The 43,340-nt window shown below is 41.6% G+C and carries 38 protein-coding genes and 2 pseudogenes; 21 read left to right on the top strand and 19 right to left on the bottom strand.

Annotated elements, in window-relative coordinates; all coding sequences use genetic code 11:
- Positions 1-98 precede the first annotated feature (98 nt).
- Positions 99-1,235, top strand: a complete 1,137-nt coding sequence (locus tag IM473_RS18860; RefSeq protein ID WP_287658076.1) for a type I restriction endonuclease — start codon at positions 99-101, stop codon at positions 1,233-1,235.
- Positions 1,236-1,698: 463 nt separating this feature from the next.
- Here IM473_RS18860 and IM473_RS18855 read toward each other — a convergent pair whose 3' ends face one another.
- Positions 1,699-2,532, bottom strand: a complete 834-nt coding sequence (locus IM473_RS18855; protein WP_194013966.1) for a photosystem II manganese-stabilizing polypeptide — start codon at positions 2,530-2,532, stop codon at positions 1,699-1,701.
- 457 nt (positions 2,533-2,989) lie between these two features.
- On the opposite strand from IM473_RS18855, the gene IM473_RS18850 reads away from it, so the two are divergent.
- Both IM473_RS18850 and IM473_RS18845 read left to right on the top strand, forming a co-directional pair.
- Positions 2,990-3,334 (top strand): hypothetical protein, encoded by a 345-nt coding sequence (locus IM473_RS18850; protein ID WP_287658075.1) that lies wholly within the window; start codon positions 2,990-2,992, stop codon positions 3,332-3,334.
- Positions 3,335-3,401: 67 nt separating this feature from the next.
- Entirely contained in the window at positions 3,402-4,835 is a 1,434-nt protein-coding gene (locus IM473_RS18845; protein ID WP_287658074.1) for a phosphoglucomutase/phosphomannomutase family protein, read from the top strand.
- Positions 4,836-4,885: 50 nt separating this feature from the next.
- On the opposite strand, the gene IM473_RS18840 is transcribed toward IM473_RS18845, so the two are convergent.
- Positions 4,886-5,905, bottom strand: a complete 1,020-nt coding sequence (locus tag IM473_RS18840) for a methyltransferase (RefSeq protein WP_287658073.1) — start codon at positions 5,903-5,905, stop codon at positions 4,886-4,888.
- 885 nt (positions 5,906-6,790) lie between these two features.
- On the opposite strand from IM473_RS18840, the gene cas10 reads away from it, so the two are divergent.
- The 6 genes from cas10 (at position 6,791) to cmr6 (ending at position 15,141) form a co-directional block, all read left to right on the top strand.
- Positions 6,791-9,829, top strand: a complete 3,039-nt coding sequence (gene cas10 / locus IM473_RS18835) for a type III-B CRISPR-associated protein Cas10/Cmr2 (protein WP_287658072.1) — start codon at positions 6,791-6,793, stop codon at positions 9,827-9,829.
- Positions 9,802-10,929 carry a type III-B CRISPR module-associated Cmr3 family protein gene (locus IM473_RS18830; protein ID WP_287658071.1) on the top strand — a complete coding sequence of 376 codons (1,128 nt, stop codon included), beginning with the start codon at positions 9,802-9,804 and terminating at the stop codon, positions 10,927-10,929. The genes cas10 and IM473_RS18830 overlap by 28 nt, the downstream gene beginning before the upstream one ends.
- A gap of 442 nt (positions 10,930-11,371) precedes the next feature.
- Complete coding sequence (cmr4, locus tag IM473_RS18825; protein ID WP_287658070.1) at positions 11,372-12,151, top strand: type III-B CRISPR module RAMP protein Cmr4; 780 nt, start codon at positions 11,372-11,374, stop codon at positions 12,149-12,151.
- A 9-nt stretch (positions 12,152-12,160) separates the two neighbouring features.
- Positions 12,161-12,724, top strand: a complete 564-nt coding sequence (locus IM473_RS18820) for a Uma2 family endonuclease (RefSeq protein ID WP_287658069.1) — start codon at positions 12,161-12,163, stop codon at positions 12,722-12,724.
- Between the two features lie 20 nt (positions 12,725-12,744).
- A complete protein-coding gene (locus tag IM473_RS18815) occupies positions 12,745-13,134 on the top strand; it encodes a hypothetical protein (RefSeq protein WP_287658068.1) in 390 nt (129 codons plus the stop codon).
- A gap of 63 nt (positions 13,135-13,197) precedes the next feature.
- Complete coding sequence (gene cmr6 / locus IM473_RS18810) at positions 13,198-15,141, top strand: type III-B CRISPR module RAMP protein Cmr6 (protein WP_287658067.1); 1,944 nt, start codon at positions 13,198-13,200, stop codon at positions 15,139-15,141.
- Between the two features lie 272 nt (positions 15,142-15,413).
- Here cmr6 and IM473_RS18805 read toward each other — a convergent pair whose 3' ends face one another.
- Entirely contained in the window at positions 15,414-15,686 is a 273-nt protein-coding gene (locus tag IM473_RS18805) for a lipopolysaccharide assembly protein LapA domain-containing protein (protein ID WP_287658066.1), read from the bottom strand.
- 192 nt (positions 15,687-15,878) lie between these two features.
- Positions 15,879-16,331, bottom strand: a complete 453-nt coding sequence (locus IM473_RS18800) for a hypothetical protein (protein WP_287658078.1) — start codon at positions 16,329-16,331, stop codon at positions 15,879-15,881.
- A 231-nt stretch (positions 16,332-16,562) separates the two neighbouring features.
- Between IM473_RS18800 and IM473_RS18795 the strand changes: the two genes are divergently transcribed.
- The 5 genes from IM473_RS18795 to IM473_RS18775 all read left to right on the top strand — a co-directional run bounded on the left by IM473_RS18795 (position 16,563) and on the right by IM473_RS18775 (position 21,534).
- Complete coding sequence (locus IM473_RS18795; protein ID WP_287658065.1) at positions 16,563-17,414, top strand: alpha/beta fold hydrolase; 852 nt, start codon at positions 16,563-16,565, stop codon at positions 17,412-17,414.
- A 352-nt stretch (positions 17,415-17,766) separates the two neighbouring features.
- Positions 17,767-18,075, top strand: coding sequence for a DUF6679 family protein (locus tag IM473_RS18790; protein ID WP_002757875.1), 309 nt, complete (start codon positions 17,767-17,769; stop codon positions 18,073-18,075).
- 251 nt (positions 18,076-18,326) lie between these two features.
- Positions 18,327-18,788: a cupredoxin domain-containing protein gene (locus tag IM473_RS18785; RefSeq protein ID WP_190719633.1), complete on the top strand. Its 462-nt coding sequence runs from the start codon at positions 18,327-18,329 to the stop codon at positions 18,786-18,788.
- Positions 18,785-19,870 (top strand): calcium/proton exchanger, encoded by a 1,086-nt coding sequence (gene cax / locus IM473_RS18780; RefSeq protein WP_287658064.1) that lies wholly within the window; start codon positions 18,785-18,787, stop codon positions 19,868-19,870. Before IM473_RS18785 ends, cax begins: the two co-directional genes overlap by 4 nt.
- A gap of 44 nt (positions 19,871-19,914) precedes the next feature.
- Positions 19,915-21,534 (top strand): S8 family serine peptidase, encoded by a 1,620-nt coding sequence (locus IM473_RS18775; RefSeq protein WP_287658063.1) that lies wholly within the window; start codon positions 19,915-19,917, stop codon positions 21,532-21,534.
- Positions 21,535-21,690: 156 nt separating this feature from the next.
- On the opposite strand, the gene IM473_RS18770 is transcribed toward IM473_RS18775, so the two are convergent.
- The 9 genes from IM473_RS18770 to pyrH form a co-directional block, all read right to left on the bottom strand.
- Entirely contained in the window at positions 21,691-24,753 is a 3,063-nt protein-coding gene (locus IM473_RS18770) for a patatin-like protein (RefSeq protein ID WP_287658062.1), read from the bottom strand.
- Positions 24,754-24,912: 159 nt separating this feature from the next.
- The gene (locus tag IM473_RS18765) at positions 24,913-25,086 is read right to left on the bottom strand and encodes a S26 family signal peptidase (RefSeq protein WP_370445071.1); all 174 of its coding nucleotides are present in this window, start codon (positions 25,084-25,086) and stop codon (positions 24,913-24,915) included.
- Positions 25,087-25,172: 86 nt separating this feature from the next.
- A complete protein-coding gene (locus IM473_RS18760) occupies positions 25,173-26,453 on the bottom strand; it encodes a DNA cytosine methyltransferase (protein WP_287658061.1) in 1,281 nt (426 codons plus the stop codon).
- Between the two features lie 249 nt (positions 26,454-26,702).
- The gene (gene guaA / locus IM473_RS18755) at positions 26,703-28,328 is read right to left on the bottom strand and encodes a glutamine-hydrolyzing GMP synthase (protein ID WP_287658059.1); all 1,626 of its coding nucleotides are present in this window, start codon (positions 28,326-28,328) and stop codon (positions 26,703-26,705) included.
- A 140-nt stretch (positions 28,329-28,468) separates the two neighbouring features.
- Positions 28,469-29,596 carry a cobalt-precorrin-5B (C(1))-methyltransferase CbiD gene (cbiD, locus tag IM473_RS18750; protein WP_287658058.1) on the bottom strand — a complete coding sequence of 376 codons (1,128 nt, stop codon included), beginning with the start codon at positions 29,594-29,596 and terminating at the stop codon, positions 28,469-28,471.
- A 191-nt stretch (positions 29,597-29,787) separates the two neighbouring features.
- Positions 29,788-30,126: a HepT-like ribonuclease domain-containing protein gene (locus tag IM473_RS18745; RefSeq protein ID WP_287658057.1), complete on the bottom strand. Its 339-nt coding sequence runs from the start codon at positions 30,124-30,126 to the stop codon at positions 29,788-29,790.
- Positions 30,123-30,413: a nucleotidyltransferase family protein gene (locus tag IM473_RS18740; protein WP_043996335.1), complete on the bottom strand. Its 291-nt coding sequence runs from the start codon at positions 30,411-30,413 to the stop codon at positions 30,123-30,125. Before IM473_RS18740 ends, IM473_RS18745 begins: the two co-directional genes overlap by 4 nt.
- A gap of 347 nt (positions 30,414-30,760) precedes the next feature.
- On the bottom strand, positions 30,761-31,282 hold the full coding sequence (gene frr, locus IM473_RS18735) for a ribosome recycling factor (protein WP_002746738.1): 522 nt from the start codon (positions 31,280-31,282) through the stop codon (positions 30,761-30,763).
- 13 nt (positions 31,283-31,295) lie between these two features.
- Positions 31,296-32,018 (bottom strand): UMP kinase, encoded by a 723-nt coding sequence (gene pyrH / locus IM473_RS18730; protein WP_287658056.1) that lies wholly within the window; start codon positions 32,016-32,018, stop codon positions 31,296-31,298.
- Positions 32,019-32,223: 205 nt separating this feature from the next.
- Here pyrH and IM473_RS18725 point away from each other — a divergent pair, with 205 nt between their 5' ends.
- From IM473_RS18725 to IM473_RS18715, 3 genes and pseudogenes are all read left to right on the top strand, one after another.
- Positions 32,224-32,805 (top strand): hypothetical protein, encoded by a 582-nt coding sequence (locus tag IM473_RS18725; RefSeq protein ID WP_287658054.1) that lies wholly within the window; start codon positions 32,224-32,226, stop codon positions 32,803-32,805.
- A gap of 43 nt (positions 32,806-32,848) precedes the next feature.
- A pseudogene (locus IM473_RS18720) lies at positions 32,849-33,051 on the top strand (zinc ribbon domain-containing protein); the annotation flags it as partial.
- A gap of 276 nt (positions 33,052-33,327) precedes the next feature.
- Positions 33,328-34,767, top strand: a complete 1,440-nt coding sequence (locus tag IM473_RS18715) for an aminotransferase class I/II-fold pyridoxal phosphate-dependent enzyme (RefSeq protein WP_287658052.1) — start codon at positions 33,328-33,330, stop codon at positions 34,765-34,767.
- Here the strand turns inward: IM473_RS18715 and IM473_RS18710 are convergent.
- Positions 34,759-36,138, bottom strand: a complete 1,380-nt coding sequence (locus tag IM473_RS18710) for a serine/threonine-protein kinase (RefSeq protein ID WP_287658077.1) — start codon at positions 36,136-36,138, stop codon at positions 34,759-34,761. The genes IM473_RS18715 and IM473_RS18710 overlap by 9 nt on opposite strands.
- Positions 36,139-36,367: 229 nt before the next feature.
- On the bottom strand, positions 36,368-36,721 hold the full coding sequence (locus tag IM473_RS18705; RefSeq protein WP_287658050.1) for a hypothetical protein: 354 nt from the start codon (positions 36,719-36,721) through the stop codon (positions 36,368-36,370).
- Positions 36,722-36,965: 244 nt separating this feature from the next.
- Here IM473_RS18705 and pyrG point away from each other — a divergent pair, with 244 nt between their 5' ends.
- Positions 36,966-38,606 carry a glutamine hydrolyzing CTP synthase gene (gene pyrG, locus IM473_RS18700; protein ID WP_002732716.1) on the top strand — a complete coding sequence of 547 codons (1,641 nt, stop codon included), beginning with the start codon at positions 36,966-36,968 and terminating at the stop codon, positions 38,604-38,606.
- Between the two features lie 82 nt (positions 38,607-38,688).
- Here pyrG and IM473_RS18695 read toward each other — a convergent pair whose 3' ends face one another.
- Entirely contained in the window at positions 38,689-39,006 is a 318-nt protein-coding gene (locus tag IM473_RS18695) for a 2Fe-2S iron-sulfur cluster-binding protein (RefSeq protein WP_002800481.1), read from the bottom strand.
- 165 nt (positions 39,007-39,171) lie between these two features.
- Positions 39,172-39,345 carry a hypothetical protein gene (locus IM473_RS18690; RefSeq protein WP_002800478.1) on the bottom strand — a complete coding sequence of 58 codons (174 nt, stop codon included), beginning with the start codon at positions 39,343-39,345 and terminating at the stop codon, positions 39,172-39,174.
- Between the two features lie 1,123 nt (positions 39,346-40,468).
- Between IM473_RS18690 and IM473_RS18685 the strand changes: the two genes are divergently transcribed.
- The 3 genes from IM473_RS18685 (at position 40,469) to IM473_RS18675 (ending at position 42,428) form a co-directional block, all read left to right on the top strand.
- Entirely contained in the window at positions 40,469-40,732 is a 264-nt protein-coding gene (locus IM473_RS18685) for a HypC/HybG/HupF family hydrogenase formation chaperone (protein WP_287658049.1), read from the top strand.
- A gap of 141 nt (positions 40,733-40,873) precedes the next feature.
- A complete protein-coding gene (gene hypD, locus IM473_RS18680) occupies positions 40,874-41,986 on the top strand; it encodes a hydrogenase formation protein HypD (RefSeq protein WP_287658048.1) in 1,113 nt (370 codons plus the stop codon).
- An 88-nt stretch (positions 41,987-42,074) separates the two neighbouring features.
- The gene (locus IM473_RS18675) at positions 42,075-42,428 is read left to right on the top strand and encodes a hypothetical protein (RefSeq protein ID WP_287658046.1); all 354 of its coding nucleotides are present in this window, start codon (positions 42,075-42,077) and stop codon (positions 42,426-42,428) included.
- On the opposite strand, the gene IM473_RS18670 is transcribed toward IM473_RS18675, so the two are convergent.
- On the bottom strand, positions 42,425-42,922 hold the full coding sequence (locus tag IM473_RS18670; RefSeq protein WP_004163691.1) for an HNH endonuclease: 498 nt from the start codon (positions 42,920-42,922) through the stop codon (positions 42,425-42,427). The genes IM473_RS18675 and IM473_RS18670 overlap by 4 nt on opposite strands.
- A 279-nt stretch (positions 42,923-43,201) precedes the next feature.
- Positions 43,202-43,340, bottom strand: a pseudogene (locus IM473_RS18665) (IS630-like element ISMae25 family transposase); the annotation flags it as partial.

The following is a 43,340-nucleotide window of genomic DNA, read 5'->3' as shown; positions in this document are numbered from 1 at the left end:
TCTAAGACTTTCTGGTATAGTTCACTTATCATTTTCGTTATTTAGGTCATATATAGTAAATATGACTTATCTTTTTTGGGAGTCTGTGTCTGTATTCCATGCTACATAAGCTTTTCAGCTTGCTTGTCCCCCTGTCAGCCCAAAAAGTTGAAACCTCTCGTTCTCAAATCCAAAACGAACAGGCAACCAAAACAGCTTTTATTATGCCTTTTTTGCAAGCATGGGGTTACGATGTGTTCAATCCCATGGAAGTTCACCCCGAATATAGTGCCGATTTAACTGGATTAAAAGGGGAAAAAGTAGATTATGCTATTTGTTTGGACAATCAACCAATTATTTTGATGGAATGTAAAAGTTGTCATCAAAATCTTGAGCATCCTAAACATAGTTCCCAACTGCATCGATATTTTAACGCAACTGGAGCTAACTTTGGAGTTTTAACTAATGGGATTATCTATCGGTTTTATACGGATATCGTCAAGGATAATATCATGGACGATAAGCCATTTTTTGAGTTTAACATTCTCGACTTTGACGACTCTTCTGTTAACGAATTAAAACGATTTTCTAAATCTAGCTTTAATTCTGACGAACTAGAAGAGGTTGCTCGCAATTTATTGCACACAAAAGAAGTTAAAAAAGTGATTGCCCAGCAATTAAATGATCCTTCCCCCGAATTTGTTAAGTTTTTTGTTAGTCATGTGTATTCTGGGGTGAAAACTGCATCGGTTGTCGACAAATTCACAGAAATTATTAAGCGTTCTCTCAAAGAGTATATCAATGATATCATCAAAGAAAAATTTGAGGAAGTTTTAGGAAAAGAACCTGAAACAAATACTCCTGATACATCAGCAGCAGAAGATACTCCACCAGAAGAAACAGGGGAAGATAAAATTAATACGACCCCCGAAGAATTGGAAGGATTTTACATTATTAAATCAATTCTACGCGAAGAAATCAATACCGCACGCATTCAATTCAAAGACACTAGAAGTTATTTTGGTATCAACTTAGATGGAAAAGTAACTAAAACAGTCTGTCGTCTGCGCTTCCATGAAAGAACTGGTAAGAAATCAATCAGTATTCCCGATAATGTCGAAACTGGTAAAGAAGCAACCACAAATATAGACAGTCTTGATGAAATTTATGGAGTCGCTGAATTTCTGAAATCTCGCATCCGCTATCTGACTCAAGATACTTATAAAAGCAAGTCAGAAAAAACAGAAAGTATCTAAAATAATTATCCCCTATCTCTTTAATGACCGCAATATTTCTGATGATTGGTGGATTAGCGAGCAAACTTCAACACAAATACCATCACTACAAAATCTCTTAACTTTCCTGAAACAACTACTCAAAATGGAGTTGATATAATTATATTTATCTGCTGAAAACTTGGGGAGTTATACCAATTCTCCAAAGTCTGACTACAGAAGTTTAATCCCCCTAAATCCCCCTTAAAAAGGGTGACTTAAATTCGATGTGTAGTTTTCATTTAGAGAAATGGTATTATACTAAATCCGTTGAGTATAGGCTACATATCAGGATAGGCAAAAGGCACTCATGCAAAAGGGGGAATAAATAATCAGTCTTTGATAACCGGATTTGGTATAACTTAATTGTGTCAAAGCTTAGAAAAAAAGCGAACTTCTCTGGGGAGAAATTCGCCTTAATTTCCAGAAACTCTGAATTTATTAATTAGGCACGAGCTTCGAGACGACCGTAGAAAATGCCGCGAATTTTCACTTCTTCAGCATCTTTTGCGCCTAAATCGGTGTCGGAAGGCTGTTCACTTTCAAAAACACCAGCAAACTCGCCGGTAGAAGCGTCAACTTTAGTTACCTGTAAAGACATAGTACCTTTACCCAGTTCCGTCGCTTTGACGTTAGCACGCTGGAAATCTTGACTATCAGCACTAGCGGGTAAAGCGACAGCATTATCATAACCCGTCACCACACCCCGACCCTTGGGATCCAAGAAACCAGCGCCACGATAGGAGGGAACTTTAAAGTCGCCTTCAAAATCGGTGGAACTGTTAATCGAGTTAAAGCCGGCTTCGGTTTTGCCGGTGAAACCTTTAATGGTAAAGAAGAGGGGAACTCTTTCACCTCCGGGTAATTGTACGGTAATGGGTTGGAAATCGATACCGTCTTCTTCCTTGAGGGTTAAAACACCGTCTTCACCTACGGTTAAGCTCGCTGTCATCTGTTCTAAACTGGTGGTATCTCTGGTTAAGAGTTTACCCGGGATAAAAGTGGCCGCTTCCCGCTTATTAATGGGTTCACCCTTGACAAAATATTCTTGGGGTTCCAAGCATAAATCTGTCACCACATAACTTTCGCCGCGTTCTAAGGGGAGAGTACCCCGGGTGAACTCGGAAATCTGCGGACATTTGTTAGCTAATCCCGTGTTTAAAATTTCATCATAGGTTAGCTCGTTTCTATTCAGGACGGCACTAGGCGCGTCGCTACAAGCTGTCAACACCCCCAAGCACAAGGCTAAAAAGGCAACTAACAAGGCACGAAATCTCATCTATGTCAACCTCTCTTTGTCAATCTTTACAATTACTACCCTTGATCCATAGCCTGATGAATTATCGAATCGGTCGGGCCAATTCATCGAAACTCAGTTTATCAAAGATCCGTGACCATTGAGAAGATGGGGGACAGGAGACGGGAAACAGCAGGCAATAGGCAATAGGCAATAGGCAACAGTAAAGAGATTGGAGGAGATTCGGCTAATCGAAGAATAAGCAGTTTAAATACGTCTTAGCTTAGGAGTCAGTCCCGATGAAAAAATTTTCACCACCACAGATGAAAGAGGTTTCCTTCCCCACACCCCACACCCCACACCCCACACCCTACACCCCACTTCCCCACTTCCCCACTTCCCCACACCCCACAGCATCTTTCAAGTCAGAAGGCTCTAAGTAACTCATAGCTGATGACTGATATGATTGGTGTGACTGTTTTCAGATGCAGAAATTTCGATGAATAGCCGATTGCCGGGAGATAATAGCCAATTAGATAGCCAACTGCATTCCCTTGTAACGACGGTGACAGCGATCGCCGAAGAACAACAGGGAGATTGTAACGGTTTGTTAATGTTGCTGCGAACTTTAGAAAATTTACATCGGCAAATTCGCGAGCAGATGTTCGAGCCATCTTTACCCAATACTCGTAAGGACTTATACGGATTACTCCGGGATATCGAGGAAACCGGGGGATGGCCCTATATAGAACGGATGAAGTTACAAATGTTAATGGAAAAATTATTAGCCAGTGAAGTCGGCACGCTCGATTCGGCGGCAAAAACCGATGATCGAGAAAAATGAGTTTCCAGAGGTTACGGAGCGGGTTACAGTATTGGGAAAATGGATTTTTAGGGGTAGTTCGTAAATCATGACCACCGTGAACCCGATTAAATTTGGAACCGATGGCTGGCGCGGGATTATCGCCGCCGATTTTACTTTTGATCGAGTCGCTCTGCTCGCTCCCTTGGCGGCTCAGGTTTTAGCCGATAATTATGGTCAGATCACGGGTTCGCGGACGATGATCGTCGGCTATGATCGGCGGTTTATGGCGGAGGATTTTGCTCAAACTGCGGCGGAATCGCTTCAAAAAGCCGGTTTTGATGTGCTTCTCTCCCAATCCTACGCTCCCACTCCCGCTTTTAGTTGGGCAGCTCGCTCAGAAAATGCTCTCGGTGCGATCGTCTTAACCGCCAGTCATAACCCGGCTAAATATCTCGGTTTGAAGGTTAAAGGTTATTTTGGTGGTTCTGTCTCGCCGGAAATTACCCAACAAATTGAAGCTTTATTGTCTAATCCGCCGCAATTTAAGGCAGCTGCCGGTAAATTAAGCACTTTTGAGCCATGGTCAGGTTATTGTCAGGGTTTACGCCAAAAAGTTAATATTGCCGCTATTGCCAACGCGATCGAATCGGGACAACTAAAAGTTTATTCCGATGTCATGCACGGTGCGGCGGCTACCGGTTTAGAGCGTCTTTTAGGGGTGGGGATCACGGAATTACGCGGCAATCGCGATCCTTTGTTCGGTGGCGGCTCTCCGGAACCTTTACCGAGAAATTTGACGGAAATCATCGATAAACTGGCTCACAGCGCCAATTTAGCCCCTTTGCGAGTAGGTTTGGTCTTCGATGGGGATAGCGATCGAGTGGCGGCGATCGATGGTCGGGGGAATTTTTTAAGCACCCAAAATCTCATCCCGATTTTAATCGAGCATTTAGCCGGCAAAAAGGGAATGAGAGGGGAAATTGTGAAAACGGTGAGCGGTTCCGATTTAATCCCCAAATTAGCCAGTTTATACGGTTTATCGGTCTTTGAAACCCCGATCGGTTATAAGTATATCGCCGATCGAATGTTGACCACTCCTGTGTTAATTGGTGGGGAAGAGTCGGGAGGTGTCGGTTATGGTACTCACATTCCCGAACGGGATGCTTTATTATCAGCTTTATACGTTTTGGAAGCGGTGGTAGAATCGGGCCAAGATTTAAGCGATCTTTACGCGCAATTACAGGATAAAACTGGTTTTTATTCTCAGTATGATCGCATTGATTTACCCCTAGCTAATATGGAAGCTCGCGATCAGTTAATTACTGCTTTGGATCAGGAACCCTTAAGGGAAATTGCCGGTAAACAAGTGACTGATTGTAATCCTATAGACGGTTATAAATTCCGTTTAGAAGATGGCAGTTGGTTGTTAATTCGCTTTAGTGGTACAGAACCGGTTTTGCGTCTCTACTGTGAATCTTCAACCCTCGATCGAGTTCATGAAATTCTTGCCTGGGCAAAATCTTGGGCTACCTATATCTAAACTTAACTAATAGAAAACGGGTTTCTTGAATAAACCCGTTTTCTATTCTATTATTTTTTAACGCATTCAATAATGCAAATATCCTCTTGAGTCGGAATAATGCGATTTAATTTTAATCCCGCTTGACTCAACAATTCCTCAAATTCTTCTGCGGTTCTTTCTTTACCTCCCGGACACATAACTAACATATTTAGGTCTAACATTTTAGCGGCCGAAGGATTATTACCCGAAGGAACAACCATTTCCAAGACTAAAACTTTCCCATTGCTATCTAAAGCTTGACAACAGTTTTTCAAAATAGCAATCGCTCGTCGATCATCCCAATCATGAATAATATGTTTTAATAAATAGCCATCTCCTCCCGATGGTACGGATTCAAAAAAATTACCGCCAACGGGTTGACAACGATTGAGAATGCCGTGTTTTTCTAAAGTCGGTTGACAATGGGAAATTACATATTCTTCATCAAAAAGAATCCCTTTGAGGTGGGGATATTGCTCTAAGATTGTCCCCAACATCTCACCGTATCCCCCACCTACATCTACTAGGGTTTGAAATTCCGAGAAATTATACACAGCTAAAATAGCCTTCTCCTCCGAAAAAGAAAAACTATTCATCGACTGTTCAAAAATCTCTGCATCTAGCGGATGAGTTTGAAAATATTCAAAGACCCCCATCCCAAAGACATCATCAAAGGATGGTTGTCCCGTTTTAATACTATGTAACACATTTCCCCAGGCTTGATAATGGGGGGCTTCTCCTAACATAATCGCTGTCGCTTTTACTGACCGGGGATGGTCACTAGATAAATGTTCGGCTAAGGGAGTTAGTATAAACTGTTGAGATTCAGTTTCTTGAAAAATTCCTACACTAGCTAATGCTCTCATCAGTCGGTATAAAGCAGCAGGGTTAGTCTCAGTTAGGGAGGCCAATTCTTGACAAGATTTCGCTCCTTTGCTTAAATGCTCGGCTAGACTTAATTTAGCCGCAGCATAGATGGCCTGAGATAGCCAGTAACCCGAAACCATTTGGGTTAATTGAAGATGAAGAGGGAGTTCAGGTAAGGACATAAGCAACTTTTGTGGGAATAAAATTAAACATTACCATATAGAATAAGCTGCCCGCGCATTTAAATTGCCTATTGAAATGAGGCACTTTTGCAAGAGTCAACAGGAAAGGGATTGGGGGAGATTCAGCTAATGTCTAAGCGCAAGTAGAGAGATAAACACAAAATTTCAATCCAAAATTTAAAGCGTGTTTCCATTCAATTAATTTCTAAACGCAAGTAGAGAGGTTAATTCATGAATTAACCTGACAAATGTTTCCATTCAATTAATTTCTAAGCGCGAGTAGAGATAGGAAAATGGCTTTAATTGAATTGTAGGGCTAATTCATGAATTAGCCCTACAATAATTTTCCATTCAATTAATTTCTAAGTGCGAGTAGAGAGAAAAGCCTGTAAATAGCGGTTCGCCCTCGACCTTATCTTTCCATTCAACTAATTTCTAAGCACAAGCAGAGAGTCGGGCAGTTGAAAACTTGAAGTCGGGAGAATCCATTTGTTTCCATTCAACTAATTTCTTCAGTGAGTATAGAGATGGGGTTAATGTAACATTACTATAAATATCTTGTCAAGTTTCTATTCAATCATCCTATAAAGTCGCCCTAAAAGGGCGAGGCTTTAAACCCAATTTTTCGGTAAATCAGCCATATAAACCGCTAAAATCTCCAGCCTGTGGTATGTCGAGGGATTTTACCGGATACAGAGTTTGCATAGACAAAAAACTATCCAAATATAATAATCATAGAAAAAAATCTATATTAGCAGAAACTCAGACAGGATAAGCTTTTGAAGCCTTTTACTAAAAATCTTTTAAATACCCTGTTATCTTCAAGGATTACTGGGGCATATTAAGTATAACGAGAAGATCAGTCGGCAAAAAGTTGAGGCGTTTGTGGCCCTGGGATACTGGCAAGCGAAAATCTGGGGATTGCTACGAGATCCCGTCTTGAAAGCACTGCATAGCAACTCAGGACGGGGTGGTGACAGCTTTTGGAGAGATTTAGAAGTAATGAAGTTGTGGGGAAAATATAACCCCGAAGAATCGACTAAAAAAATTCTTAAACAAATCAAACTAGCTGACTATATCACCTCGGCCAGTGATCGAGCGGCGATCTCTAGTTTAACCCAATTCGTTAACTACGATCAACAAACAGGTCTAGAATTGCGTCATCTCCTCTCTGGAGAACCCTTAGATCTCAAATTAGCTAACACAACTCATCAGAAAATCGCTTTTAACCGCACGGATTACTTAAAAGAACAAGAAAACCGACTATTTAACCAAATTCCCGCCAGACTACGCACAGGAATCTCAGAAAACGAAGCTAAAGAACTATTTTGGTGGTTATGGCGCTGTCTTCCCCAAGCAGCGGCGAAATTACTCGATGACGAAAATCTGCTCCTAATGCCCGCCGAAACCAGAATACCGGACGGATCGATCTGGAGTCATGCTAGTTTAACGGCGGCCATTGCCGGGACTCTAGCGGGATATGATCTCACCTCCGAAGATGTGGTCAATAAATGGCCGACAGGAAAACAATTATCTCACCCTTATCTCGTTAGTTTCAGCTTTTCCCCAGTCCAAGAACTAATCAAAGCCAGCCGCAAAATGGGCGATTTTTGGGCAGGTTCTTGGATTCTGCACTATTTATCCGCTAAAGTCTGCTGGCAACTCGCCCAACAATACGGCCCCGATAGTTTGATCTATCCCTCTCTCTACGCACAACCCTTAATCGATCAATGGTTATTAGAAAAATACCCCGATTTTAGCTCCTGGATCGACCCACCGGGCGATCAACAATTACTAACCGCCGGATTTCCCCACATTATTATCCTCGTCTTGCCCAAAGATAAAGTCGCGGCGGCTATGCAAACCGCCAAATCTAGCCTATTAAAACAATGGAAAGAAATTAGTCGGCAAGTTTTCGAGGAATTGGCAGAACGTCACTGGATGCCCAAATTAAGAGAAAATAGTCGTACCTGGGACAGTTGGTTAAATGCCCAATGGCAAACCTATTATGTGGGGGTTCCCATCGGTAGAGAAGACCAACCCCTCATCAGTGGCGAAATTTACAAAGAAAACGAAAATATCGACGAAAATCAAGCCGAAGCCCCAGAAAAAGCGCAAAGCTGGCCAGATAAACAAAACGAACTTTATAATCTCTACGATAAAAAAGCTCTATTTTTAGAAAAAGAGCAGGAATTTCTGCAAAAAGCCGGAGAATTACGTCTTCAGAATTGCCAAAAATATCCTTTTAGCTCTAATGTTGGTTCTTGGTGGAGTAGTGCTGTCGAGCAAAACCTTTCTGCCCTTGCTGCCGTCAAAAATGCCCGCGATTGGCAGATTCCCACCGCTTTCGGTCCCCGTTCTACCATTTCTGGACTCGGACCCGTCGTCCATCCCGATGGTAACAACGATTGGATAACTGAAGGTCAAACACAACAATATTGGCAACGAAATGCCGGATTATTCGATGGTATCGAACAACTCAACGCCACCGAAACCGTTAAACGTGGATTACACCTAATCCTGCCAAAACTTTTAAAAAATAGCGACCAAAAGCGTCTAGATGCCGCTTATCCCGATTTAACTGTGGGAGTCGCCGGTTATCTCAAAACAGGTGGTGATATAGACTATTTCCATCGAGTTTGTCGCACCATCTCCCGTAAGCTAAGAAAAGACGGTAAAAATATTCCCTCAGCACTTACCCAACCGTGGGGAATCCCTTACATTGACGATCACATCGAACCGGAATATAAACGTTATCACCCTCGATTTCTTAATGCGGGATGGTTAGTAGAAGAACTAGAGATTGCCGATGAAGAAGTGGCTAATTATCGCCATCAATTAAGCCAATTAATTGACCAAAACTATCCCAACAATAACCCGGCTGATTGGTATGTTATCGCCGCAGGAGATGGTGACGGAATGGGGGAATGGTTAAAAGGCCAAAAAATGAAACCCTATCGAGAATATATCCCTAAGTCACTTCATCAATACGCCGATCATCCCCCGACCGAAACCGATACCCTAGAAAAAGAAGTGCAAAAAGCTTTTGCCGATTTTGTCACCCTCGATAAACCCATGGGACCATCTACCCATAGCGCCCTCAGTCGCGCCCTTTTAGACTTCTCTAATCAACTCGTTCCCTACCTCACCGAACAGCGTTATGCTGGACGCTTAATCTATGGTAGCGGTGATAATATTCTTGCCTATACTAATCTCTGGGAATGGGACAAATGGTTATGGGATATCCGCCAATGTTTTAAGGGAGAAAAAGACCCCCATGGCGAATTTAATAACGCTGGTGACTATTGGCAATGGGAAGGCGAAAAACCTCCCGAAAATCTCTCCAAACGTCCCCTATTTACTATGGGAAAGCGGGCGACTATCAGTTTCGGTATTGTCATCGCTCATCATTCTGTACCCCTTGCTATCGCCCTAGAAAATCTCTGGGAAGCTGAGAAAAAAGCCAAGGAACACGCCTATAAAGGCTTTGACGGCAAAAAAGTCAAAAAAGACGCTGTACAAGTGCGCGTTCTCTACGGCAACGGAAACATTCTAAAATCTACGGCTAAGTTTGATGTTTTTTATCAATGGCAAAAACTCTTAGAATTGAATTTAGATGCCAGGATCTTTGAACAAGCTGCTACAATTTGGGAACAACATCCCGCACCAGTACAAGAAGCGATTTTTCCATGGACAAAAGCCTTCTGTAGCCGTCGGGAGAACTTATCAGAAAAACAAACAGAGAAGATTCAAAAAGAACTTGTCAACTTTCTAGATAGCCTTTGGCAAACTACAGAAAACACACCAGAAGTTCTTAATGAAGCTATCAACAATTGGCTTAAACTAGCAGCTTTTATGACTCGAAAAAGAGAGATTAAGATTGGAGATTCACTGTCATGTATTGGTACACAATCACTCCCCTAGATGTTCTTCTCCTCCGCGATGCGAAACCCTTTAGCTCCAAGGAAACAGCCTGGGTGGGAAGTACATTTCCCCCCAACAGTTACACGATCGCCGGGGCTTTAAGTGCTTTACTGGATCGCTCTAAAAATGGCTATTTTAGAATCACCGGTCCATTCCTATCTTTTGCTGGAGATACTTTATATCTACCCCGTCCTTTAGGATTCGCCAATTCTGATCCATTAATTCCTATTTCTTGGAGTGATAATTTAACGATTTCAGAAAACCATATATTTTGGGATCGATTGAAACCCGCCCCTTTAGCTAAGACTGAACTTCGCAAAAATTGCCAAAATCGAGAAAATCAAGAGGAAGAAGAGAACGAAAGTAAATATCGTCAGTATCTACCTTTTGAAGTTATTCTCGATTATTTAAAAACAGGAGCGATCGATCCCTCTCCGTGGTTAGTCAAGCACGAAGGAGAAGATAAACCCTGGCGAGAAGAAATTCGTTCCCATAACGCCATAAAACCGGGAAGCAAACGGGTAAAAGATGCCGATGGATACTTTGTGGAAAAAGCGGTCCGAATGCTACCTGGTTGGAGTATAGCGATCGGAATCGATGTTAATATTCCCACTCCCACAACTTTACGGTTAGGAGGAGAAGGACACCGAGTTATGCTGGAAAAATGTGATGATTTAGGTCAACAATGGCAACAATTAAAACAACAATCTGAGGAGAACTTTAAACAAAGAAAAAAAGCGATCGCTTATCTCGTTACCCCCGGTATTTTTGAACGCCGTCACGATAATAATCAAGCCATTTGTCGCTCTTGGCCCTGGGAATGGAAACTCGCCCATACTGTTAATAGTAATCAGAAACCGGGCAATCTAGTCAGTGTCGCAACCGCTCGAGCTATCCCCATCAGTTGCCGCATTCAATCAAAAGAAAATACTAGCATTCCCGCCCCCCAAGTCTTCGCGGCCCCCGCCGGTAGTCAATACTATTTAAATCAACCTGATCGCCTATTTCAAGATCAGCCCAATAGTCCCGAATATCACCAACGCTGGCGCAAATTAGGCTACTCAGAATTACTTTGGATAAACTATAAGGAGAATAGTTAACCTACAGGATCGAGATAGAAGTGCTGAAAATTGCGTTAATGATTTTGATGACAAGCAATCAAAATGGTCATTATCTCACTTAAACAGAGACTTTTAGCTCTCTTAGGTTTGGTGGGTAAAATGTATTCTAAGATACAGTCTTGCTGTCTCTGGAGTGGAAGGAACCACTCCAGAGACAGAGGACACAAAGATTGATCGCTTCTATAGTTAAGTTAAACTGATCAAACAAAGAATAAGCGAGCCGACTTTTTGCCCTTACTCGTTTGATTACTCCATGATGCCATAACTTCTGGGGCCAATGCCCTTCAAACTGGTGACAGAAATCATCTACAGGATCAAATAAAGCATCTAAACTAAATATTAGGACAGGTTATCGGAATTTTAGGTTACTTTCAGCTTACTAACCGTCCTTTTCCTTATCCTGAACTCAGGTTAATTAATCATGAACTTAATTCACTTCTATCTACTTTCTCCCCTACACACCGGAGGGATGACTCAAGAAGGGAATCTAGTCGGTATTGCTCGTGAATCCCATACCACTTTACCCTATGTTCCCTCCAGTACGATTCGCGGGAAAATCCGTTCTTTAGCTACCGAAGAAACCCTAAAATTTAAGTTATTCGGTAATGAAATCGATCGAGATGCAGAAAACTTGGTACAGGGAGACATCTGGATAGGAGATGGCTCGATTCTCTGGTTGCCCATCTCTTCTCTAAGTCACGGTGTCGTCTGGATCACTTCGCCTTTACTTCTCCGTCGTTGGACAAGATTAACTAATCCTCGTCTGACAATTCCCCCCGAATATAGCTGTAGTTTTAAAAGAGCTAACAGGAACGTCTATCTCAAGGATGCCATTCTCAAGGATAATGATCTAAAAGACTGGTCAACTTGGTCAAGTTTTATTCCCCAAAACTCTGTCAGCAGTGGCATTAATCAAGTCTTAGTATTACCCGATCAGCATTGCACGACTCTCATTCAAATGAGTTTATGGCGACAAGTTAAAATTAAATTAGATGAGCATAAATCCGTCGATGGTGGACTTCGTTATGAAGAAGCTATTCCCCCCGATACCTTAATGTATTTTCCTTGGGGTGTCACCTCTCAAGCTAATCAAACCAAACAAAAATCCCAAGCTGATTTTAAACGGTTATTAGCAAACAATGACATTATTCAAATCGGTGGGCAGGAAAGTTTAGGACGCGGTTTTGTGCAACAATTGTAGAGGTAATTTATGACTGATAATCTTGCCCTAGCTAAATGGTCAGTGGTCGATTATCATCGCATGATTTCGGCGAGAATTTTAATCGATCGGCGTGTAGAATTACTGAATGGAGATATTCTCGAAATGAGTCCAGAAGTCCCTTTACACAAAGATAGTGGAGAAGGATTAGCTAATTTTCTCCGTCAACGTCTCAAGGATAAAGCATGGGTAAGAGAAGTTGGACTCATTACCCTAGAAAACTCAGAACCTGAACCCGACATCGCTATAGTTTTTCCCCCTCGTTCTCGCTATCGAGATCATCATCCCCATGCCGATGAAATTTTTTGGTTAATCGAAATTTCTGACTTAACTCTTAGTAAAGACTTAACCGATAAAAAACGCATCTATGCCCAAGCTGGTATTACAGAATATTGGGTAGTTACTATCAAAAATCTAGAGATTTATATTTTCCGTCAACTGATAAATTCTGATTATCAATATCAAGAAAAATTTACTACAGGAACTTTATCTGCCGCCGCATTTCCCGATATTATCATTTCTCTTGATGCCCTTTGGTCAGGGAATATTTTTTAACTTTTGGAGCCAAAATAACCGTGACATTCGACCCTAGAACGATTAGCAATCCCGTGTTCAATGCTTTACAAGAATTATATTTAAATACTGGTGATGATAGTCGCCGCAAAGAACAAAAAAAACAAGCTCTTGAACTTTATACCTATCTTTCGACTTGGGGAATGATGCGCCTAAAAGCTGAGGAAACTACCCTAAATCAAGAAGGAAAAAAACAGGTGGTTAAAAAGTATTTTCAATGCCTAGAAAAGTTATCTCAAATAAATAATCTTTCTAATTCTCAAGGATTAACTACTCTCAAAGATTTATCTACCGATGATTATCTGGGTCTAACGGGTTTAGGCTTGGAAATCGCCCAAGAATTTAGCTTCTGGGCTAACGCCATCTATTCCGATGTGGAAAGTGGCGACTAGCTCAGATAAATTATCACCACAGTTTTGATCATTCATTCAACCAGAAAGGAAATTATAATTATTATGTCCCATAGCCCCTTACCACCCCCTAATCGCCCCCAAAAACCCACCCTAAAAAATCCGGCTATACAGCAGCAAAATAACCACCAACCCCCCAAAAAGCCTCCTAGTGGCGGCGGCGGCAATAATAATCCTCCTCAACCCTCACCCTGGTTAAACGCCGAAAAGGAACCTCAACCCGACCAATCAGCCAGTTTTGTCGAATATCTCCGTTGGATGCGTGCTGCCGACTATCCACACAAAGATGCGACTAAAACCCAAATTCTGCAAACAGCCCAAGAAAATGCTAACTACACTCAGCGTCTTGACCAACTCAATCAACGTACCCAACTGTTAGCGAAAGACGGAATCACTTTTCAAGTCAAATCCACCTGGCGTATTCGTGTCGGTGGTCATCGTGGACCGGAAAGTATTCTTTTACCTGCCTTTGATGCCCTCGGAATGCCCTATATTCCATCTAGTACATTGCGCGGTGTTGCCAGAAACCAAGCCATCCGAGAAATCATGGCGGAAAATAATCTGGAATGGAAAGAAGCTGTGGAAAAAACCACTCTCTATTTTGGCGATATAAACGCCAAAGAGAAAAAAAATAAAACGGGTAAAGTTGTCTTTTTCGATGCCTATCCTTTACCTTCTAAAAACGGGGGGTTAGAAATGGACATGGCTAATAATATTTGGTCATGGAAAGATGATTCTATGGAATATTCTCCTAACCCTAATCCTTTTTTCTCTCTCAAAGAACCAACTTTTTTAATTGGTTTACGTCTAGCTAGTAACTGTGAGGATAAAAAGATACTTGAACAGGTAAGACAATGGCTTAATAAAGGGCTACAGCTTGGCATAGGTTCACAGGTAAATAGTGGTTACGGTGAATTAAAGCCAATTGATGATAATATTCATCCTGATAATAATAAAAATGACAACGATTCGAGTTTTTATCGATTAAATTTTGAGCTAGAAGGTCAATTAATTCATGGTTATCAACGATTCACCCAATGGCAATGGAATCACCGACGCAATGAATGGCAAATGCGGAGCGCACCCGTTGCAGAAGTTCGTCCGACAGCCTTTAAATCGATGATGCGATACTGGTTTCGTGTTTTGGCCTCTGGAGTTTTACCTATTAACGAAGTTCAAGAGATTGAATCTGAATTATTTGGAGGTATTAATCCTAAAAAATACGGTTATCTACAAGTGAATATTCTTGAGGGTAAAGTTACCCAAAAAGAACCTCGAACCAATGCTCAGGGTAAAAATGATCCTTGTGGTGAACAACGGGGAACTTTAGTCTTATCTTTATCTTCTGAAACCCCAAAAGATAAACAAGAAGATGTTAAAAAATTAGCTAAATATTTGCTTTGGTTTTTAGCTGATATGGGTGGTATTGGTCAAGGTGCAAGACGACCTAATTATTCTCGCAAAACTCGTGAATACGCCCCCTGGTTTCGTGGTTCGACATTGTATATTGACAGTGAAGAAGATTTTTGGGCAATTGCCAAGGATGTGCAGGGGTTTAAACAACAATTTCAGCAAAGATTGCAAGATTTTTATGGTATTTTGGATAAAATTAGTGAAACCAATATCAATACTAATAATCTCAGAACAGTAGATCAAGTTTCACAAAATCAATGGATTGATGCGGCCGATAGTAACTGTCAAATTTTTGTCTGTGCAGGAAATGAACAAAGAGGTAAACCCCATGCTTTAGCGATTCTTCACAGTGATACTTTGAAAATTACCGGTAAAAATGGTCAAAGAGAATATGATGGTAATCTCTGTGGTAAAGTCAGTGGTGGAGCTAAACCTTCTCCCGTGTGGATTGCTGATTTAGGAAATTACCAGATAGTTACTGTATTCGGAGCGACGGTAGCTCCTCGTAAAAATTTCGTCAGTGAATTGAAAGCTAAAACTATTGCTGAAAATTTCGCTCAAATCTTCCCTTTATAATCCTAGGCTGTGGGAAGTGGGTTTTTAAAGTTCGCTTGGGAGTTAACCAGACTATTAAAAATGGATTTGGTATTATAAGCTAAGACGCATTTAACCCGCTTATTCTTAGATTAGCCGAACCTCCCCCAATCCCTTTACTGTTGCCTTTTGCCTCTTGCCTCGTCTCAACAAGCAATTTAAATTACGAACAGCCTAACCTTGCACCTGTTTGAGAAAAAAGGGATTGAAACCTTTAACTGGACTGAATTCTAATTTTATTCAGCCAGTCCTATTTAAAAATCAAACTCGTCTAAACCCGATTCTGGGGGAGAAAAGCGACTGCGAGGAGATTTTTTCGACTTTCTGAAAAAAGCGGGAATAATTGCGGCGATAAAAAATCCTATTCCCAAAGAAAAAGCCAATAAAATGCCGATGGGTACTTTAATTGACTCAAATTGTAGAAACTTTAAAGAAACTGGTTGGATATTTTGGATAGCAAAAACTGCCATAGTCATAATCCAACCACCGACAATAGCACTAGCTAAAAAATTAGTGATTGTATTCATGCTTGTCCTCGCCAGGTTTGTAGGAGATTTTTTAACCTTTTGTAGGCTAATTTACGAGTTATACCCCTATTAATTTAACCTCCGTGGGGCGGAAATTACCGTTAATTGACTAAAACGTTACAATTGTCGATCGATCTCGAATAAATCTCGATCGCGATAATATAATTGTGGCCTGATCGCCCTAAGCTAGAGCTAGTAAATATAAATAGCACCCTGTTGATTGATGTTAAAGGTGGTATAACCGGGGGTACTCCCCGGAACTTTGGTGACAGTAATCGTGACTAAATTATCATCATTGACCTCTACGGCATAGATTAAACTAGAAGAATAGCGATCCGCGGCGGCATTAGCCCGATTAATCAGAATATATGCTGGAATTACCAAACCTCTTAGGGTTGTCTCCGCACCTGGAGATAATAATTGGGGAGAGGAATTAATATTGGCCGATAGGTCATAATTGAGGTCAATATCGGTTTGATTGATAATTTTGATCTGCACGGGACGACTCATATTCACCCTAGCAACAGGTTGCCAAGGACCCGGTTGAAAGGTGGTAGCGGGGGGATTTTGAGCGGGTAAAGAAGGGGGAAAAACTAATCCCAGACTTAACACTAGGGAAAGAGTCAAAAAGCGATCGCATTTCATAGATAAATCTTGGTCTAGGGTTTTCATCCTATTTTAGGGAGGTATCCCCAGTGTTTTATACTTAAAGTAGAAGCTTTTGAAATTGTCTATAGCATTGATTGATCAGCTATCAGGGAATATCCTAAGCTTCCCTGATTCTGCTCCGTAAACAAGGCTAAATACACCGATTTTTCTCTAGAAGTTTCCCTAGTAACCCCTATCAACGGTTTAACTTAGGTTGAGATTGATTATATGCCTACCATCGACATATCGGGAGTATCCCACAGTTACGAGTTATTTTCGCCCCGAGCGGATAAACCGGTTTTAGTCTTTATACACGGTTGGCTGCTGAGTCGTCACTACTGGCAGCCTTTGGTAGATATTCTCTCCCCGGATTATCCCTGTCTAGTTTATGATCTCCGGGGCTTTGGCGACTCCCAAAAAATCACCTCTAACAGTCCTCCTAGCAGTTATAACCTTGAATCCTACTCCCAAGACGTTATTACCCTTCTTAACCGCTTAAACCTCGATGCTGCTTGGTTAGTTGGTCATTCCCTCGGTGGTAGTGTTGCTTTGTGGGCCGCGGATATCTGTCCTGAACGCATTAAAGGGGTAATCTGTATGAATGCCGGCGGTGGCATCTATCTAAAGGAGGAATTTGAGCGATTTCGGGAAGCCGGAAGACAGATTTTACAGAGAAGACCGCCTTGGTTGCCCCGTGTTCCCTTGATTGATGTTTTATTCTCGCGGATGATGGTCAAGCAAACCCTAAGTAAAAAATGGGGCAAACAGCGAGTGATTGATTTTGTCCGGGCCGATTACCAAGCGGCCCTGGGGTCACTTTTGGAAACCACCACTATCAGCGAAGTTCATCTTTTACCCCAGATTGTCTCCCGTCTCCCGCAGCCGGTCTATTTTCTGGCGGGGAAAGAGGATACGATTATGGAAGTTAAGTACGTTAACCATCTGGCCAGTTTTCATCCTTTGTTTGAAACTGGCGGCAACGTGATTGAGTTATCCGGTTGTGGTCATTTTGCCATGCTCGAACAAACAGCAGCGGTGGCCCAAAAGATGATGGCTATTTTAAATCAGCATCGGTGTTAGGGGGTTAAGTGTTGAGGTTTTAGTTGAAATTCCCCCATCACCCCATCACCCCATCACCCCATCACCCCATTCCATCCACAGATACTGTTATGAAGTGAAAATTTATGTAACAATGACTCTATAAGGGCGATTTTTTAGTGATCGCCGAGGCCGTCTATTAATCGAATCGATGTCTTTGAAGAACGTAGCCCCAAACCGGAAACCTGACTTTTCTTACCCATTCTTGCCACTACTAGCGGAATTTTTCTCCCTTTTGTGTTATCCACGGGAATTTTTGAGCTATTGCTGAGATTGGCATTTTGTCACTTCCCGTTAGTTGAATTCAACAAAAGAAGCTGTTTAGGAGCAATTTATGTTACACCGCAAGATTTATCAATTCTGTATGGATGGTCAGGAAGTCTGCATTTTCTTGCGCGATCAGCAAAGATGGATTGATAATGCTCGTATTGTCGATCTAGAAAGCGATCTCGTCACCATTCGCTACGAAACAGAAGAAGAAGACGAAATTTCTTCTTGGGAAGAAATGGTGCGTTTAGAAAGTATTGGTGCGGTGAGCAGAAAACTGGCCTCGGTGTCGCGGACGAATCCTGATATTAATGTCTCGGAAGATTGTCCGGAAGCAGAACAACTTTATCCCCATTCTCCCGATAGCTTAGATTAGTTTTGTCGATTTAAATGACAGTGGCTAGAAGTCCCGAGGTTTTAACCATGGCCAAGGGACTTTTAAGGGATAGAAGGGAAGAGAGCCGGTCAGAATCACCACTTGTTGTAAAGTTATCCTAAGTAGTCGTGCAAAATTAATTTCTTGGTTAGGATAGGCAAAAGGCAAGAAGTAGTTAGATATGTGTAATTGATTGTGTCTAGCTACTTAAAAGCCGCCAGATTTTCTCTATTATAAGCTGGAGGAGCAAAATGAATTCTAATCCCTACTTCGCTGCCAAGTATATCTATCAAAAATTTGTGGCAGTAGTAATAGTTTTAATTAGTTGTTGGTTAGTGACTTTTCCGGCCTTCGCCGGCTCCGCCCCTCTAGAAGTTAAAATTAGTCTAGGCTCCGGGCAAGGAGAATTAAAATTCTTTCCTAGTCAATTAGACTTTATTGCCGGACAAAAATACAAATTAATTCTCGATAATCCCAGTCCCACTAAACATTATTTTACCGCTAAAGACTTCGCCGATGCTAGTTGGACCCAGAAAGTTGAAGCGGGAAAAGTGGAGATTAAAGGGGCGATTCACGAACTAGAATTAAAACCTAATGCACAGGCAGAATGGGTAATAGTTCCTCTCAAAACCGGTAAGTATAAATTAATCTGTACTATTCCAGGTCATGCCGAAGCGGGAATGGTGGGGGAAATCGCCATTAATAACCCATGAATTTAAGAAAAATTGTCTCCTTTGCTTTCCTATTATTTATTCCTCTATCGGTGGTCGCTGGTCGTCTTAATTGGGGAGATCAAGCTATTTTTATCACTGCCGCTTTATCGATCATTCCCCTGTCAATTTGGTTAAGTACGGCTGTGGAAAGAGTTGCCGTAGTCACCGGGCCAACTTTGGGAGGATTAGTTAATGCTATCTTCGGCAATACTACCACTTTAGTTATTGCCTTAATTGCCCTAAAAAAAGGCTTGGTGGACATCGTACAAGCCAGTATTACCGGCAGTATTCTCAGCGATTTATTATTATTTATGGGCATGGGAATGCTCACGGGAGGAATTCGCTACAAAGAGCAAGAATTTAAACCGATTTTAGCGCGGGTAAATGGTTCTTCCATGACTTTAGCAGTAATAGCGATCGCTTTACCAACTTTGGTAATATATACTTCTAAGGTGGTGGAAGTTGCCGATATTCTCCGTCTTTCCCTAGTCACCGCCACGGTTTTATTAATAGTTTATGGGTTAACTTTATTATTTTCCCTCAAAACCCATAGCTATCTCTACGAAGTGGGATTAAGTAACGAAAATACCCCCGACAATCAGGTTAGTGAGGAAGAAAAAGCTCAAGTCTGGATTTGGTTACTTGTGCTGCTTACTTCCACTGTAGCTGTAGCTTATGAGTCGGATTTATTTGTTAATGTAGTGGAATCGGTGATGGAAGGATTTAATCTCACTCCTCTCTTTATCGGGGTGATTTTCATTCCTTTAATTAGCGATGTTTCTGGAATAGTTACCGTCACTCAATTAGCCCTAAAAAATCAGATGGATTTAACGGTTTCCGTGGCGATGGGTGATAGTTTATTGGTGGCTTTATTCGTGGCACCTTTATTAGTTTTTATCGGTCAATTTTGGCAGCAACCGATGGATTTAAATTTTAATCCCTTTAACGTTGTCGCTTTAATTGTAGCGGTGATTGTCACTAATTTAATCAGCTTTACCGGTCGTTCCAATTGGTTAGATGGAACCTTATTACTAGCCACCTATTTAATCTTGGCAGTGGCTTTTTATTACCATCCCACCTAGCAAAAAAAAGAGATTTAGGTATTTTCTGAGATTTCTGTCTTAGAATGGATCGATATCACCTTACTGCCGCAGGATTGCTGATGATGAAAAGAGGGTTTTGGTTTGTCGTCGGGTTAGTAGTAACGATAATTCTCCTTCCTTCCCTAGTTCTTTCTAATTCCATCGGTGAACAGGGAATTTATGCCGATCGCCTGCGGGCGGAACCCTATAATTTATTAGGGCGAAAAATTGCCATCGGTCAAGTGGAAATCGGCCGACCGGCTCAGTTCGGTTATGATAAAGTGGCAGCTTGGCGACCTCCCTATAAATTAGCCGGTGTTTTTTTTCGCGATCAAATTGCCAAACCCAACACCTATCTAGATAATCACGCCGCTATGGTGGCAACGGTGATGGTCAGTGATGATAAAAAAATCCCCGGAGTGGCCCCAAAAGCGAGATTATATTCGGGGGCGGTGGGTTCTTTGCGACGCGGCGGACAACCGGAAGAATGTCTTGCTAGTCAAAATATTGCCCGACAAAATAGCGGTGATGTGCGGGCGATTAACTTTAGTTTTGGGGAATCTTTGCAAAGAGATCAGCGACAGGAACCAAAATTAGATGGTCAAGCTTTATTAACTCAATGTGTTGATTGGTCATCGCGAGTTGATGATGTTCTTTATGTAATTGCTGGTAATCAAGGTAAGGGAGGAATTCCCATTCCCACCGATCATTTTAACGGCATTACTACCGCTTATACAGCGAAAAGAGAAGGAAAATTTACTAAAGTTGATTTTGCTAATATTAGTGCTTTACCGGTGGGTATTGGCCGCAGTGTAATTAAACGGGAAATTAATGATGGTTTGCGACGGTCAATTAATTTAGTTGCCCCCGGCAATAAAATAGAGCTTTATGATCTCAAAGGTAAATTAAATACTGTTAGTGGCACCAGTTTCGCCGCTCCTCATATTACAGCATCCGTGGCGCTTTTACAAGAATACGGCGATCAACAAATTAATCAAAAAAATCCCCATTGGAGTCTCGATTCTCGTCATCATCAAGTGATGAAAGCAGTGATGCTTAATGCTGCCGATAAAATTAAAGATAAGGGCGATGGGTTACGATTAGGTATGAGACGGACGGTCTTAACTAAAGACCAAAAAACTTGGTTAGAGTCCGATGCTTATAAAGACCCGAAAATTCCTTTAGATATGCAGATGGGGACGGGACATCTTAACACTTTTCGCGCCTACCAACAGTTTAGTAATGGTCAATGGTCGGCCGCAGAATCTATTCCTCCTATTGGTTGGGATTACGCTACAGTTACCGCTAATAGTTATCAAGATTATGCCCTAGAGAAGCCATTAAAAGCTAATAGTTTTGTTTCGATAACTTTGGCTTGGGATCGTTTGGTAGAACTAATCGATACTAATCGCAATAATCTCTATGATCTCGATGAAAGTTTCCGGGATCGCGGCCTGAATAATTTAGATGTTTATCTTTTACCTGCCCAAGAGGATAATAATGCTAAATACACCTGTGCTTCCCTGAGTGATAGTGATAGTTTAGAGCATATGTTTTGTCCTGTACCCATCTCTGGAAACTATAAAATTCGGGTTCAATATCGTCAACAAGTTAACGAGAAAGAACAAGCTTTTGCTCTTGCTTGGTGGACGGTTCCTGAATAATAAAAATGATAGTAAGATAGTAAGTGAGGAGAGGCGCTCATGCAACAGGCACTCATGCAAAAGAGGGAATAGATAATCAGTTTTTAATAACCAGATTCTCTCCCCCATGGCAACTCCTACAGGACCTTGATTTTTCCTTGGCACAGCTGCCAGCGGTTATTTAGAGGTCTTCCCGAATAATAGTCCCAATAAGCTTTTTATTATCCAGAGTAATGCTAAGGTTGCAATGGTCAACACAGCCCATCTTGGTAATACATTTAGTAGATAGGCTATTACTCCAAATCCAATAATAAAAAGAAGCAATGATTTCAAAGCAGAGATGAGGGGAGAGGCTTGTGTTTTATAGCTGCTTGGACTACTTCTTTGGGACAGGAAATAGTATATATTCAGAATTTGTTTGAGAAGCTGATAAGATTGAAGTCTAAGCAGTCGTTTACCAGTCTTACTAGATTCTATGATATCACTCAAAATTATCGCTGACCGAGTGCCTAAACTTTTGAGAATATTAGAAGGTATATCTTTCACTATTGTTTCTGAACCAACTCCATATTCACCCAGGAAGTATTCTTTTTCTTTCCCTTTTAAATCTTCCAGGAAACGTTGAGCAAGTTCTGCAGCAGCTAAGGGAGTTACTGCTTTGTCAAAATAGCCACCAACATATTTGTAGTTTGGCTCAGGAGTTGAGTCAATTTTTTGTTGATTCCATTCCAATTGTTCAGAAATTGCGTCTTTGAATACATTCCCTAAATTTTCCTTAAGAATAGCACTATGTCCTAAACTGACAAGCTTATTTAAGAATTCTTCTAATTCTTCTTTTGCAAGGGTTGTATTAGGTTGAGCAAATTTAATTAAGTCTTGAATTAGCTCATTTTTTTCTGTTTGTGTTTCTGTGGGAAAAGATTCATCAACAAGTCGCTTGACGTATTCTTGAATTTTCTCTTCCTGAGTTCCTGAGAATTGTTCTAGTTTAATTTGGCGACTTACAACTCCAGAGAAGGCTTTTAAGGATTCTGAAGTTAATAACCCATCAACAATACGGTTGACTCCATCTAACCGTCCCCAAAGTATATCATTAGAACGCCAAGATTTCTTAAAAAAGCCTCCAAAAGCACGAAATTGATCTCCAGCTAATTTTTCTTCAAGTCCCTTATCTTTGCCAAATCCTTTATCAGCATCATTGGGAGAAATACGAACAAGTTTAATTGGACTGTTGTTTTGGACATCGGACAAATATTGATAGGGATATATTACTTGATCAATTAGCTGAAATTTCTCAAATTTGCCAATTGCTGGTTCTACATTCTCCGATTGTTCAGTTAACAACTTCGCCGAAGCTTGTTCTATTTTTTCTAATATTGTTTCACCTTTGGTTATAGTTAATGCTTCCCAATCTTGATCTAGAGCTACATCTTTAACCTTCTTCCGTAAATTGTCCCCGATAGAATGGATTTTGTCAAAATTTAGCTCTTTGAGATTTTCTACGGTGACATCGGCTAAATCTTGACTATCTAAGATAAGACGCAACAACGTCAATAGATAATCATATATTTTTTTGCGCTTCAAATTTACAGATTGTTGATTATTGTCCTCTTCATCTTCTGTAATGAGTTGATAAAATTTTTGGCGAACAGGTTCGGATTTTATCACTTCTTTGATAACCTGATCAATGACTTTGAGCAACTCTAGCAGCCAAGTGATTTTATTGGCTAAATTTTTCAACTCTGTATATTTGGTAATATCATCTGTATCTTTAGTAATAGCATCAGATATCAGAGAGTAAATTTGGGACAAGAGAAAGTTATGTTTTCTAATAGCATATTGAATATCTAGATTTTCAACATCTTGAGCTAGGGAGTTTAAAGTTTCCTCTCGCTTTTTAATTTCCTCAGAATTATTAATAAATTGGGTCAATAAACTGGCACTTTTTTCTAATAGTTCTTCCTGTTCTTGTTCTTTTCCAACAAAATATTGATTGTCAAAAATTACGGAGAGAACACTATCTCTTAAACTGACTAAACGACACCTCCAATAACGATTTTTGGCTTCTGTTGTTTGTTCAGATACTTCTTCATCAACACTTTTTAATAACAAATTATAGCGACGAATTTTGTCGTTAATACCTTTGATTTGTTGAAGATCTTTGCCAATACTTTCATAGCTGGGTAAACCGATTAGAGAACCCGTGATGACTTCCCAAACAGTAGGTTGCTCCATTTCTTTAAATTTGGTACTGTCAACAAAGCTTTCCGGATTGGGATCGAGATAAAATAATTGACGATTGACAGGACGATCTGCTGTACGATAATAAATGGCTTCAGTGGTATAACTAAAAGGACGATTATCTAGAACTCCCCCATCAACAAAATAGATTTTATATCCCTCTTTTGGAGGTTCTTGCGGAAGGATGCGATTTCTCAAAAGCTTTCCCCATTCTTGTAGTTGGTTATCTACCTTATTATCAGACTTGATTTCGACAGGTACTACGGGAAAAGCCAGGGGAAAACAAGAGGTGATTCGACAGAGTTTAGCTAAGGCTTGTTGAGTATCTTTATCTGTCATAGAAAAAGGATCTCCAAAATCTTGATCTTCTCGATATTTAAGATGAAAAACGCAACGATTATCTTTGATTTCGATGACTTTTCCAGTGTTGTCAAAGGTTTTATAGATTCTTCCTAAAACATCAGTGCCAGTGATAAACAAATCTAATTCGTTAAACTCTGAATACCATTCTCCATCAGGAGCAGATTGTTGGTTATTTCCAGCTTTTTCAAAAGCTTTAAAAAGTTCTTCCTGATAGTATCCCTCGCCGTTTAAAAGAGAGTTGACATTGGTCTGATTATTTTCTTTTTTGATCGGACGCAGTAATTTATTTATATCCCCACTTTCTCGCCAAATATCTCCAAATTCTTTAAAGTCAACTACAATTTTTTCGTAGCTATTAGCAACTGCATAGCTCAAGAGAACTCCATTAATTCCTCCCGCTGAAGTTCCCGATACAATATCAACAACAATATCTGAATCTGTCAGTGCTTTAATTAATTTATAAATCCCCCGACCCCTTGTTGCGTTATAAAATTCTCGACAAACACCATTCATATAAACTGCTAGAGAAACCCCACCATAAAGCACTAATCCTAAGCGAGTTTCCCTACGAAAATCTGGTTTTTTCAAGCAAGTGGCTGACGAAGATTGTGTGTTTTGACCAGGTGTTGCAGTCATAGCAAGTCTCCACAGTTATTTGGCGTTCTAAAAGGGACAGATACAGTTGGGAGTCGTTTGTGGCGGTTTTTGCGATCAGGGTTGGGACGCTCTACCACATTTCCCAATATAAAAGGATACACACCACCCCGCCACAAACGTTGTATCCTAGACTATATTTTAATAAATCTTTACATTTATCCTGGTATTTGAGGTTGCGGGGAAACAGAAGTCAGAAAACCAACTAAAGCGGTGCAGTGGGAAAAAGCGAAAAACTGCACAGCTAATCAGGTTCTTGACTGGTAAAAATCCCCAGATATGGAAATCGTTGCTATGATTACGATTATCTCCCATGAAAAATATTCACCAGAAGGAACCTGAATTAACGGCAAATTATAGCGCGGTGCTTCTAAAAGATAATACTCTTTGATTGGTATCATTTAAATACCGAACAGCCTCTGAGAGACACCTCGTTTTCTTTTCGGGATAACATCGTCAGAGATTCCCCAATAGTTTGATGCTTGAGACATATTATATAGCAATAAGTCTTCGGGCATTTTTTCTAAAATAACTCGGTTGAGATTAGCGGTATTGATGTTCATTGCTCCCATCACAGAAGAGCCAAGTTCTTTCGATAATAGCGGAATAACCGCGTTACCAATCTCACGAAAACCATGCCATATTGTGCGGTGAAACTGAAACCAATCGGGGAATGTATGTAATCTGGCGGCTTCTCGTACAGTAATACAACGAGGAATAGAATAGTGAATGGGTCTAGGAGCAGTATAGGCCCCTTTGTCACTATTAGTTCCGGCCCGGAGAGTATTACATAAACCAGTAGGAGAAAGCTTGAAAAAGCGACTTTTTGGTTCCACTGTACCCGGTTCGGTTACGATAAATCTATCAATTGATCTTTGGGTATGAACTGAGCCTATATGTCCATAGATTTTTGTATCTACTGTTCTTTGATGGCAAAGTTTAAAAATATCTTTTGGCTGCACTGAATATTTTTTTCTCTTACCACTATAATCTAATTTTGATGCGAGTATGCCTAAATCAGTATCGATAAAAGCCGGTATTAATTCTAAATCTGAAATCGCATCATAGACGCTGGTAAAAGCTGATTTTTTGGCTGAGTTTAAATCGACGGTCTTTGTCAAAGGATATTTAGCCATCGTCACGTCTTTTCGACTACCAATTAAGATTAATCTTCTGCGCTTTTGTGGTGCGCCGTATTCACTGGCATCGAGGATTTTAATTGGCTGATTGATTGTATAGCCAATAGCTTCAAATTCAGAAATTAACTCCTCTAAAAATTGTTTATGTTTACCCGTAGCCATGCCGGGGACATTTTCAAAAATAAAATACTTGGGTTTAATTTCCCCTACAATTCGCAGATATTCAAATACTAGAGAATTTCTAGGATCATCTATTTGTCGTTTACCAATCAGTGAAAAACCTTGGCAGGGGGGACCACCAGCAATTAAACTAACATCGGTGGCATAGCCTTTTAGTTTTAATAATTCCCATATTTCTCTACTTGTTACTTTGGCTATATCCCGGCAAATAGTTTGACAATAGGGAAAGTTAAAATGATGAACCAAGGAATGGACTGCATCAAACTCCACCGCTACAGCAATATCAAATCCCGCCGCTTCTAGACCAAGGGACATCCCACCGCAGCCGGCAAATAAATCGATCGCAATTGGTCTATGTTTCACTTTGATGATTAGCTCTCTATTGTCTGCCTTTTATTATACTGTATTTCTGATAAAATTAAGGCTTTACGTTTTATTAACAGTCTGGTAAATAAAGGCAATTGTGCTATATTATTAAGCAATTATTTGAGCAATTCTTTTTCATCAATTTTTGGATCATTTGTTCAATTATCTTTACTTCAATAGTAATAGCTTATAAAAAATCCCGCCCCAGTATTTGGACGGGAATAACAATCAATCAATAATTAAATACTACTCCCATTCTATAGTTCCGGGCGGCTTAGAAGTAATATCATAAACCACGCGGTTAACTCCCTTAACTTCATTGACAATGCGATTAGAAATTGTCTCCAATAAATCATAGGGAACCCGCGACCAATCTGCTGTCATTCCGTCTTCACTGCTGACTAAACGTAGGACAATAGGATAAGCGTAGGTGCGTTGATCTCCCATTACTCCCACACTGCGGACAGGCAATAAAACCGCGAAAGCTTGCCAGAAATCGTGATACATTCCCTGCTTATTAATCTCGTCGCGCACTACCCAATCTGCATCGCGCAAAATATTTAATTTATCTGCGGTGACTTCCCCTAAAATGCGAATCGCTAAACCGGGGCCGGGGAAAGGTTGACGACGAACAATTTCTTCCGGAAGACCGATTGATCGGCCTAATTTTCTCACCTCATCCTTAAATAATTTTCGCAGAGGTTCGACTAATTTAAACCGGAGATTTTTCGGCAGTCCACCAACGTTATGATGACTTTTAATTTTAACCGCTACTCTTTCCCCGGTTTTGGGATCCACATTACTATCGGCCGATTCAATCACATCGGGATATAAAGTTCCTTGGGCCAGATAATCAAAGGGTCCCAAACGATTTGATTCTTCTTCAAACACCTGAATAAATTCATGGCCGATACGACGGCGCTTTTCTTCGGGATCGGTGACACCGGCCACTTGCGCTAAAAATCGCTTTCTAGCGTTGACATACTCGACTCTAATATGGAATTGCTCGTTAAATATCTGCATTAATCGTTCGGGTTCACCCTTACGCATGAATCCCTGATCGATAAACATACAGGTTAGTTGATCACCGATCGCTCGATGCAAGAGGAATGCTAAGGTAGAGGAGTCCACACCGCCGGATAAAGCCAATAAAACTCGCTTATCGCCCACTTTTGCCCTAATTTCTCGGATCGATTCCTCGACAAAAGCTTCCGTGGTCCAAGTGGGTTCGCATTTGCAGATATGATAGACGAAATTGCGAATTAAGGCGATTCCTCCCACAGAATGGACAACTTCCGGGTGAAACTGCACTCCAAAGAGTTTTTTCTCGTGATCGGCAATGGCCGCACAATCGGTATTATCGGTATGAGCGAGAATTTCAAAACCCGCGGGCAATTCCACGCAGGAATCCCCGTGACTCATCCAAGCGGTGGAACCGTCCTCGACATTGGTTAATAAATCGGTAGGATCGTTGATAAATAGGGATGCTTTGCCGTATTCGGCCCGTTTTGCCCGTTCTACCCTGCCCCCTAACTGCTGTACCATCAATTGCATCCCGTAGCAAACTCCGAGGATGGGTACACCTAAATTCCAAATTTCGGGATCACAGTGGGGCGCCCCTGGATCATAGACGGAATTGGGACCGCCCGAAAGAATTATTCCTTTCGGGTTGATTTGTGCTAATTGTTCGGCACTGGTACGATAGGAGAGAACTTCGGAGTAAACGTTCGTTTCCCGGATTCTGCGGGCGATTAATTCAGAATACTGGGAGCCAAAGTCAAGAATGATGATTATTTGACGATTAAGGCTATTAGTGAAGGACTCTGAGGGCAAAGTCTCTTGGGGGGTGGGAAGGGGGGTTTGAGTTGTCACTACGATCAAGAAAAGAAACTGGCAGGAAAAGGTTAAAGATTTGTGAACTAAATCGGCTATTGTTCTGAAAATAAGCTACAATAGTCTAGCCTTATTAGTTTCATTTTTTAAGACTAAATATTCCCACGATCATAGCACGGTCACTGGGGGGTAACTTGTAGATTTTGCAAAAATTTAATGCCATTTTCGCTTTTGCTGATCAAAGAACGAGAGCGATCGAATAAAATACAACCGACCCCAAGATGACCGTTACTGTGGTTATAAACGTATTCTTGGCAACGGCGATCGATAGTATTAGCCATTTCTCCATAGATGCGTTCCACCCAATTATCTCCCGTTTGCCGGTCTAATTGACGCAGATATTCCAGACCGTTTTCGCTGGTGCTACTGTCAAAAATTTGCTGGAGATGGGGGGTAGCTAAACCCATTTTAGCGGCGTAGGCGGTGAGAATTTCCCGACGACCATCGGCCAGATGATGGTGAGTCTGAAAGATTCCCCCGGCAAGTTTAATTAATTTACCGTGATAACCAAACAAAAGAATTTCAGAGATTCCCTGTAATTGTGCCTCTAATAACATCGGCCCGATCCAATTGGCTGTTTTTACCAAAATATCAGGATTAATACCCATTTGAGGGGCTAAATCTAAGCCATTTTCCCCGATACAAAACACCAAGCGATCAAAACGAAGAGATAAAATTTTTAATTGCTCGCGAAAGATTTCCAACTGTCCGGGGGCGCTCAGGGGTTGGGAAATGCCGGTGGTACCCAACAAAGATAATCCCTCTACCACCCCAAAAGCGGCGTTAGAAGTCCTTGTGGCCAGTTTTTTGCCTTCTGGAAGGATAATCGTCACTTTGATGCTTTCTTGGGGCAGTAACAGGGGTCTGAGGTTTTCTTGCATCAGACGCTGGGCATAACTATAGATAGCTGATTTTCCGCCATTATCAACCTGTAGGCCGATTCCTTGACCGCCTTGAATCTCTATCTCTTGATTACCCGTTTTTCTTTCTACTAACGCCCATATAGGGGTATTTCTAGTTAAATCTAAATTGTCCCCCGGATCGCTGCGGGTGATAGCTAGGGCAGCATCGGGGTTCAGTCGGGCAACTTGTTCGATGGCAATAGTAACGGCTTCTGGCGGTTCTAAAAGATTAAAAGTAACGGAATTTAGCTCATTTTCGCCGTGGAGATGCTGGAGAGATGCGATCGCACTGGCACAGGCAAAAACCGGTAAAGTGTAACCCGAACGGGGTGGGGAGATAGACATGAATAGGGTCGATAGCCAATCAAATTAGCCGTGATCTGATTATAGAACTAGGGGGCAACTGCTGCTATTTTTGATGATTCTTTGACATCCTCACCACGCTATCTTTTTAAGGATAGTGGCTGAATGGGTTTGATGCTTGACCAAAAAAATGCCTAATGGCTTAGGTCTTACCTCCATGTTGTCAACTGATTTTAATGATTTTCATTAGCAATAATTTGCTGAATTTGTTGTTTTAATTTAGGTAAATTATCTTTAATAACTCCCCAAACTTCATCTACATTGATTCCCGTGTAGCTATGGATTAAAATATCTCGAAACCCTGCAATTTTACGCCAAGTAATTTCAGGATATTTTTTTCTAATCTCAGGAGAGAGTTGTTTAACAGCTTCTCCAATGACTTCAAAACAGCGAATCACAGCATCTTGAATTAATAAAGATTGATAGAATCTGTCTTTTCCCTCATGTGTATAAGATTCGATTCGTTCAATTCTGTCTAAAATATCACCTAAATAAATTAAGTCATCCTTCATAAAGGAATCACCTCTTTCATGATTCTTTCCCGAAAACAATCTCGTAAACTGTTAATAGTAGCCACATCAACTTTACAGCCTAAATAATCTTCTAAGTCTTGAATTAAACCAATTCTATCTAATAAGTTGCGCCCTTGTTCCATTTCTACTAAAAAGTCAATATCACTGTCATTACCGTCTTCTCCTCTGGCAACTGATCCAAATATTAGAATATTAAATGCTCCATGTTTTCGAGCAATTTTTATAATATTCTCTCGTTTTTCTTGAAGAAGTTGATAGCGTTTCATTTTCATAATTTCCCGAATATTTTTTTAAGCAAGATGAGTTTTTCCTATTTTTAGAGAAAAATGGACTCTTTCTTACTAATCTATAAATTCTTTGCTCGATGACCTTTACCAGGAATTACTGTCTTGTCTTATATGACTCCCAAAAATCAAAAATCAGTGTAAGCAAAAGCACACTACCCCATCATAAAACTAGGGGGTTTTAAACCAGAATTTTCGATAACCTGAGATGCCGCAATACTGAAAGACTTCATCCCCAAACCTTCTCACTCCTCTATACCTTTTAAATAGAGATAAAAACCTAAATAGAACAGACAAAAAGCCTGTTCTATCCCTGAGGAGAAAAAAACTTAAACCGTCATGATATCTTTTTCTTTTGTCGTTAATAAATCCTCGATTTTGGCGATAAATTTATCGGTGGATTTCTGCACTTGATCCTGTAAATCCCTGGATTCATCCTCAGAAATCTCGTGACTTTTCTCCTGTTTACGGATAGCATCGATCGCATCCCGGCGAATATTGCGGACAGCCACCTTTCCCTCTTCGGCCAATTTCGCCGCTAGTTTGACCAATTCCTTGCGGCGATCGCTAGTGAGGGGAGGGATATTCAAACGAATGGTCTGACCGTCATTACTGGGGGTTAAACCCACGTCTGAGAGAGAAATCGCCTTTTCGATCGCCCCCATACTGGTACGATCGAAGGGTTGAATAGCGATCGTGGTTGCGTCGGGAGTGCTAATCGTCGCCAGGGACTTGAGGGGAGTTTCCATGCCATAATACTCCACCACGATCCGATCTAAAAGAGAAGCATTTGCCCGGCCGGTACGAATCGTATTAAAAGCTCTCTGGGTTGATTCGACGGTTTTCTGCATATGGTCTTGAACTTCAGCTAACTTCACAGAATCCTCCTACCAATGTTCCAACGGGTTCACCTTTGACAGCGCGAACAATATTACCTGCTACCGACAGATCGAAAACGACTATCGGGATATTATTTTCCTTGCACAGAGCGATCGCAGTCCCGTCCATCACCCGCAGATCATGGGTCAGCACATGACCGTAGGTGAGACTTTGAAAGCGTCGCGCGTTAGGATTGTGAGAGGGATCGGAATCATAAACCCCATCCACTTTCGTCGCTTTAAACACCACTTCCGCATCAATTTCGGCAGCGCGTAGGGCTGCCGTGGTATCGGTGGTAAAGAAAGGATTACCCGATCCCGCACCGAAAACCACCACCCGACCTTTTTCCAGATGACGGATTGCTCGCCGGCGGATGTAGGGTTCAGCTAATTCCTGCATCGCAATCGCCGTTAATACCCTAGTCGGTACTTGCGCTCGTTCTAGGGCATCCTGCAAGGTCATGGCGTTCATGACTGTTGCTATCATACCAATATAATCGGCCGTGGCCCGATCCATGCCGGCCGAGGCGGCTTTCACCCCCCGAAAAATATTGCCCCCACCGACCACGATCGCCAATTGGATGCCTTGAGCAACCACTTCGGAGATTTCCTGGGCGATAGCGGAAACCACCATCGGGTCGATCCCATAGCCGAGATTGCCCATCAGGGCCTCCCCACTCAGTTTTAATAATACCCGCTTGTACGCCATGCCCTTACTACCACTCGCTAAAACAATATCTAGATAATTTTTGTCTCCCCATAAGATAGCAGGTTTTGGCCTTGATTTAAGCTGACCAGTCCACTCTCCCAGAGGGACGAGAAGTTAAACTTAATAAATCTTTTCCTTGGGAAATTAGTATTTAGTGATACCTTTGTTATTAAGGGAAGCTTAGTTTGATTGAGAATTAATAACCGTGGTCAACGATCGATTACTATTGGTCAACAAAAGCAATCAAGGGGCCGCTAACATCGATACCTTTGATTGGGTGTATGGGTTTCAGGATGGAACCCGTCTGATGGGCAAGGTTTGCGGTTACTTAGATCCCGATAGTAATCGTCTTCTCGATCCCGAAAACTGCAGCGCTATCTACCAGAATGCCCAGGGACAAGTCCTTAGTCGTTGGCAAGCTGGAGATTTTATCGCTTTTGAACTAACCACCACCGGGGAAGAGCTGCTGATCGTGGCTTCTAATGACAATTGTGTCAGTAATAGTCTCTGTTTGGTTTCGGGCATTAGTCGCAGCTGCGCCCAAGTTACCGATGAAGGAAAATCCCTCGTCCGCGAGGTTTTTCAATACCCTGCTTGGTCTTTGCAGGGCGATAATACCACTTCTAAGCCGGCTTTCAGTTGGAATTGTTCCGTATCTCCCTTTTTCCCCTTTGTTTCCCTGCGTTTTAATCTTCAGTCCACCAGCAGCAAAAAATTCTATCGTTGGACGGTTTCTCCCTATTTTCCCTTTTGTCCCCTCTTAGAAGTGGGAGAATCGCTCGCCTAATTGGAATCGATGAAGATTGCCAGATTTCTAGGGCTTTTTCACTACGATAGTTCTAGAAGATTTAAACACATCAGGAATGATTAAAACCGTAAGCTATCCCTTGCTATATCAGACTTAGGATGGCGTTCTTTTAGAGATATGCTATCGGCGAAATCCGCTTAATATGGTCGGGATTTTCGGTTAATTTCTCGATGGGAACCAACAAGCCAAAAGTCTGACCGTTGCCAGGACATAGGGACCAAAAAGCCTTAAATGTCCCTAGAGATGTTAGAGCAGTTATCTTAATGGTGAGGTAGGAAGTTTTCCTTTTGGAGAGTCATACTAAATCCGTTGAGTAACGCACAGAAAACGGGTTTCTCGGAGAAACCCGTTTTCTACTCATGCACTCATGCAAAACGGAGAATAAATAATCAGTTTTTAATAACCGGATTTAGTATCAGCTTTTATTTATTCTCCCTGCTCCCGGCCTCCTCGCCCCCCACTTCATAATTCATAATTCATAATTCATAATTCCTTCCAAAAATGCCTTCGCCAGAATCCGCTCCCCTATTAGCACAACTGCAAAAAAAAGTCAATAGTTTAGATGTACCATTTTACGCACCAGGGCATAAGCAGGGGGAAGGAATCGGGGAAGATTTAAGTAATTTACTGGGAAAAAGCGTCTTTAAAGCCGATTTACCCGAATTACCCGACCTGGATAATTTGTTTGCCCCGACGGGAGTGATTAAAGAAGCGCAAATTTTAGCAGCCGAGACATTTGGGGCAGATAAAAGCTGGTTTTTGGTCAATGGTTCCAGTTGTGGCATTATTGCGGCGATTTTAGCCACTTGCGGCGAGGGAGATAAAATTATTTTGGCGAGAAATATTCATAAATCGGCAATTTCTGGCTTAATTCTCTCCGGGGCGCGACCTATCTTTATCAATCCCGAATATAATCCCACTATCGATCTAAATTTAAATATAACCCCCCAATCCCTCGAAAATGCCCTGAAACTTCATCCCGACGCCAAAGCGGTAATGGTAGTCTCTCCCACCTATCAAGGGGTTTGCTGTGACTTAGAAACTATCGCCCAGATTACCAATCATTATTCTATCCCGCTGCTCGTCGATGAGGCTCACGGGGCGCATTTTGCCTTTCATCCCGATTTACCTCCGGCTGCCCTCTCTCTCGGCGCCGATATGGCTATTCAGTCCACCCATAAGGTTTTAGGGGCCTTAACTCAAGCATCGATGTTACACTTAAAAAGCGATCGCATTAGTTCCGAAAAAGTCGATCGAGCCTTACAATTAGTTCAAACCACTAGCCCTAGTTATTTGCTTCTCGCCTCCCTTGATAGTGCTAGAAAGCAAATGGCGACGCAAGGCCTAGATTTACTGACCAAAACCCTCGATTTAGCCGCTACTGCCCGAAAAGAACTCGATAAAATCCCTAATATCTCTGTTTTAGACTTTCCCCATTCTATCCCGGGTTGTCACTGGTTTGATCGCACTCGTTTAACGGTAATTGTCAAAGATTTTGGCTTAACTGGTTACGAAATAGACGATATTTTGCGAGAAAAATACGCTGTCACGGCGGAATTACCGACTTTAAGCCAACTTACTTTTATTATCTCCATCGGCAATCATCGCGAACACATTAATCGCCTAATTACTGCTTTTCAATGCCTTCAATCCCCTTCCTCTACCAGTTTACCCCCCACTCCTCCTCCAGTCACGGCAAATTCGGCTATTTCTCCTAGAAAGGCTTTTTTTGCCCCTACAGAGATAGTATCCCGGAAAAATGCCCTCGATCGTCTTAGTGCCGATGTTATCTGTCCCTATCCCCCCGGTATTCCCGTTTTGATGCCGGGAGAGTTAATTTCTCAGGAAATCCTCGACTATCTGCAAACTATTTTAGACCTCGGTGGCACGATTACCGGCGGTAGTGATGATAATTTTGCAACTTTTAGGGTTTTAAAATAATCGCAAAATTATCTGATATATTAACCGGAAAAAGGCGGTAATAGCAATGGCCCCGATGGCAGCCATCACGGCAATGATAGCAATTTCAGGAAAACTTAGGCTGCCTTGCAGTTGCGGAATTAAGAGGAAAGCGAGGGTAATTGCTGCGATAATTGGTAGATCTTTTCCTTCAATCACTTTTTTAAATAATGCCAAAACTAAGCCCCCTAAGATCATAAAGGCGATGATAATTCCTACCGAGGGGACTAAACTATTTAAGGCAATTACTAATAATGTCCCTTCAAATCCTGTAAAGGCAGCATTAGCGAAAGTTTCCCCAAGAGAAAAACGGGAAGTTTTTCTCATCACTGGAGAAGCTGGAGGAATTGGAGAGGGGGAAGATGGGGGAATTGGAGAAGGTGGAGGAGATGGGGGAGGAGGATTTAAAGCGGTTAAAACTTCTCCACAGGATTGAAATCTATCCCGGGGATTTGCTAGTAACATTTTATTGAATACTCGGACTAAATCTGAGCTAATATTAGGGGCATAATTTTGCCAATTCCAGACCTGTTTTTGCGGATCGTATAGATCATCAGGATCGCGATTAGTTAAGAGTATAACACAGGTAGCTGCTAGGGCATATAAATCTGTGGCTGCTGATACCTGATTGCCTAATTGTTGTTCGGGAGGTGCAAATCCTGCCGAGTAAATTGTTGTGGATTTCTCCTGTGTATTATTGGGATTATTGGTAGCCTGTTTTACTGCCCCAAAATCGAGTAAATAGAGGCGGCCATTTTTGGATAGCATGATGTTAGATGGTTTTATATCCCGGTGAATGGAACCATTTTCATGGATAAATTTGAGGATAAGAAGTAATTCTTTGAGAATGTTTTTAACTTCACTTTCTTGAAAGGGTTTTTGTTGCTGTTGGAGAATTTCTTCTAAGTTTTTACCGTCTATATATTCCTGGGCTAGATAGAAAAATTGCTCTTCTTCTCCCGTTAATTGATTCTTGACTTTTAAAGGGAAAAAAGCATAGAGATCGGGGATTTGGGGATGTTCTCGTCCTAAATCTTCTAAAACGTGCGCTTCTTGAAAAAATAAGTTTTTCGCTTTTTCTAAAGCTTGGGGACTTAAATTACCGGAAGGTTGAAATTGTTTGAGTACACATTTAGCTTTTTTGGGACTATAACGATCTACTGCTAAAAATGCCGCCCCAAATCCTCCTTGTCCCAATAGACGTTCTGGCAAATAACGTCCCCCTAAAATTAATGGCATCCCGCAAGTAGTACAATATTTCTGATCGATCGAGGTTAAGCGATTGCTATCGTCTAGGTCTAGGCATTGATTACGCGGTTTCGGACAGTGGGGACGCGTGCAAATAACTTCCATAGTCACCGTTTCCCTTGGTACTGCTCTTAGTTTAGCCACTATCGGCAATTCGGGTTAAAATTTTTATTCTTGAGAAAGAGTTAAAAAGAGAGTTCGTAGGCCGAGACGGATTCCGATTATACTACAAGGTTAGCAAAAATTTTTGAGTTTGTCAAGTCTTTGGCTGAAAAAAATTCAGCCAGATCTAGCGGTTATCTTAATGGTGGGGTGGGAAGTCTCGGTGCTTTTTTTAGTTGAAAGAGCGGGCCAGACGACTAACCCCGGTGTGTAATAACTGTTCCAAGCTTTGGCGATCGCTGATGGCTTGAAGATTGATCACAAAACAGGTTAAACCCAGTCCAAAGAGGATAAAAGTGGGGGCCATAACCACACCAATCATTAACCAGGTGGCGACGTGGAGAAACATGGTGACAGCGAACAACAAAGCTAGGGAAGCAATGGGGAAGACTTGACGGGTAGGACGACCAAAATAGAGAAAAAGAACGGTTAAAACGGTGGTTACTAAGTTAGCGGGTACTAAAAAGGCACAAATCGAGATGCAATAGTTGCGGGAAAATTCAGCGAGAGTATTAAAATCTATCATGAATAGTAGTTTACAATTGCCTGAGTCTTAGTATTGTCGATTGTAGCGGAAAATTTACATGATCGGGATGAAGCTGTGGTGCAATAGATTTTCGAGAGGGAGCTAAAACGAGGATCGGGGTATAGATCCTCCGGTTATAATGAAATCTGGGAAAATGACACCGCCCTTCGGCTTCTCTCAGGGTCAACCGCATCCCGAAAACTCTCACCCCTTGCCGGGTATAATCGATCGCAGGAAAAATTTTATGAGTAAATTTGTCTTTGTCACTGGGGGAGTCGTCTCCAGTATTGGGAAAGGAATTGTCGCCGCTAGTTTGGGAAGATTGTTGAAAAGTCGGGATTATTCCGTCTCAATTCTGAAATTAGACCCCTATATCAACGTGGATCCGGGTACGATGAGTCCTTTTCAACACGGAGAGGTATTTGTCACCGATGATGGGGCCGAAACCGACCTCGACCTTGGCCACTACGAACGTTTTACCGATACGGAACTGTCCCGTCTCAATAGCGTGACTACCGGCTCGATTTATCAAGCGGTATTGAATAAAGAGCGCCGTGGTGCTTATATGGGGGGAACTGTGCAGGTAATTCCCCATATTACCAACGAAATCAAAGAAAGGATTCTCCGGGTGGCCAAAGATACCAACCCCGATATTGTCATCACAGAAATTGGTGGTACGGTGGGAGATATTGAATCTTTGCCTTTTTTAGAAGCAATTAGGCAATTTAGGAAGGATGTGGGTCGAAATAACGTAGTTTATATGCACGTTACCCTAATTCCTTGGATTCCGGCCGCCAAGGAGATGAAAACTAAACCGACGCAACACTCGGTCAAGGAATTAAGATCGATCGGCATTCAACCGGATGTGTTAGTCTGTCGTTGTCATCTACCCCTACAACCGGGGTTAAAAGAAAAACTCTCAGCTTTCTGTGATGTGCCGGTGGAATCGGTGATTACTGCTCAGGATGCCAGCAGTATCTACGAAGTGCCTCTCAATCTGGAAAAAGAGGGATTAGCGCAACAAACCCTAGAATTATTAAACCTGGGTCCCCGATACCCCCATCTGGAGGAGTGGGAAAATCTCATCCGACAGATGCAATCTCCCAGTCAAAAATTAGAGATAGCTATCGTCGGGAAATATGTGCAGTTGGGGGATGCTTATCTCTCGGTGGTGGAGGCCCTTAAACACGCAGCTATTGCCCTTAATAGCGAGATAGAATTGCGTTGGGTAAGTGCCGAAGATGTGGATAATGATTCGGCCGAAGCTCATTTAAGCGGTGTTGACGGTATTGTGGTACCAGGTGGTTTTGGTATTAGGGGTGTGGATGGCAAAATTAAGGCGATCGAGTATGCTAGGGTCAATAATATTCCTTTCTTGGGTCTCTGTTTAGGGATGCAGTGTTCGATTATCGAATGGGGTCGCAATGTGGCCCGATTAGAAAGGGCCAATAGTTCCGAATTTGAAGAAGATACACCGAATCCAGTGATTAATTTACTGCCAGAACAGGCAGATGTGGTAGATTTAGGGGGAACAATGCGCTTAGGTCTCTATCCCTGTCGTTTAAATCCCGATAGTCTAGCTTTCTCCCTCTACGGTCAAGAGGTTATCTATGAGCGCCATCGTCACCGTTACGAGTTCAATAATGCCTATCGTAGTCTCTTTTTTGAGACTGGTTATCTGGTGAGTGGCACTTCTCCTGATGGTCGTTTGGTGGAAATTATCGAACTACCAAAACATCCTTTCTTTATTGCTACCCAATTTCATCCCGAATTTCGCTCTCGTCCCAATAAAGCTCATCCTCTCTTTTCTGGTTTCATGAAAGCGGCCCTTAAGGGTAGAGAGGAAAAGTTTTCCCTGAGTAGTCAGCATTCGGCTATTAGTTAGGGTTTGCTGGGTTCTATTGGCTCAAAATCTGGTTTTTTGGGGGGAAACCCCCGAAAATTTCGCATCTTAACCCCAGTTTGGCCTAGGGTTTTCCGAATTGACGTTGATAAACTACTTCTTCCTTGCCAGATTCCAGTTTAATATCCGAGCGAGGATAGGCCACACATAACAAAGCATAGCCTTCTTTTTGCAGGTCGGGGGATAATCCCATGCCCTCACCTTGTTCAACGCTACCCTGGGAAAGTTGAGCGGCGCAGGTAGTACATACGCCCGCATTGCAAGAACTGGGTAAGTCAATCCCCGCATCGTAGGCCGCCTGTAGTATAGTTTGATCTTTCCTAACTTCGATCGTTTGTATTTTTCCTAAATGAGAAATTTCTACTTTGTAGGTTGTGGTCATAGCTAATGAATGATGCTTTGAACTTCACCTATTTTATCATTCTAGATACCCCCCCAAAAAATCGATCACTCCGATGGCGATCAATTAATTTTTAAACTGACAACGACCCTAATAATTCCATCGTGGTCCTTTTTGACCACCGGCTCGCCACCCTTTGCCATAAAGTCATTGATTGTCCTTAGAAGAAGATGACCATTGAGCTAACCCCGCTCCGACTAAAGCACTAGGCAAAGATAAAGCAAGGATTAATTTCTCCTCTGGAAGAACTAAGCTTAAAGCAATAGCGCTAATTAATCCCAATTCAATGAAAATTAAAGCGATTTTGTTCTTCTGAGACATTCTTGACCAAATAAAGGAAGAATAATGGCTAACAAAATAAAAATCATAAGGTGATTTCTGACAAAGAGTTTACCTAATCTAATCAACTTAAAAAATAAGGGGAAAATAGTTAGCGAACACCTTCCGCTAACCTAACTTTATTTTCAAGTTCTAATGATGGTTTTTTGACAAGTAAATAAAAGACAAATATTAGCAGATTAATTCCACTAATTAAACTTGACTAACTTCAACTTTATTGACCTTTTCCACTCATGTCGAGTATAAGCAATGGGGTTATTAAATGTTGGATTTTGTTGTGCGTATGACTCGGCTATTTTTCTTAAAGACTCGGAAGCTTCGGTTTGTTTCTCTTCCATTTTTTCGCTCCACTATGAGTTGAATGTCGCCCAACACATATTATGCCGCTTCTTTGTTCTTCTAATCCCAATTGGACTGCTCTTCGCCCCCAACCCAAGATTTTTTCCGTTTTTCTGGCATTTCCTTCAAAATACTTTTGACAAATCCTCCCTTGAAAGGCTCGCCGAGAAGCCCCCGTCATCTTTTTAGCTGCAAAACGTAAGTCTTCGATTTGAGAGGGGGTTAAGGCTGTATCTTCTGGCATAGACACCATTTTTTTCTTTTCTACTCGCCATTTCCCCTATTTTAATCTATCAGGTATCTTCTTGATCAGAAATCACCTTACGACCAGGAAAATGGTCAAAGAATCGAAAAAAAGAAAGAGTTACCAAGTTTTAAGGCATTGGGTAAGGATGGGCTGTGTCGCTTGCTATTTTATGAGACTAGGCTCCTCTATCAACTTTTGACGGACAATTTAGTAAAGCGATGTAGTCCCTAATACAAAAGTTTTACCCTTGCTGGGATATTGTCCACGGTCCGGGACAGGGGAAATCTTAAAAAAGATACGGGAAAAAAAGCTGTTCTTGAGGGCAATAGTCCAGAATGGCAGGTAAGACCGAGTAAAAAGGGGAAAGAGGAAAGGAAAAAGTAAAAAGGATAACCTTTGACTGTATAGCCTTTCTTAGAGGGATGAAGTATGACCTGATTCTCAGTTGATATTACCGCAATCTCTACCCAAAAAATCGGCCCATAATTAACAAAAACTAGATTTTTCAAGGTAAAAACTATGTGTTTAGGCATACCAGGACAAATTACAGCAATTATTGATGAAAACCATCATCTCGCTCTCGTCGATGTGGGGGGTGTAAAAAGAGAAGTAAATATCACTTGCATTGTTGATGAAGACCATCCTGCTAATACTTGTGTAGGGGATTGGGTATTAGTTCATGTGGGTTTTGCCATGAATCGAATTGATGAAGATGAGGCGCAAGAAACCTTAAATTTATTAACACAATTATCGGAATTAGAGGAAGAATTTAATCATAATTAATGTTCTTAAGTAGTCACCCATAAATTAATTCTGTTGTCTATCTTAAGAAATGTAAATTACGGCAATTATTACTGACGACCGACGACCGGCTCCACAATTAACTTTACTTTTGTCCAACCACTTATAGAGAGAAAGCTTGTTATGAAATACGTTGATGAATTTCGTGATCCAGTTAAAGCGGCAGGATTAATTCAACAAATTGAACAATTATCGATAAGAATCTCTGAAAAGCGGGAAAAAGTTACTAAAATTATGGAGGTTTGTGGAGGTCATACCCACTCAATTTTTAGATACGGTATCGAGGCAATACTTCCCGAAACTATCGAATTAATTCATGGTCCTGGATGTCCCGTTTGTGTGATGCCGCGAGGTCGTTTAGATGATGCAATTTTTCTCGCACAACAACCGAACGTAATTCTGACAACTTTTGGCGATACTATGCGTGTCCCCGGTTCCCATTTAAGTCTGCTACAAGCACGAGCAAAAGGTGATGATATTCGCATGGTTTATTCTCCTCGCGATGCCTTAAAAATTGCCAGAGAAAATCTCGATAAAGAAGTAATATTTCTAGCATTAGGTTTTGAAACAACCGTTCCTAGCACAGCTTTAACTGTTTTAGAAGCCCAAAGAGATGGTATCACTAATTTTAGTTTATTTTCCAATCATGTGGTGATTATTCCCGCTTTGAAAGCTTTGTTAGATAACCCAGATTTACAGTTAGACGGTTTTGTTGGTCCTGGTCATGTTAGCATGGTAATTGGCACAGACCCCTATCAAGTTATTGCCCAAGAATATCATAAACCTGTGGTAGTTTCTGGGTTTGAACCTTTGGATATTCTCCAATCAATTTGGATGGTATTAAAACAATTAGATGAGCAGAGATGTGAGATCGAAAATCAGTATGATCGAGTGGTACAAAATCAAGGAAATAGAGTCGCTTTATCGGCAATCGACCAAGTTTTTGAACTGCGGGATCAGTTTGAATGGCGAGGTTTAGGAGAAATTGCTCAAGGAGGTTTAAAACTGCGAGATGAGTACAGTAATTTTGATGCGGAGAAGAAATTTACTTTACCCAATCAGCGCGTTAAAGATCACAAAGCTTGTCAGTGTGGCGAAATTCTTAAAGGTGTTTTAAAACCCTGGGAATGTAAAGTATTTGGGACTGCTTGTACTCCCGAACATCCCATCGGCACTTGTATGGTTTCTAGTGAAGGTGCTTGTGCCGCTTATTATAAGTATGGTAGAAATCAGTAAATTTTTTTACTGATTAGGTTCCTTTCTGGTGAGAAAACGCTAGAATTCTCACCAGAAGAAATTAACAATCTCTCGGTGATAAAAAAAAATGAAGATCAAAAATAATCTGGGTTTATTTGGCTTAACTACCTCTGTGCTGCTAATTATCGCTTCGGAAATCGTTCTTGCTTCCCAAGAACAAACCCTAGAACTGCAACCAAGTCAACCCCCCAGCGCCGATTTTTTCAAACCCGTTACCAATCTAATTAAAGATTTAAACCATCAGGGAGTAACTATCACTGATCCCAATGATCCCATGGCGGTGCGCTACCGAGTCAATTCCCCCTGTCGCGGTTGTGCGGTTTATCTAGGCACGGGAGTTGCCAATCCTCGCACCCAGACTAATAATAATGGCATGGGAATCAATTTTGGTCTTGGTTTCACCATGCCCTTTTCACCCTAAATGCCGATGACATATTTACGCCATTCCTGATTGTGATTCTCCCTGGTGTGCTTTAATAGCTCAAAGTGGAGACTGCTGTAGGGACGACGCGGCTGGGCGCGTAGGGACATATTGGCCTCTTTTGGTGTACGATTGCCCTTATGCACATTACAACGCACACAAGCCGCCACTAAATTCTCCCAGGTATCACCCCCTCCGCGAGAACGGGGAATCACATGATCGATGGTTAATTGTTCACCTCGGTAGAGACAGTATTGACAGGTGTGATGGTCTCGTTCCAGAATATTACGACGGGTTAAAGGAATTTCCTTGTAGGGAACACGGACGTATTGCCTAAGACGGATAACAGAAGGTAGGGGTAAGTCACGACAAACCACTTTTCCGTTATGTTCTAGGGATTCAGCTTTTCCTTTCAACAATAAAACGATCGCTCGCCGCCAACTGGTAATATTTAGCGGTTCGTAGGAGGCATTCAACACGAGAACCTTGCTCATAGGTGTCTGGAGATCGCTTGAATTTACCCCGCATGGTAGCACAGATCACTGAGATGGGAACCTATTATTCAGTGTTGGGGAAGTGGGGAGCTTTTTTCAGTGATCAGTAAACAGTGAAAAGACAGCACTGTTAAGGCTATTTGTGGGGAACAGTAGTCTGTGCTCTGGGGATGATGCCAAATCCCCTCATACTTCATCCAACTGGCGATAACTATACCAGCGCACACAGGTTATCGCCGATTCAAAGCTACTAATGTCTAGGCTAGTGGACTGTTTCAGCTAATTTGGTGCAATAGATTCTCCCGATTCCTCTTCCTCAAACACAGGATAAAGATGTTTCAGCTTGACCCTAGCATCGCTGGTCGTAAACGTCCATATTACTGTAGATGCAGTCTGATTACGTTCTTTTTGCCATGTT

Source organism: Microcystis sp. M015S2 (assembly GCF_020245945.1).
Classification (GTDB): domain Bacteria; phylum Cyanobacteriota; class Cyanobacteriia; order Cyanobacteriales; family Microcystaceae; genus Microcystis.
The sequence above is the reverse complement of the archived record's forward strand: the minus strand, read 5'-3'. Positions and strand labels throughout refer to the sequence as shown.

Excerpts from the sequence above, each read along its gene's own strand:
- IM473_RS18855 (WP_194013966.1), bottom strand. The coding sequence starts at position 2,532 with ATGAGATTTCGTGCCTTGTTAGTTGCCTTTTTAGCCTTGTGCTTGGGG.
- pyrH (WP_287658056.1), bottom strand. The coding sequence starts at position 32,018 with ATGGCGTACAAGCGGGTATTATTAAAACTGAGTGGGGAGGCCCTGATG.
- IM473_RS18805 (WP_287658066.1), bottom strand. The coding sequence starts at position 15,686 with ATGAATACAATCACTAATTTTTTAGCTAGTGCTATTGTCGGTGGTTGG.
- pyrG (WP_002732716.1), top strand. The coding sequence starts at position 36,966 with ATGAGTAAATTTGTCTTTGTCACTGGGGGAGTCGTCTCCAGTATTGGG.
- IM473_RS18800 (WP_287658078.1), bottom strand. The coding sequence starts at position 16,331 with ATGAAATGCGATCGCTTTTTGACTCTTTCCCTAGTGTTAAGTCTGGGA.
- IM473_RS18695 (WP_002800481.1), bottom strand. The coding sequence starts at position 39,006 with ATGACCACAACCTACAAAGTAGAAATTTCTCATTTAGGAAAAATACAA.
- IM473_RS18670 (WP_004163691.1), bottom strand. The coding sequence starts at position 42,922 with ATGAGCAAGGTTCTCGTGTTGAATGCCTCCTACGAACCGCTAAATATT.
- IM473_RS18785 (WP_190719633.1), top strand. The coding sequence starts at position 18,327 with ATGAATTCTAATCCCTACTTCGCTGCCAAGTATATCTATCAAAAATTT.
- IM473_RS18740 (WP_043996335.1), bottom strand. The coding sequence starts at position 30,413 with ATGAAACGCTATCAACTTCTTCAAGAAAAACGAGAGAATATTATAAAA.
- frr (WP_002746738.1), bottom strand. The coding sequence starts at position 31,282 with ATGCAGAAAACCGTCGAATCAACCCAGAGAGCTTTTAATACGATTCGT.
- IM473_RS18840 (WP_287658073.1), bottom strand. The coding sequence starts at position 5,905 with ATGTCCTTACCTGAACTCCCTCTTCATCTTCAATTAACCCAAATGGTT.
- cbiD (WP_287658058.1), bottom strand. The coding sequence starts at position 29,596 with ATGTCTATCTCCCCACCCCGTTCGGGTTACACTTTACCGGTTTTTGCC.
- IM473_RS18850 (WP_287658075.1), top strand. The coding sequence starts at position 2,990 with ATGAATAGCCGATTGCCGGGAGATAATAGCCAATTAGATAGCCAACTG.
- IM473_RS18790 (WP_002757875.1), top strand. The coding sequence starts at position 17,767 with ATGTTACACCGCAAGATTTATCAATTCTGTATGGATGGTCAGGAAGTC.
- IM473_RS18820 (WP_287658069.1), top strand. The coding sequence starts at position 12,161 with ATGACTGATAATCTTGCCCTAGCTAAATGGTCAGTGGTCGATTATCAT.
- IM473_RS18795 (WP_287658065.1), top strand. The coding sequence starts at position 16,563 with ATGCCTACCATCGACATATCGGGAGTATCCCACAGTTACGAGTTATTT.
- IM473_RS18710 (WP_287658077.1), bottom strand. The coding sequence starts at position 36,138 with ATGGAAGTTATTTGCACGCGTCCCCACTGTCCGAAACCGCGTAATCAA.
- IM473_RS18830 (WP_287658071.1), top strand. The coding sequence starts at position 9,802 with ATGTATTGGTACACAATCACTCCCCTAGATGTTCTTCTCCTCCGCGAT.
- IM473_RS18765 (WP_370445071.1), bottom strand. The coding sequence starts at position 25,086 with ATGGGAGATAATCGTAATCATAGCAACGATTTCCATATCTGGGGATTT.
- cax (WP_287658064.1), top strand. The coding sequence starts at position 18,785 with ATGAATTTAAGAAAAATTGTCTCCTTTGCTTTCCTATTATTTATTCCT.
- IM473_RS18705 (WP_287658050.1), bottom strand. The coding sequence starts at position 36,721 with ATGATAGATTTTAATACTCTCGCTGAATTTTCCCGCAACTATTGCATC.
- IM473_RS18860 (WP_287658076.1), top strand. The coding sequence starts at position 99 with ATGCTACATAAGCTTTTCAGCTTGCTTGTCCCCCTGTCAGCCCAAAAA.
- IM473_RS18690 (WP_002800478.1), bottom strand. The coding sequence starts at position 39,345 with ATGTCTCAGAAGAACAAAATCGCTTTAATTTTCATTGAATTGGGATTA.
- hypD (WP_287658048.1), top strand. The coding sequence starts at position 40,874 with ATGAAATACGTTGATGAATTTCGTGATCCAGTTAAAGCGGCAGGATTA.
- cmr6 (WP_287658067.1), top strand. The coding sequence starts at position 13,198 with ATGTCCCATAGCCCCTTACCACCCCCTAATCGCCCCCAAAAACCCACC.
- IM473_RS18845 (WP_287658074.1), top strand. The coding sequence starts at position 3,402 with ATGACCACCGTGAACCCGATTAAATTTGGAACCGATGGCTGGCGCGGG.
- IM473_RS18675 (WP_287658046.1), top strand. The coding sequence starts at position 42,075 with ATGAAGATCAAAAATAATCTGGGTTTATTTGGCTTAACTACCTCTGTG.
- IM473_RS18715 (WP_287658052.1), top strand. The coding sequence starts at position 33,328 with ATGCCTTCGCCAGAATCCGCTCCCCTATTAGCACAACTGCAAAAAAAA.
- IM473_RS18745 (WP_287658057.1), bottom strand. The coding sequence starts at position 30,126 with ATGAAGGATGACTTAATTTATTTAGGTGATATTTTAGACAGAATTGAA.
- cmr4 (WP_287658070.1), top strand. The coding sequence starts at position 11,372 with ATGAACTTAATTCACTTCTATCTACTTTCTCCCCTACACACCGGAGGG.
- IM473_RS18685 (WP_287658049.1), top strand. The coding sequence starts at position 40,469 with ATGTGTTTAGGCATACCAGGACAAATTACAGCAATTATTGATGAAAAC.
- IM473_RS18770 (WP_287658062.1), bottom strand. The coding sequence starts at position 24,753 with ATGACTGCAACACCTGGTCAAAACACACAATCTTCGTCAGCCACTTGC.
- IM473_RS18775 (WP_287658063.1), top strand. The coding sequence starts at position 19,915 with ATGGATCGATATCACCTTACTGCCGCAGGATTGCTGATGATGAAAAGA.